Here is a 54,569-nt window from a genome sequence, read left to right on the forward strand (position 1 = left end):
AACTCGAACACGCCGTTCGGTTCGGCAAGGTTGCGGTGAAAGGCATCGGGCCGCGACGTCGGCGGATGATCGCCGCAGCCATTGCGGAACGCCTCGGACGGCCGGTCTTCGTTCCCGGGACCACGGCTGTTCGCCCGCCTGTCGACATGCTTCTGCAGGTGGACCGGATGTACCGTGAGCGCGCCGCCGCGGGAGAACTGCGCAAGATTGCGCCGAAACGCCTCAATCCCACGGGGGAAGCCTGGCTGCCCATCCTGCACGCCCGCCATGGCGAATGGCATTTTACCGCTTTGTTTTCAAACACCCAACTCGCGCACCAACTCGACAAGACATCCGACTGGGTCGTCATCATCTATCACAAGGACGGCCAGCCCGATGGACGGTCTACCGTGGTCACAGCGACACGCGGGCCCGCGCTCGGGCAGCGCGTCGTCCGAGGACGGGAAGGCATCGAGGGCGAAAAGGAAGTGCCGGACTAGCTCGCCGATCTCGAAACTTTCGGTAGTGATGACGGGCTGTTCGATGCGGTGGTTTGATCCAACTCAAGGCGCTTCCGGGTGTCTGGCTGTTGGGTGGCGATGAGAATGCTTGCTGAAACAGCCAAAGCCGCGGGAGTGAGTGATGAGCTACAAGGATATTCTGGTCTTTCTCGATGGTTCCACCGACAACAACGCGCGAATGGGCTTTGCCCTGTCGCTGGCTCAGGATTACGGCGCAAGGCTGACGGGTGTCGACGTCGATGCGGCCGCGGCCTTCGACGGCGAGTGGGCGGAGCGTGCGAAATCGCTCGTAGAGACGTTTCATGCCAGCGCCGATGGCGCAGGCGTGCAGGTGCGCTTCAAGATCGCGGATCGGGCTACGACGGGATGGAAGGATTTCTATGCGCGCTATGCGGATTTGGTGATCGCGACGCAGCCCAACCCGGAAGCCTCGGGTAGAGTCCTCGCCGGGGTGCCGGAGCAGGTCCTGATGTCCGCGGGGGTACCGATGATCATGTTGCCTCAGGGCTGGAAGCCCCGGCCTGTCGGCAAGGAGGTCGTGATGGCGTGGTCGCCCAGCGCACAGGCCACGCGCGTGGTGCACGATGCCCTGCCGATCCTTGCCCGCGCGCGGAAAGTGACGGTGTTCGCGTTCGATCCACCGGCCGACAGGGAAGACGCGGACGTCGAGATGCTTGGCGAGCATCTGCTCGCCCATGGCATCAAGGTCGACATCGACAAGTGGTCTAATGCCGGCGACCTGACGCCAATCGAGGCGCTGTTTGCCTCTCCTGCGCTCGAAGAAGCGGATTTGATCGTGGCCGGGGCATACAGTCATTCGCGATTCCGCGAGGCAGTATTCGGCGGCATGACAAAATCCCTGCTCCAGCAGTTCTCGTTGCCGGTGTTCGTGTCACACTGAACCTGTTCGGGCTGGTCTCACCTGGAGCAATTCCAAGGATCGAGTTCCCGAAGCTTTGCGCGCTGATGATCGAGGTCGCGCCGCGATCATCGGATGAATACTGCGGGCACTTGCTGTCCAGCACGATCAGATGCAGCGGATGACGACAGCCCCCAGTCCCGGAAAAACGCAAGGCGTGGCAGGCGTCTCGGCAATCGCGGAAAGCCTGCGTGGCCTCGGCGAGACGGAAGCGCGTGCCAGGCTTATCGCCAAGGGTCCGAACGAGTTGCCCAGAACCGGACGGCGCACGCCGCTCAGGATCGCAATCGAGGTCCTTCTGGGGGCCGATGCTTGCCCTTCAGCTTCGCGGAGGCGTGGTCTATCTGCTTCTGGGCAATCGGGAGGAGGCGCTGATCCTGCTTGCCTTTGCGACAATGTCGATCGGCATCACGATAATACAAGAGACACGCGCGGAGCGTGTCCTCGAAGCGCTGCACTCACAAGTCCCCGAGCGCTCGTCATCCGCAACGGCGAGCGCAGGCGCACCCCCGGGCGCGAGGTCGTGCGGGGGATGTTGTCGTGTTCGCGGAGGGTGACCGGGTGCCGGCCGATGCCACTCTTCTCCATAGCCAGGACCTTCAGATCCACGAATCTCTGCTTACTGGCGAATCCGTGCCGGTACGAAAGATTGCCGCCGACAGCGCCCTCCGAAGTCCTGGCGGATCGCACATCTCCATCTTCGACTAACGTAGACGCGCCCGAAGCCGACGCACCGCCGCCCACTCGCTACCGTGTTGGTTGAAGCCGCGTTCGCATGCGGCTATCCGCACGCCTTACCTCAGCGCCCCTTCTTCGACGTGCGGATCAGGGCTTCTGGCTCGACCCCGAGCGCGTCCGCAATGCCGCCGAGAACCGTGACACTGGTCGATACACTAGCGCGTTCAATCGCTCCAATGTAGCGCGCGCTCAGCCCTGATCGCTCGGCCAATTCCTCTTGCGTTAGATGTCGGCTGCTTCTTGCCCGCCGTAAATTCCGTTTTCGGCCGTCAAGCTGCTGCTCGGCTTTGAAGGCGCCAACAACTCGACCACGACAACCGACGAGAGCAATTCCGCCAACACGATGACCATGAACGGCGGCGACTCGAATGCAAAAATCAGCACAGCTCAGGCCAAATACGGTTCGTCGTCCTGTCTTTTCGACGGCTCAGGCGATGAGGTCTATTGTCAGCAGACCTCACCGAGGCCCAATGACTTCGATTTCGGCTCTGGCCCATTCTGCTTCGAGGCCGGGTGCGGTTTGCCACATCGGGCGCGACCGTGGGTTCTATCGGAGGCCAATGGGGTGCCGCCTCGCCGTCCTGGTTCTTCTATTTGACCGGCGGCAATCTTCGTTTCCGCTATGCCACCAGCGCCGGCAACACCGACGTACAGTCAGCATGGGCGCCGGCGCCAAATCGTTGGTATCATGTCTGCGCGGACAAGGACTCCAGTAACAAGGTTCGAACTTATATCAATGGGGTGATGCAGGCTTCGGCAACGATCGCAACGGCCATGCAAAATCATTCTGGGAGCGGTTCCCGCAGGGGTCTCGGTCTGATCCCCGACTTTCCAGGCTTCGCCGGTTTGAACGGCTATCTGGACGAGGTGCGGGTGATCAAGGGCTACACCCCCTGCGGCAGCGATGCCGGCTTCACTCCGCCGATCGCGGCCTTCTCAAGGTCATCCGTTTAGCTGGAAAGCGCTTGGCTCGTTGTTTGGGGCTGGCGTCGGACTTCGAAGACCAGCGTCACTGCGATCGAGACCGTGGCTACCAGGGCGGCACCAGCAGCAGGATGGAAGCCGGCCCAAAAGGAGACGAGTATGACCGGAAAGTGCGTGGCATAGAGCGGATAGGATAGTGCGCCCGCCCAAGTGGCCCATTGTGTGCGCGGCAAGCAGAGGGACGCCCGAACGATGAAGGGGCAGGCGACCAATGCTACGATCTCCCATGCGGTATTGGTCGAGGCAAAGCTGAGCAGGATCGCTAGGGCGCCCACCGCTACAACGGGATGTTGTCCGAGCGGCGCATCGCCGTGCCGGCGGAATATCCAGATGCCGACGAGGTAGCAGGTCAGCTCGCGCGGGATCAGCCAAAGGTTCGCCACGATATCGGCCCCCCAATACATCTGCCGTTCAGCGCTGACGGCGGCAAGAAGGCCGCACAGCCCCATGAGCGTGAGAAGCCGAGCATTGGCCAATCTCGCGAAGATCCAGCCATGAAGAGCATTGGCGATGATTTCCACAAACAACGACCACGCCGGGACGTTCAAGGCGAACGCATATGGACCGCCGGACGGCAGAAATAACAGGATCAGCAGGTAGGCCGTCGTCATTGGAATAGACAGGCCACGGACGGCAGCCGTCAAGACGAAACCAATCGTCGAGCCGACGGCAAGCGGAAGGAACAGCCGGCGATATCGTAGCCCGATGAAGCCCAGGGTCGTAAGCCCGTCCCGCAAGCGATCCTCATAGGTCCTAGTCATGACGAAGCCGGACACGATGAAGAATAGGTCGACGGCCACCGAATAACCAATGGGAACGGGCGGGAGGTTGTAGGTCGATACCAAATGGAAGGTGGCCACGGCTAAAGCCGCGACTCCGCGTAGAGCATCTAATCCGTAGAGCCTTCCCCCGCCCATGTGCAGCGGCCTCTTCGGTCTAAGACTGGATCCGGCAGATCGTCTCGCAAGCGATCCCGTTGCCATCGCCGTCCAAGGTCTTGCCCCATGCGCAATTGTGGAGATGCCAGACCGCGTCCTCGCATGAAAGCATTTGTTGGCACTTCAAAACCGCTTCACAAGAGCGTTGTATCGCTCCCGACGGCACCGGCGGAAGGTGCGGCGTCGACAACCTTTGCCAGGCGAAGGCACCGGCGAGAACCGCAAACAGTGCAGCCAACCTTAGCTTCGTTCGTGGTGACATATGCCCGACCCTCGTCCCCAGTTGAAAGGTTAGAGGTCTAGAGGCCGCTAAGGCAAGTGTCCCCAAGGGTTAGTTCCAAGAGACTTTTACAAGGCCTGGAAAGTTCTCTGCCTGTTCGAGGTTCGTAATCAGAGCAATCCGGTATGCGCTCTTGTTAGCCAAGGCGTCCCAGACGAAGATCGCGGCGATAGTGGCGACGATCACAAGGATCGGTCGCATGGAACTCTCCCTCAAAAGCTCCTCGTAGCGCAGGCATTATGCTCCTGTCGGAGGCTTTACACAAGAAATCGCTAATATTCAGTCGGCGACGGCGTGGACGATCGCGAAGCCGATGCCCATTGCGAGACCGGCGGCGAGGCTTTCAGCCAGGCGCAGGGCCAAAGGCGCCATAGCGAGCCCGGAAACGCTCTGGCGGGGCGCTCAGGGTGCAGCGATGTCATCGAATGCCCGTTCCATTCCGAGCAACACAGATCCAAATCGGGAATCTGTGAATCCCCTCAAGCCTTCGTCCGTTTCGGCGCGACATGGCTGGTCACGAGCCGCACTGCGCTGCGCTTGACCGTGATGCCGAGATCCCGACCGCCGACTGTCACCGTATCCTCATCCACGCGGATGACTTCCCCGGTCAGCTCGATTTTCTGGCCGCTACTGATGCCTGGCGTTTTGTCGACGATCGAATGTGGTTGGCTATAGGTAGGGATCAGCACGCTCACCCTGTCCTCTGTGACGCGCTTGCGCACGGTTGCCGTGATCGCCACGGTGTCGCCAACTTTGATGCCGCCACTCGCCATTCCATGATTCTGGCGCGATCAGCGGCTTCGGCAAGCTTGCGCTAATATTTGCTTGAAAAGCCTCGATAACACGTGAGGCGCATGCTGCATACATGTGGGAGATGATCCTCAGCGCGCCATTTCTCTGACTTCTGGAGCTAATAGCGGTTCTGGACGACGACGGCCTGCATCCGCTCATTTTTCCGTGTGAAAGGACGATGAACGGTTGGAAGCACGCCGTCACGGGCATGTGGCTAGATGTTCACCCCACCCACCGGCGCCACTGGATTGAAGATTCGCTTGGGTAGGACTAAATTCCTGCGTGGTGCGGCGACCTCGATTGCATGAGGATCGCCAATGTCGAACAAATACCCCTTCTCCGAATGCACGCTTGGCGGCAAGCTGGCGGCCGGCACCGGCCTATCGGTCGACTGCCTGACGTGCAGGCGGAGGGCGGCGCTCGACGTCGCTGAACTGGTCAAGCGGTTCGGGCCGGATCAGCGCTGCCTGCACTGGTATCTGCTTAGGATCATCTATTGCCACGAGTGCCGCGGCGCCGGCCGGGACGATCGGAACCTGCAGTTCACCAACCATGCAGTGACACCCGAGCAGCGCAACGGCTGGACACCCTGTCCTTGAAGAGAGCTGTCTGGCTTCAGGGGAAGTGTGGAAAGTCGCCGGGCAAAGGTCGGGGGTAGATGGGTAGTCCCGGACCGCGTTAACCATGAACCTCGGCGCGGCCGATGGCAATTGCATAGACGGCTATGTACGCCCGTGGAACGTCATGTAAATCTCCCGACATGAGTATCCGCTAATGCGATTCACCCTGATGCGCTATTGCTATCCGCTGACGATCACCGACTTTGCCAGCCGCTATCTCATCGCCTGCGAGGCGCTGTCGACCACAAGTTGTCGGTCTGGTGGCTGCGCTTGGGCATCGACATCGAGCGCATCAAGCCGGGCTGCCCGCAGCTGAACGGGCGCCATGAGCGTATGCACCTCACCCTGAAGAAGGAGACCACCAAACCGGCTGGCGCCAATTTCCTTCAGCAGCAGGTCAGGTTCGACGACTTCATCGACGAGTTCAATTCAGAACGCCCGCATCAGGCGCTCGGCATGGACTGTCCCGCCGAGCGCTATCGACCTTCGACGCGTTCCTATGCCGGCTTGCCCGATCTCGACTATCCGTTTCACGACAAGGCCGTCACCGTCACCACATGCGGCCGCATCTGCTACAATTACAGGAAGATCAACCTCAGCATTGTCTTTGCCGGCCAGACCGTTGGCATCAAACAGGTCCAGGACCACATCTGGCTGACCAGCTTCATGGACTATGATTTGGGATATTCGACGATGACACATGCAGGCTCGAACCACTCCAAAACCCCTTCAGGCCAAAAAGTGTTACCCATGTCTCCGGCATAAACCGTAACCTATGTGTCCGGAACGGACCAAAAGGCAATGGTGCCCAGAGGCGGATTCGAACCACCGACACGCGGATTTTCAGTCCGCTGCTCTACCAACTGAGCTATCTGGGCCTCTGTGCCGGCTAACGGGACCGTTCGCCGGGCTTCAAGAGCGTCAGTCGGCGCCCCTTGAAAGCGCGTGGGTTATAGCACGGGAATCCGGCCTGTCCAGAGCAATTCCAGGAAAAGTGCGTGGCGGTTTTCCGCTGCGGAATTGCGTGAAAACAAGCGCTTGAGGGGTGATTTCGCCGAGGCGGAACAATCGTGATGAAACGGCGGCGTGCCGCCCTCGCTCAACCCTCGTCCCTGGGCGCCGGGCCCGGCTTCGGGTTGTCCTCGTCTTCCTTGTCGTCGCGATCCGGAATGACATAAGCGCCCTTCAGCCAGCGATTGAGGTCGATGTCCTTGCAGCGCGCGGAGCAGAACGGATAGTGCTCGCGTGAGGAAGGCTTCCCGCATTCGGGGCAGGGTCGCTTCGGCCTCAACGGCGTCACCTTGTCGTCCAGGCTCATGAGCGCGCGGTGTGCCAGTTCTGATGCGTCTTGAAACCCTCGCCTGAAAGCAGCGCGACACTTTCATAAAGCGGCAGGCCGACCACGTTGGTGTAGGAGCCGACCAGCTTGACGACGAAGGAGCCGGCCAGGCCCTGCACTGCGTAGCCGCCGGCCTTGCCACGCCATTCGCCGGAGGCGACATAGGCGTCGATCTCCTCGCGCGGCAGCCGCTTGAAGCGCACCCTGGTCTCCACCAGCCGCTGGCGCAGCTTGCCGCCCGGCGTGATCAGACAGATGCCGGAATAGACCCGGTGCGAGCGGCCGGAAAGCAGGCCGAGGCAATTGATGGCGTCGTCGATCGTCTCGGCCTTGGGCAGGATACGCCGCCCGACCGCCACCACCGTGTCGGCGGCGAGGATGAAGGCGGGCGCATAGTCCTCCTCGCTCTTCAGCGAGGCCAGCGCCTTCTCGGCCTTGTCCTTGCAGAGGCGCTTGGCCAGCGAGCGCGGATGCTCTGCGCGCAGCGGCGTCTCGTCGACGTCGGCGGGCAGCACCCGGTCCGGCTCGATGCCGGCCTGCTGCAAGAGTTCGATGCGGCGCGGCGAACCCGAGGCAAGCACCAGCTTCTGCGGAATGCTCATCGCGCTTCGCGCCGGGCTGTTACTTGAAACGATAGGTGATGCGGCCCTTGGTCAGGTCGTAAGGGGTCATCTCGACCAGGACCTTGTCGCCGGTCAGCACGCGGATACGGTTCTTGCGCATGCGGCCGGCCGTATGGGCGATGATTTCGTGTTCGTTTTCGAGTTTCACGCGGAACATCGCATTGGGCAGCAGTTCGGTGACCACACCTGGAAACTCGAGGACTTCTTCCTTCGGCATTCGATACCTTTGCTTGGATGGGCGTTCCGGCGCCTAGAGCATGATGCCGAAAAGTGTGAAGCGGCTTTCGGACGACATCATGCACTACTCTTGATCTGGGGCCGGATTCAAACTTCAGATCGAATAGACCCGAAGTCATCCGACTCCAACCGGAATTTGCGCGGAACCTATATGATAATCGGCCGCTTGTGAACATCCCTAATCCGAGGTGCTTTCAGCCTCCGGCGCCGCAAAACGCCTGTCGATGCGCCGTTTCAGCCGCTCGCGCACGTCGCGATACGCGGCCATGATGTGCTCGCGCGTGCCGCCGGTGTCGGTCGGGTCGGGCATAGGCCAGTATTCGACCTCGACGGCCAGCGATCGGGTGAGCTCGAGGGCCGCATGATGCGCTTCCGGCGCCAGCGTGACGATCAGGTCGAAATAATCGTCTTCCAGTTCCTCCAGCGTCCTGGGCTGACGCGCGCCGAGCGACAGGCCCTCCTCGGCAAGCACTGCGTCGACGAACGGATCGCGCTCGCCGGCGCGCACGCCGGCCGAAGCGACGAAGGTGGTGGCGGGGAGTATGCGGCGCGCCAACTGTTCCGCGATAGGCGAGCGCACGGCGTTCATGCCGCACAGGAACAGGATCGAATGGGGCAGGGCGGCCGGCACTAGAGGATGATCCCGAACCGGAGGTCAGCGCACGCAAGAAGCGGTAGCCGGTTTCCGGATAACATCGTGCCCCAACAAAGAGTCGCATCAGGGTGGCGATTCAACGAAACGTCATCCCGATCTAACCTCGCCAGTGCAGCACGCAGACCAGTGTGAACAGCCGGCGCGCCGTGTCGAAGTCGATCTCGATCTTGCCGGCGAGCCTGTCCATCAGCGTCTGCGAGCCCTCATTGTGCAGGCCGCGCCGGCCCATGTCGATCGCCTCGATATGGCTGGGCGTCGAGGAGCGGATGGCCTCGTAGTAGCTCTCGCAGATCAGGTAGTAATCCTTGACGATGCGCCTCAGTGGCGTCAGCGACAATATGTGGGTAACCACTGCGGCGCCATTCTCGCGGCTGACGGCAAAGACCAGGCGCTGCTCGGCCAGCGAGAGCTTCAATCTGTAAGGGCCGCCGCCCTCGTCGCCGACCGGCCGGAAACGGTTCTCCTCAATGAGATCGAAGATCGCCACGGCCCGCTCGTGTTCGACGTCGGGCGTCGAACGTCCGATCGTTTCGTCGAGCTCGACGTCGATCAGCCTGTCGCGGGTTTGGTCGCGGCCGGGCATCGCTACATGTTCAGCCTGATCGAGACGGAGCGGGCATGCGCATCGAGCCCTTCCGCCTTGGCGAGCGCGATCGCGGCGGGTGCCAGCGCCTTGAGCTGCTCCGGCCCGAGCTTGAGGATCGAGGTGCGCTTGACGAAGTCAAGCACCGACAGGCCCGACGAGAAACGCGCCGAGCGTGCCGTCGGCAAGACGTGGTTGGAGCCGCCGACATAGTCGCCGATGACTTCCGGCGTATGCCGGCCGATAAAGACGGCACCGGCGTTGCGCATCCTTGAAAGGAACGCCTCGGCGTCATTGAAAGCGAGTTCGACATGCTCCGCCGCGATCCTGTCGACCAGCGGCAGCGAAGCGTCGAGCGTCGGCACCAGGATGACCGCGCCGAAATCGCGCCAGCTTGCGGCCGCCGTCTCGCCGCGCGGCAGGACCTTGAGCTGGCGTGCCACCGCCTGCTCGACCGCCCGGCCAAACTCTGCGTTGTCGGTGATCAGGATCGATTGCGCCGACGTGTCGTGCTCGGCCTGTGCCAAAAGGTCTGCCGCGATCCAGTCCGGGTCGTTGTCGGCGTCGGCCACGACCAGCACTTCCGACGGTCCGGCGATCATGTCGATGCCGACAGTACCGAACACCTGGCGCTTGGCCGCCGCGACATAGGCGTTGCCGGGACCGACGATCTTGGCGACGGGTCTGATCGTCTCGGTGCCGTAGGCGAGCGCCGCAACGGCCTGCGCGCCGCCGACGCGGTAGATCTCCGAAACACCGGCTAGGTCGGCAGCGACCAGCACCAGAGGGTTGATGACGCCGCCGGTGGCCGGCACGACGATGACGATGCGCTCGACGCCGGCGACCTTGGCCGGCACGGCATTCATCAGCACCGAGCTCGGGTAGCTCGCCGTGCCGCCCGGCACATAAAGGCCGACGGCTTCGATCGCCGTCCAGCGCGAGCCGAGCTCGACGCCGGCGGCGTCCTTATAGCGGTCGTCCTTCGGCTTCTGCCGCTCGTGATGCGAACGGATACGCTCGCGCGCGAATTCGAGCGCCTCGACGGTTGCCGGATCGGCCGCTTCATAGGCCTTGGCGATGTCGCTCTTCGAGACGGCGATGCCAAGCGCGCCGAGATCGGCCTTGTCGAATTTCAGCGTGTAGTCGATCAGCGCCATGTCGCCATCTGCGCGCACGCGCGCAATGATGTCGCGTACCACGGCCTCGACATCGGCGGAGACCTCGCGCTTGGTGGTGAGGAAGGCCGAAAAGCGCCGTTCGAAATCGGCGTCCTGCTGTTGAAGCGTTATGGCCATCGCGCTTAGCCTCTGTGCACAGGTCGCGAGGTGGCTTCCCAGGAGCCGCCGACATCGGCAAGCCTGGCCTCGATGCATTCGACATCGAGCATGATGGTGCCGCCGCCCGAAAACACCAGCTCGACGATACCGGCGGGCTTGCTGATGGGGATGAAGCTGATCGCCAGCAGCGACAGCACTTCGGCCGGCTTGTCGCGCGCGATGCCGCTGGTCTTGACGCCGAGCACGCGGTCGAAATGCAGAACGCTCTGCCGCCGTTCGTTGTGCTGGCGGAACAGACCGGACTTCGCTTCCCACGCGAACCGGTTCATGGTCAGCACGAAGCGCTTGGCCGCCGGCAGGTACTCCAGGTCGGAGACCTTCATGACGGCGTCCTGGACATGCGCCGAAACGATGCTCAGATCCTGATCGTCGAGCGCGATGAGCTTGAGAGCTGCCATGCCAAATACGCACCTGAACGTTGATAATTCAACGTCCTGTTAGGCGGTCTTTCCGCTCGGCGCAACCGCTGGGAAGAATGCTGCGACGCGTCAGCCCGAAATCCGCTCGATCACCGCGCCGCAGCCGGAGAGTTTCTCCTCCAGCCGCTCGAAGCCACGGTCGAGGTGGTAGACGCGGTTGACGGTCGTCTCGCCATCGGCGGCAAGGCCGGCGATCACCAGCGACACCGAGGCGCGCAGGTCGGTCGCCATGACCGGCGCGCCCTTCAGCCGGGTGACGCCCTCGACGATCGCCGTCTGGCCGGAAAGGGTTATGTGGGCGCCGAGCCGGGCGAGCTCCTGCACATGCATGAAGCGGTTCTCGAAGATTGTCTCCGTGATGCGCGACTTGCCCTTGGCCATCGTCATCAGCCCCATGAACTGCGCCTGCAGGTCGGTGGGAAAGGCCGGGAAGGGGGCTGTGGTCACATCGACCGGCGCAATGCCGGCGCCGTTGCGCTTGACGCGGATGCCCTCATTGGTCGGCGTGATCTCGGCGCCGGTCTCGACCAGCACGTCGAGCGCCGTCTGCAGCAGGTCGGGCCGGGCGCCTTCGAGCATCACGTCGCCGCCGGTCATGGCGACAGCCATCGCATAGGTACCGGTCTCTATGCGGTCGGGGATGACGCGAACCCGGGCGCCCGAGAGCGCCTCGACGCCGTGGATGGTGATGGTCGGGGTGCCGGCGCCATGGATCTTGGCGCCCATGGCTATCAGGCATTCGGCGAGATTGACGATTTCGGGCTCGCGCGCGGCGTTTTCCAGCACTGTCTCGCCCTTGGCGAGCGAGGCCGCCATCATCAGCACATGGGTGGCGCCGACCGACACTTTCGGGAACACGTAGCGATTGCCGACCAGGCGGCCGTTCTTCGTCTTGGCGATGACATAGCCGTTGTCGACATCGAGTTCGGCGCCCAGAACCTGCAGGCCCTCGAGGAAAAGGTCGACCGGGCGCGTGCCGATGGCGCAGCCGCCGGGCAGCGACACCTTGGCCTCGCCCATGCGGGCAAGCAGCGGCCCGATCACCCAGAAGGAGGCCCGCATCTTCGACACCAGCTCGTAAGGCGCGGTGGTGTCGACAATGTTGCGGGCGGAGAAATTGATGGTGCGCGAATAGCCTTTCTGCTGGCTCTCCCGGCGCCCGTTGACCGAATAGTCGACGCCGTGATTGCCGAGGATCCGGATCAGTTGCTCGACATCGGCCAGATGCGGGACGTTTTCGAGCGTCAGCGTGTCGTCGGTGAGCAGCGAGGCGATCATCAGCGGCAGCGCCGCGTTCTTGGCGCCCGAGATCGGAATGGTACCGGCAAGCTCATTGCCGCCGATAATTCTGATGCGATCCATAAGAAAACGTCCCCTCGGCCAGAACAGGCCGCTACAATCGGTTGATGCGCCGGCTTAGACCATTGGCCGGCTTGGTTCAAGAAATACGATTTCCTTGAAACCGGGCCGACTGTGGCCAGGCAGTATGGCTGATTTGGTCAGTCCTTGTGCATTTTTCCAGCAGCCGGCAGCCCTTCCGGCCGATCGTCAGGATCGCGGGCGGGTTGCTTGCCAACCTCCCCGGCGCGCCGCGAACGCGCCTGCGCCTTGCGCTTCTGCAGGTTGGCGCGCAGCGCTTCCGCCAGCCGGTGCTTGCGCTCGCCGTCGCCTTTTTTCGGTGGATTTGCCTTTTCGTTCATCTTCCATCCCTGACCGACGGATCAGCCGGCTGCGATTCCGCATGGCTACCATTTTAGCGTGGCCATGTCATGAAAGGGCTGAGAGCCGGTCCCCTGCTGTGGATCGGCAACGCCGGCCGCCTCAAACAAACAGCATGAGACGTGGCAAGAATCGCATGCGACGCTTTGGGTTTTTCTTGGCCTTGCGCTTGCCGGTTCGATATGGCAGAAGCGCCGCCATCGCAGGCTGCGGTAGCTCAGTGGTAGAGCACTCCCTTGGTAAGGGAGAGGTCGAGAGTTCAATCCTCTCTCGCAGCACCAGCCTATCCCTTTGATCGGGAACAACTATCTGACTTTCTTAGTCTTTTTGCCGCCTGTCTGGTACACAGAGGTGGTACACATGAGCTTGAGAATGCCCGGACCTTGGCGACATCCGAAGACTGGCGTCTACTACCTTCGACAACGCGCGCCTTCCGATTTCAAAAATATTGCATTGGACGGAAAGGTGGCAATTCCCGTTGGCGGCCTCGTCAGAACAATTAAAGCGGGAAAAACTGTCAAGGTAAGTCTCGATACGAAAGACCCCGCAGAGGCCAAGAAGCGCCACCGGGAGGCCGATGGGGCGCTGCACGAATATTGGCAACGGTTCAGGGAAGGACCGCAGCCGCTATCCACCAAACAGGTCCAGGCCCTTGCCGGTATCCTCTACACTCGCCTAGTCGACATGATGGACAGCGAGCCCGGGGAGGAAGGCATCTGGAAAGAGGTCCTGCGGCTGAACAAGGGCAAGGAGGAGGGCGGCGAGCTTGACCGCTGGTTCGGACCGACAGTGGATGAACTGTTCGTCGAGCAGGGAGTCAACACCGATCCCTTTAGCCGGACTCGCGTCGTTCATGCTGCCTATAAGGCAATCCAGCTAGGGGCTGAGACCAATCTCAGAAAGGCCGAAGGCGACTATTCACCCGACGATGAGGCTCGGAAGCGCTTTCCCAAATGGGAGGCCGAGGGAGGCAAGGCGAAGTTGGCGCCACGGGCGGCAGGGGAGTTCGACCTGTTCGCCCTGCTTGACCACAAGTTCGCGACGCAGAGCCTCAAGGAGAAGACCAAGAGCGACTATGCACGAGACCTCGCAAAATTCGTCAAGAGCAGCGGGCATCGGAACGCTCGGGATGTGACGAATGAGGACGTTCGCAAGTGGCGGGATGAGTTGATCGCCGCAGGGCTGTCGCCGTCGAAGGTCAACGGCAAGGCCCTTGCCGCTTTGAGCGCCGTCCTCACCCATGCTGTAAGGGAGTTCGGACTGTCGACCAACGTTGCCAGCGACATTCGAGACCGCAGGGATGGCCCGGCACCCGGCAAGAAGGGCTACGACATGGAGGAGGCCAAGGCCATCCTCGGAGCCACGTTCCAAGGCACCGCAAAGAGTATCTCGGCACCCCACAAGCGCGCCCTCTTTTGGGTGCCGTGGATTTGCGCCTATTCCGGGTTGCGGGTGACGGAAATCACCCAGCTTCGCGGCGTGGATGTCAGGGTGGACGGTGACACACCCTATTTTCTCATCACGCCGGAGGCGGGTTCCACGAAGAGCGGCATGGCCTGGATGACTGCCGTTCATCCGCACCTTGTGGAGTTAGGCTTGTTGGAGATGTTCAAGGAAGTGGGCGATGGTCCTGCGTTCTATGTTCCCTATCCCGATGAAACCGATCTCACCAAGCTGACAGGCAAGCCCCGATCGCAGGAAGCAGGGGTTCGGGTCGGGAATTGGATCACTGAGGAACTTGGCATCCCTGCGCCGGGCGGCAAGCCGAACCATGCGTGGCGGCACCTGTTCACAACGCTTTCGCGCAAACATGACATGGATAAGCAGCATCGTGACTTCATGCTTGGCAGTAGCGCCGAGGATGCGCGCGAAGGGTACGGCAATTGGCCACCCAGTGCCCTTGCGAGGGAGATCGGGAAACTGCCGCGCTTCGATGTGAAGGAGACGACCTGGAGGCCATCGAATGAAGCCGTCCCGGCCCAAGCTCCGCGCACGGTCCAGAAGGTGACGAAGAGAGGTAAACAACAACGTGCCTAACGCACCAAAGCCTCGTTTATGCAGTGTAGAACCTCTTTTCCTGCTATATACGCCCGCTTTATCTCATCGTAGTTAGTGGTGTTTGGGGCTACTCCCTGATGCACAAATGCATGCCGCCACGTAATAATATTACCGTAGGAGGATTTAATGCTAGTCCCGCCGGTTGAGAGTGATATATTTTCTTTAATGGTCAGCTTCTTACTGAATTTTTCAACATACTTATCACCAAACATCTTGATATGCTCGTTCTTCAACGAATCGATTTTAATTCTGCCGTTGAGTTGATCGAACTTTGCCCTAGCAAATTTGCCTAAAACTACGTGCTTTTTATCGGAAAACTCATAAATTATATCCTTTATAGCCAGCTCATAGACTGTTACAGCAGATATTAAGACAAAACCAAGGTATCTACTCTGGATAAACGGATCAGCAATCCCGGCCATCATTGGATCGAGATGATTCAGGTAGTCTTCTACAAGAGCAAAACGCGCAGTGTATGGCATCAGTCGACAAGATATTGTTTCGCTAGTTTAAGACGTTCTTTAACTGTGACGGCATCGCTGGTGTTGAAGTAGATTGCTGTCTGGTAATCTTTATCCGCCAGGAGTTGTTGGTATCTTGCCGCAAGATCATTTTTTATCTTAGAGCGATGCCTAATAAGAACGCTCAAAATGGAATCCATGGCCGCAAGATTTATTGGCCCCCGAATATGGAATGGCTTCTTTGGAAGAGTTTCTGCGACCTTTTTTGCCACAGCCGCAAAGCCTTCCACAAAGGACATCGTGGCAGCGTCGTCGCCCTTTCGATGAGAGCGCATTTGGACGTTCAGAAACTCCTTCATCGGCTTTTCATATGAGCTCCCCCTTTCCTCCATAGCGAATATTCTCAGGATCATTTCGACGTCGCGCTGGTGGCGCTCCAGGGCCTTCTTATCGATGAGCGTCCGCCAATGAGGGTTCTTGTTGAGCGCCTGCAGAACATCGACAATGCCGCCTGCGAACACGCAGTTTCTGATCTCCTGGGGTCGGAGCGGAGTTCCCCCGGTATTTAACCTCTCGAAGATATGATACATGCTTGTCGTTTGCCCGACCGGTGTGAGTTGCTTGATGTTCACCGCTCGGAGTATCGAGCCTCGCAGGCGTCGCTGATCTACGTTTGACAAATCTTCGTATCGTTTGTTGTAGTAAGGGCTATCTGTTGCCAAACCAGAAAGCCTGAAAACTTGTCGCCTTCCTTGCAGGTTTTCAAATCCAAAGTACCCTTCGAAAAAGAAAACGATACTGAGTATCCTTTGCTGGCCATCAATGACTAGGTTTTTGTTTTCACTATCAATGTAAAAAAACACCTGAGGGACCGGAAGACCAAGCAGAAATGACTCAATAAGTAGGGACGACTGCTTTATGTTCCAAACAAAGTTTCTCTGAAATGTGGGTATAGTTATCTCTTTGTTTGTCCACATCTCATGGATTACGCTCAGTGTGAGGTCCGATGGATAAGTGGCGATGTCATATGCCACATGGGAGGGCTCTTCTTCGTCCTCCTCTGTCTCGACTTCGAGGTCGTCATCTATATCGGGTTGGTTGGCCATTGGTGCCCGTTTGGTTGGAGCTGTTCAGCTCTTCTTAAAGAACGGCGAGCAGATAGTCGACCTGCTATCCTAGAGTCTTCACAGCTAGTCTAGCCGCCTCGCCAGGAACAACGAATGTTGGAGTCCGACAAGCAAGCTGACTACCACCGTGGCTCCGGTTGATAGGCCATTTTTGAGATCACTTTCGTCGCGTCGCCGCGCCGTCCGTACTTTCCTATCAGGCCTTTCTCGTCCTCATCAGAGACCGAACTAACGCGGTAGAGGTTCCACATCTTGTCTTTCGTTGGGGAGAGACGGTAGGTTCTGCCGTTGGTGCGGCAATACCAATGAGGAGATTTCTGGAGCTGCGTCCATTTGCAATCTGCACCTGACAGCAGCCGTTGCTCGCGAGCCATTCGGTCCTCTTCAAGCAATCTCTGACGTCGTTCCTCGTGCTCGACCCTAAGTCGCTCCTCTTCTTGCTCTACGTGGTCTCTGAGTAGGCCGATGATGGCCGGCAGCTCTGTGCCCTCTGTCCTTTCCTTCTCGTAGAGCGCGAGACAGCCTGGGCGAAGCTCCTCTTTCGGGTACGAGAAATACTCCTCGTCCTCGAACGCCCTCAGGCGCTGGCTGACATCTGTCGTCGTAACCTGCGGCCCCGGCATCTCGTTGATAAAATCGCGCAGAGCCTCGACTGGTATCCAACAACCCAAGGCAGATTTGAGCAGGACCTCGCGTTGCCCGTCCCACTTCCTCCAGATCGAATTGCCTCGGTCGACGCGCCTCACGATCTCTTGAGCCAATCTGATCAGCGAATAGGGATCCCGGATGTGGCGCAGGGACGGGCTCTTCACGTAGGCGAAGAGCAGCTCCTTAACGTCCGAAATGCGTTCGTCTTCTCTCATCGGATCATCCTCCTCAGGCGCAATCCTCCGATTATGGCCCTGCCGTGGCATTGATTTGAACAGCCCGCTCACCAAGGCTCTTCTCGTGTACCGCAGGAGCATCGGCAGCAAGCCGGGCGACATCCTGCTCACAGGACAGGTCAGCCGCCTGAGCCGTTTGTCGGACAAGGACTGGGACCAGCTCAAGCGCGAGATCGAGGACGGGAATCGTGGCGCTGGACCTTTCGCTCTCCCACATGATGCTGAAGACCTAAGACGCCTTGACCGGGCGCGTGTTCGACGCCATCAAGGGATGCTGCTCGACATGCTCGCCGCAATCGCCGGCAAGCATTATGACGACCGTCGCCGCAGACAGGCTCAAGGGGTCGCCAAAGCGAAGGCCGAGGGGCGCATGAAGGGACGTCCGGAGGACACACGGCGCAATGAGGCTATCAGGCTATCATGGACATGCTGAAGCGGGCGGCAGAGTTGGAATACCACCGTGAAGGCAACAAACTGCTCCCGTTCGACGCTCGCTAAGCTGGCGCAGCCTGTAGCGCCAAAGCCAGATATTGCGGAGAGAGTCGATGCCTGACCGCTTGACCTCCGCGCAGCGGAGCGCCCACATGGCGCGCATCAAGCGTGCCGATACCAAGCCGGAGATGATTGTGCGCCGGCTTTTGCATAGCCTCGGCTACCGCTATCGGCTGCAATGGAAAGCTGCTCCCGGCCGACCCGACGTTGCTTTCCCTGCCCGACGCTCGATCATCTTCGTGCACGGTTGCTTCTGGCACCAGCACGATGGTTGCAAGCTTGCCCACGTGCCGGCAACGAGGCGCCCGTTCTGGGAGGCGAAGTTCGACCGCAATCGGACCCGCGACGCTCGAAACCTAGAACTAGCCAGTGCCCAGGGCTGGCAAAGTCTCGTGGTTTGGGAGTGTGAAACACTGGACCAGGCAGAGCTGGCCGAGCGCCTCAAGGCCTTTGTGGGGCCGGTGAGACATGAGCGGGAACTGGCATCGAGATTGGATCTTGGCCCTTCAGCCCGAAGCAGCTAATCTGGTAGCCTCGGCCGCCCCTCCGGCGCGATTCGATACACGGGAGCTTATGTTGCGCGCGATCGACCTCTATGCAGGGATTGGTGGCTGGAGCTTGGGCCTCCGGTTGGCGGGCGTTGATGTTGTCGCGTCGTATGAGTGGTGGCCGACGGCCGTAGAAACTCACAACGGCAATCTCGGCAGCACCCTGGAACCTGTAGATGTGAGGGCGTTGCGTCTCCAAGACCTCCCGAAAGACATAGACCTCGTGGTGGGCAGCCCTCCCTGCACTGAGTTCTCATACTCGAACCGAGGTGGAGGTGGGAACCTGGATGAGGGGCTGAAGGATGTGGTCAAGTTCCTCGAAATCGTCGAGCACCTGAAGCCGCGTTACTGGGCTCTGGAGAACGTCCCACGCGTGGCGCAGGTGTTGTTGCATGGGTTCTCGGAGCCCGCGCACCCTCTCTACCGCTTTCGTCGACTCAAGCCACAGATCAAGGTTGTCGATTTCTCTGACTATGGCGCGCCCCAGTCGCGGCGGCGATGCATTGCGGGCACCTTTCCATTTGAGTTGGTAGAGGCTTACCGGACGAGGCTTGCACAACGCACGCTTGGGGATGTGGTCCGGTCGCTGAGTGCCAAATCCAAGATCATGGACCCCGTGTGGGGCTGTACACTTCGTTCGGCCCAGGTGACTGAACGGGAGACGGAAGCGCCACTGAATGCTGAGGAACTCCGCATGAACCGGGAGGCCAAAATCTACCATCCGGTGTACAACAACATGGCATTCCCGGATGAGCTTGACGCCCCGGCCCGTACGGTTACGGCCACCTGCACACGAGTCTCACGCGAAAGTATTGTGATAGAACCCACGCCGGGAGCCTTCCGCCGCCTGAGCATCCGCGAGCGCGCTTGCCTACAGGGCTTCCCGATCACGTATCAGTTCTACGCCCGATCCTTCTCGGACAAGGCGAAGATGGTCGGCAATGCGATTCCGCCAACCTTCACGTACCTGTTGGCGCAGGCGGCGCTCGGTGTGCTGCCCGAGGATTTCCAGTCATTTGAGCTAGCTGGCGCCTCATTGTCCTTGCCGGCGAGGGCCGCGCCAGTGACCCCACCCACCACAGAGGGGCGCACTTATCCGATCGGCCGCAGTTTCCGCGCCGCGATCCCGGGCCTGAGGTTCAAGAGCGGGATGCGGTTCGAGCTCGCTAACGCAAGAGGAGGCCAAACCGCGTGGCGAGTGCGGTTCTTCTTCGGGCCATCGGTCAACGTTCGTGAGATTGAGCTGGACGATGAGCTTCTCCGGGAACTCCAAGGGTCACCGTTCATCCAGCGAGTGCAGATGACGACAGGCGCGCTGTTCGCCGAGACCGAGCAACGCCTGCTCACGACTGCCCCGGAAGCACTTCAGCTAGCATGGAGCCACAGGGCGGGGGGCCTTCGCCCCTTCGACGTGGCCGATCTGTTGGGCGAACTAGCGTCGACCGTGCAAGCCTATCTCGCGGGTGCTTCTAAGGACTTACAGCACGCCGCTATCGGCTATGTGTTAGAGGCCGCCGCCGAGGGCGAGATCGGCGACAGCATCCCCGGCTCGCGCAAGCTGGCTGACAATGCATTGCCGATCCTCAGCGGAATGCTGGTCGGGGCTTGGTTCAATTCCCTGGCGTGGCATGGCCAGCGCAGAGCCGTTGCTTAGCTACAGGGAGACCGAGTTGAACAGGGAGGTGAAGGTGCCGAAGGGCACCCGAACCTCGCGCCACTCGCCGGTCCCAACGTCTATCGGTATGTGACGTGCCATCTCTGCCACATCTACTACGGCCAGCAGCGGACTTGTGGATTTGAGGTCCCAAAGATGGAACGTGTGGTTCGGACTGTCGATCGCCTGCTCCCACTCTTTGCTTGTGATGTACAAGGAACCGGCGGTTCCTACGGTGCTCGTCTTCACCTCAATGGACAACGGCGCGGGGTCATCGGCGGCTTTCACTGACAGCACGTCATACCCATCCTGGTTGCTATCGAGGGCGACCCACCTTGGTGGAGCTCCGGTCCGCGCTTCTTCATGAGCAAGTGTGAGCCGTTCGCCGCGCCGACCAATCGCGAGCAAGCGGTCATCGCGGTAGCCCCGCGCCATGGACGCAAGTAGGTCCCAAAATTCAACGACATCATCCGCTACGCCTGTTGCAACCTCAGCCTCCACGAGAACCTGGGCGATTCCGGGACCGGCGAAGGCAAGTACGCGCGACCGTCCGTAGGTGGCGTTCTGGAGCCAGTCCGGCGCCACAATGTCTGCGTAGTCTAGGACGACTTGGCGGAGTGCCAAGCGGTAGTCCCCCTGGTTGCAAGCTCGTTGGCCAGCCGGCGTGGGACGAAGTATTCCATCGCCGTCTACCTCAAGCCAGTTTAGCGTCTGCGACAGGGACAATGCCTCGGCCGATGGCATACCACCAACTCTCTTTAGGCCAGACAATAGCCCGGAGGCGGTCAACGCGTTCCGATGAAGTAGCCGCAAGAGGTCAAGCGCAGATAACGCAAGACCAGGCGTCAGCGAAGTCATCTGCGGTCCTCGCCCAGATCGCGAGCTAATGACCTGACGTCCTCAAGCTGGAGCCCGGTCACGTATTCCTCGGGGTCCTCCGCGTCGGCGTCCGTCGGGTCAATGGGAATTGGATCCGGAGCGAGCGAAGAGTCTTCAAGCGCCGCAGCCATTTGGCCGATCTTAAAGCCCAATCGCGCTCTCACGGTTTCATCAACGGTGTCCTGGCACTCCACGATCTCGATGATCGTCTTCTGATCAGGAGGCAGCCCAAAGCGGTGGATACGGTCTTCGGACTGAAGGTAGTGAGCGGCGTTGAACGTTCGATCGAGATAGATGGCATGATGACAGACTCGATGCAGGCTCACGCCTTCGCTCGCTGCGGCCGGATTGGCCACCATCACTCGCACGTTGTCGTCATCGTGGAACGCCTTGATCTTACCTTCGCGCGTGTCGTTGTCCTCTTCGCTCCCAGCATCGACTCCTCCGTGGATGAAGACCGCGCCAAGATCGGCGAGCCGGGAACTCATGTACTCAACGTTGCGAACGAAGGAGGACCAGATGAGGACTTTGTGGCCCTCGCGTGAGAGCCTGCGGGCGCGCCGAAGCACATACTCGAGCTTGGGCCCTTCGCCCTCGGCCAACACCGCCGCGAGGAGATGGCTGTGAGCGAAACCGATCTGGGACGCGAGCAGAGAAGGATTGGAGACGAACTGCAGGAGGCGAGCGACGGACCGTCCTAGCGATCGAAATGCCTGACGTCCTTGGCTATCGAGGAGTGCCGAAGCCTCCCTGGCGACCTCCAGGCGCATGAGTTTGTAGAGCTCACCCTGAACGGGCGCGAGCGGAAGCTGAACCAACGTCCGCGTCACCGGCGGCAGATCGAGCTCGGCCTTGTTGGTGCGGACGTAGATAGGCCGCATCAGATCGACAACGGTATCGTCACGTGCAGCTACCTCCGGGTAGAGGAACCTGAACTGCGGGAGCAGGTCACCAACCGCTTGAGGCATTGGGGTACCACTCAAAATCAGTTTGCCGACCGGCAAGTGGGACAGCCCTAGCGTTGCCCTGGCACTGGCCGCGCCGACCCCTGCCTTGATGCGGTGGCTCTCGTCGAGGAAGACAAACGTCCGGTGTTGGGCGATGTGTTGTGCAACGATGTCTGGAAGTCGTGTTAGCTGCTGATACGTCAGGAGTGTGAAGCGGGGGTCCTCTAGCAGCGCGGCGCGTATGCGATCACGACCTCCTCTCAGGCGGACGAAAGATGCGTTGAGTCCGGGCAGGCATTCGTTGATCTGCTCGTCCCAGGCGGCGAACGCATTCTTGGGTGCGACCACCATGAGCCGATCCCCCGGTTCGGCGCGATGCACGAAATAGGCTAACGCTTCGGTGGTCTTGCCCGCGCCGGGAACGGAGAAGGTAGCAGCGGCGGGGAGGGCGGCAATGCGCCCCACATTGCGAAGCTGGTATCGTGATAGGACGCGAACGAAGCCGGCCGCATCTAAGGATTTTGTGAGCGTGGCAGCTTCGACGGGCTCAGCCTCGGGCGCATTCCGGTACAACTCCACGGCCCGGCGAGATGCCTGCAGCAACTGTGCGGCAGCCTCGCTTACCCAGAGGCCCTCGTTCGGTCGCAGCCCATGGGCCCGCAAGACTTGAAGGAACTGATCCCGAGCCCCGGCGAATGACCACCACGGTAGCGAAAGACTCGAAGCGTCCTCCTGCACAGCGTCCTGACTGGCGTCGAACACTACGCGCTTGAGCAAGGCCACCCACGGAGCCCTTGCCTCCGCGGCTGTCCAGGAGAGATGAGCGCGCCCGTCTCGGCGGCGATAGTCAAGCCTTAACATGCTCTGCCAGGAATGCTCTGATCTGGGCGATGCGCTTGTCGATCTGATCTAACTGGTTGCTCACGCCGCCGAGCTTAGACTCAGGCCGCAGGCCATCTTTGACAGCCGCCGTGAGGGCAGTGTTTGCCTTCGCGCAGCAGTCGAGCAGGTAACCAGCTTTCCTAACGTCTTTCTTGAGCTGGCGCTCCGATTCCAGCACGTCGGCGATGATCTCTCTAGCGCGAGGGGCCTGCTTCGCGTCCTGGAGGACGGAAGCCAGGGCCGCATCTCGGGCTGCTGGCGCGCTGGGCCGGCCATCCCCGAACAACTCGTCGAGCCCATCCTTTGGCGTATCCAGGTCGACTGCGAACTCCGCCGAGAGCCGGTCGCCCACCTTGTCTAGGTTCGCCGCGAGCTCCGGAATGGCTAGATAGAGTCGTCCGACGGACGAGGGATCGTCTATGAGGGCGAAGACGGCTTCCTTGAACATTTCCTGCCGCGCAACCCCCGACAGCTTGACGCGATTCTGAACCAGGCGACGGAAAGTGTGTTCTTGACCGGACGACACCTCTGACCACATGTCCGCCTTTCCACGCGAGCGCAGGTATTCTTCGGCGTAGTCGCGCATGTCGAAGAGCTCCTGGAGCTCCGTGTCCTTCATCTTGTAGAGGAGGCAGAGATCGGCGGGCGTGGCGCCATGCTCCATCTTGGCGCGCATCATGTTGGCTTGTGCATCCCACGGGTAGTCTGCCCTGATGTCCTTCTCGATCTGAAGGAGCGCCTCCAGGCGGTCGATGTCCTTCTCTGTGGCGTGCGGCAGCACCGCGACGTCGATGTATTCGTAGTGCGAGTATTTCGAGGCTTCTTCGCCAGCGAGTAGCTGGCGCCAAACAGATAGGCGCCGATTGCCGTTGACGACGAAGCCGTCCTGATCGAGCAGAAGGGCACCCGCCTGTCTGTTCGAGGCGTCTGCGAAGTACTTGTCCAAGTCCGACTGCCTGCCGAGTTGTAGCAGAAGTTCATGCTGGGCCTCTTGGGCGTCCCACATCTCCGGGTCGCCGGTGAAAAGGTCTCGCCGAAGGTCTGGATGCCTTGCGAGATGCTCGACCTGAAGCGAAGCAGTCCGGCCGTTGCCCAATCGGTACTTAGGCAACTCGATGGGCACCCTTATCCGAGGGATGTCCTGCAGACCGCCTTGAAACGCAACTTGGACCGTCGGCAGACCCGATGCTTTGAGCCTGGCGTGGAACTCCTCGATCCTGGCTGGCTTAGGCCATCCGAACCGCGAGCTCTTGGCGGTGTCAGGAAGGGTGATTTCGGACATGGCTACTCCAGTGATATGAGCAAGGTCGGCACGTAATACGCCTTGCGGAAGATTTCGAGCTCACGCTCAAGCCGGGCAGCTTGTGCGATGTTGTCACCGATTTGCAGTGCCAGCGGCTGAGACGGCAGGACAATAACAGCAGCATTGATCGAGTTGTCGAGATAGAGCGTCTGCAGCTTGATCAGATCGGCGTACATGCGCGCCATGTTACCCGTTTGCAGACAAAGACCGATGCCCTCTTTCATGGAAGTGATGGTCATGTCTGAGTCCCGAGATACCGGAATCTCAGCGGACCAACCCTGGCCCTTCAGACCGGTTATGAATTGGTCGCGGATGCGGGGTGCGGCGCCGCGACAGGGTACTACGTCAATTTCGGCGATGACTCGTTGGATTTCAACTTGGACGGCCTTAGGGACCCGCTCTGCGCCAGCACAGTGGCTACTTATCGAGGCGTGCATAGATCGACCTTTGACAGGGGGCGATCGCGGTTAAGCCACGAGGCCCCCGGTTGTGGATGTGGCGCCGCCGATGGTTGCACGACCTCGCCCGATTGCGGCAAGAAGGTCACAAGACACTACAATACTTTTGTGGGAAATGCCTGCGTTCTGCGAGACAAGCAGAAGACGCCCCATTTCAAGTTGCCACCCATGCCGACTTGAAACCTAAGCAGAACCGTTACATCGTGCAATAGGTCGAGTTCCGCAGGTAAGCAGAAACTCCTGAGTAGTGGCTGTCGGTCGCGCTGCTGCGCTGGATCAGCTAGGCGACAGATTCTGCGCGACCCTGTCCTGGTCTTCCATCAACTTGCGAGCGTCGAGCTTCGAGGGCCGACCCCGGCACAGCTGAAGTTTGCTTTGCGCTCACGCCCTGCGAAATCCCGTCGGCATGTTCAGCCAGCGCCACTTCCTTGGTCTGTTCCAGCACGCACTCATGTCGGCGCCGCACGGTGAAGGGCGGGAATGACCTTGCCTAATCCCGCTGCTTGTAATCGCGGCGAAACAGTTCCGCGACCGACCAGGCGGAACGACGCAAATATTCGGCGGAAAAATTTGCCTGGGCGGATCGGATAAGCATTAACCGCGAAGTCCCCCCGTACCCCTTCGACGCTAGGCCACGCCGGAACTCAAGTTGACGACCGTAATGGGATAGTCGGCTTTGCGGACCTTCGTCGTTGCTCTCGTAGCCATGGTCGCAGACGCCACGAAATAGAATCGATCGCCGGCCATCCTTGCCAACTTGTCTAGTGTTTGTCTCATTCTCTTGTCGATGACCCCGTCGGGTCTGGCAGAGGTAGTTATCTCCGCCGAAATGAGCGCGACCCCTCCTGCGCATCCGAGCAGGTCAGGCTCTGTCGACGTTCCCGTGGATGCGGGATGCCAAGTCCATTGGTTTACACGGTCATAGACGGGTTGCGCTTTCAACCAATCGAGGGCGCGGATGATGAGGAACTCGTGCTGTAACTGATTGAGCAGTTCGTAGCTTTGAGAACGAAACTGCTGCAGAAGCCTCATCTGTTGTTCAAGGTCTGCTATCTCGCTTGAAAGCAGTTCTCGCGCACGTGCGACAAACGTGGATGCTCGCCACTCCAAATCCGCTCGAAGCTGCCCAATATCGTTGATGACCGCCATCGACCTAGCCTCCGGACGCTTAGGTAGGCGTCTTTGGAGCGACCTGTCCAGATGGGCAGGGTCCAGCGGACGTTCGTCCAGGCACCTCGATACATGTCCAAAGAAATGGGTGTTGACTTTTGGACGAGATTGACTCACAAGCCTAAACTCTATTGGACATCGGAGGCTTGGTATGCAGATCGGGTACGCGAGAACGTCGACGGAAGAACAGGTGGCAGGGTTGGAGGCGCAGGTACGCGACCTCCGGGCGGCCGGTTGCGAGGAGGTCTACTCGGAGCAGGTGTCGGCGCTTGGCGACCGGACGGAGCTGCAGTGCGCCCTCGGCTTCCTGCGCAAGGGCGACACGCTGGTGATCACCAAGATCGACCGGTTGGCGCGCAACACGCGGACGCTCGGCGAGATCGTCGATGACCTGCATCGGCGCGGCATCGGGTTGAAGGTACTGCAGTTCGGCAAGGAGACGCTCGACACGACCGGAGCCTATGGACGGCTGATGCTGAACATGTTCGCGGCCTTCGCGGAGTTCGAGCGTGACCTGATGAAGGAGCGCCAGAAGGAAGGTATCGCCAAGGCCAAGGCGGAGCAGAAATACAAGGGTCGCAAGCCCACCGCGCGAGCGAAGGCGAGTGAGGCCGTGACAATGTTTCGCGAGAAAAAGACGGTCTCCGAGATCGCCAAATCTCTTGGCATCGGCAGGGGTTCGGTCTATCGGGCGCTGGAGGCCGCCGGCCTCAAGGAAGTTGCCGGCGAGCTTGACCCACAGGCGGCCGTACCGGCCCCGTAGAGATTCGTTTGACGTTATCGCGAGCCCAGGGCTCCTGTGCGGCCTCGTGCCTGCCGTTGGGCGTCTATGGGTCTGCCAGAGCGGGGTGGCCATATTGACGATCGGAAGTATTTGAATGGACCAGATCACGCCGGCTGCGGTCGGCCAAGACGACGAAGAACAAGAACGGGACCGGCCCTTCAACGCCTATCGCTTCGCCGCATCGGAGGACGCCAAGACCATCGTGCGGGAAGCCATAGGTCTGCTGCTGACCTGTGAAGCTCATTTCGGGCTCAAGAAGAACAAGCGGCGCGCCAAGGATCAGGAAACCTTCGATCTCACCGTCGACGCTGTGCTGTCCGACTTGATGCACCATCATCTCACCGAATATCCGCTGGGCGTCTATGTCACCCGCTCCAATCGTGTGCTGGGCACAAAGAGCCGGTATCGCCCACGGGCCTACAGCAAGATGTTTCGCCACATCCTCGACCTGATGGTGAAGCCAGAGATGGCCTACATCGAACAGGACATCGCCGCGCCGGTCCAGGGTGTCTCGCGGTCGACCGTGATCCGGGCCGGTTCCCGGCTCCTCGATCGGATCGAAGAGCATGGCGTTCAGATTGGCGATCTCGGTGAGCATCCGCATGGCGAGACGGTCATCCTGAAGCGCACTAAGGACCTTAACGACTACTGGGATGAAGGTGGCCTGGCGGAGTACGACGACGATGCCGTTACCGAACGTTACCGTTCAGTGATCGCGGACATCAACGATTGGCTTGCCGCTGCCGACCTTAGGGTCGATCTAACCGGCATTCCGTGGCCGCATACATCATTCGACATCGCCGCACGACGCTTGCGCCGCATCTTCACGCAGGGACGCTTCACCAGCGGGGGCCGGCTGTTTGGAGGCTTCTGGCAAGAGCTTCGCAAGCACGAGCGACGTCAAGGGCTCTACATCGGCGGAGAGAAGGCCGTGGAGCTCGACTATGGCCAGGTTGGTCCGCGCATCCTTTACGGCATGGCCGGCCAGCAGCCACCCTCCAGCGACCTCTACGCCATGCCCGGCTATTACCAGCAGCGCGCCGGCGTCAAGCGCGTGATGAGCGCTATGATCTTCGCCTCGGACACGCTGGATAGGTTCCCGAAGGAAACCAAGAAGCTATTTCGACGGAACGACAAGATCGGTGAGGTGGTCAGCGAGATCGAAAGGCGACATCCGCTGATCAGGGATCACTTCTACCGTGGTCTCGGGCACGATGCCCAGTTCACCGAAAGCCAGATCATGATCGAGGTACTGCTGACGCTCAAGAACCGAGACATCGTCGCGCTGCCAATCCATGACGCGGTGATGGTCCCTGCCTCTGCTGTCTCCGTTGCCAGGGAAATCATGCTCAATACCTTCCATCGACATGTTCATGTGGAAGGCACTGTAACGATGGAAGGCTGATGGGATGACTCTAAGGAGGGATGATCTCTTGGTCTCTTCTCTCCCTGATCTGCTCAGGTAAAGCCTTGCCTATCCCCCAAGGGGAAACCCACTGCTCACCATAGAGGGACTCGAGATTGACCACGAACTGGACGCGGAAGCGTGAACGAAAGGCAGACGTGAAGTCTCGAGCCGCCGAGCCGAGCCAGATGTTCTCGCGCTGCCGGGTGATCGGTTGCGACAGACCCGCTCGTGCGGGCACGGACGATGGCCTGGACACGCGATTTTGTAGGCAGCACGCTGATCACTACTCGCGCCACGGCAGCCCGTACAAACGCTCCTACACGGCTATGGAACTCGCGCCACACCGAAAGGCAGCTTTCGCTTGGTTGGAGGCGAAAGCCGATGACCAATGGGTGCGCAACGCAATCGACAGAGTCGAGACCCTTTACCGAACCGCGGGGCCTCATGTGGAGGCATTCCGGCTGCGCGGCCTATCACCCGAGGCGCGAGCTAGGGCCGCTTGGGCGCGGCTCCGCAAGGCGAAGATCGACCCCCGGCGCGTGGTAGCTGCATGGCTCGCCGTCGAGATGGCCATCGAGGCTGACCCGCAAGCCGAAACCAAGGCTGAGTTCAAGCGGGTCCAGGCTGCGAAGCTCGTCCACAAAATGGCTTCAGGGACGCACAAGAAATGGATGAGCGGCGCGGCCGGCACGAACGAACTGCACGTCTACCCTCGGCCCCGTGGCCGCATCCTACGGCATCTTGGGAGTGACATTGAGCAGGCGGTCGAACTGATCTCGGTCAAGCAGACTTAGCTTGCCCGTGTTCGCCCGACCTGGGATTTAGGTAGTAGTACAACGCCTGCAGTGTGATCGGCTCCTCGCGCCTCTTCCTTTTAAACCACTGGACGATGGGTGCGTAAGATGCGCCCCATAGGTCGTAAGCGTATCGCCTGGAGCAGGATGGGGGAGCTTGTGATGGATCGAAACATAGATGCAGATATCGGAACAATTCTGTTCCCGTCAGACACCAACTCGCCACATCGTCTTCTGCGAGAGGCGGGGCACAAAGAAGGGCTCTGACCCGCACATGCCCCTCGGTGACGCCATTCCTGGCCAAATTTTTATCAGCTCCCTCCTTCATCAGCGGGATAAGTCGCTGAGCTACAGAGGAAATCCTATCGTCTGCAAATACTCCCGCCCATCGGAGTGCGTCACACAGGTTCTCTTGATTCTGGATTGACTTGTTGAACTGCGCAGTTTTGCTCTTCACCTCGCAAAGGATCAAGTCAATTTGGTCGGTGCCGATACCAAGAAACTCCGGACTGGCCACTCCTCGTGCCGCCTGGTCGTGAAGGTGGTGGCGCACCGCGAAGCAATCAATTTCACCCTTGTTTTGCCCGCCTTTCTTCTCAGCATGCAGAATGAGGCCTGTAGTGAAATATCCACTCAGGCGCAGGTACAAGGTAGCAAGCGCCACGTTCAGTTCGTCTGCCCTGATCACTCTAGCCTCCACCTGAATGGCTCGCAGACTTGATCCAAGTTCGTATAACAAGGCCACGGCAGCGCGGGCCACAAGAGGTTTCGATCAGCAGTATAGATGGCCTTGACCGGCTAAAGCCATCAGCGAGGCCGCGATAGGCTGAATAGCAACCAAGGCCGAGTCCCGCCAAGTTCGTAAGCTACTGAGCGGTCTACAGCTGTACGAAAATTGGCAGGAAAGCAACCTCATTTCCACCGTCAACCATTCGACTTCTGTGCGAACAGTTTGCCGCCTAGAGCGAAAGGAAATGGCAATCCAAAAGGCCTCCAAAAGAATCTTGTCCGGCGTCATCAGGTATTACAGAAATACCGAATAGCCACGGATACATCAGTTCAACAATCAAAAAATGTTCGCCCTTGCTAATTTAGCACGTTTGGCACATGATCTCATGCGCCTCAAACCCAAGGAGGGATCTATGGCCGGCGAAACCATTAAGGTCAAACCTGATGAAGTGAAGGTGGAATCGAGTGGCAAGGTGGTAATAAGTAACAAGACTCTTGCCGAGAAAATTAAAACCATGGGCGCCAAACGTGGGGAAGCCCATCCCGAGTGGGTGAACATCAACTTCGGCTGCGGCGCAGTTTGACTTAGATTAACGTAGGCGGCGGGACGGGCAACGGAGCAGGCAGATGTCAAGCCAGGAAGGTTTTGAGCTGTCGATCGAAAAAGCTACCCGCTATCTGTCCCCCCGCTATCTCCGCCTCGTTATTTTGCCCACTGAGAAGTGCAATTTCCGTTGCGTGTATTGCTACGAAGACTTCTCGGTCGGCCGAATGTCGTCGGAAGTTTCGATGGGGATCGCGGCTCTAGTCGAGAGCCGGGCCGGCCAATTGGACCGCTTAGATGTTGACTGGTTCGGCGGAGAGCCGCTTGTGGCTAGAGACATTGTCTTCGATCTCGGAACCAAGTTGAAAAGAATCTGTTTAACCAACTCAATTGAAATTCGCGGAACCATCACAACCAATGGCTACCTTCTGACCGTGCCGGTAGCTACATCACTTACCGGTATAGGAATCGATAGCTTTCAGGTTTCTTTGGACGGTACTAGTCAACTACACGACAGGCGGCGAGTTAGGGCGGACGGAGTCCCGACATTTGAGACTATAGAAAAAAACATTTCCAAACTATTAGAGTCAGAGTTAAAGTTCAAGCTGTTGCTACGCATCCATTTCGATAGGACGACTATCGACGATGTTGCAATGTTGCTGTCGACAAAGGTAAAAGAATGGACGTTGGACGATAGAATCGGGGTTTTGTTCAAGCATATTGAGAATTTGTCTCCTGATAAGAATGCTCATGTTGAGCAGATGAGCTTTGCACAACGCAGAGAGACGATTTCGTTTTTGTCTTCACTCATAAATAAGCCGCCAGCGGCGAAGCAAGATACTTATGTTTGCTACGCAGCTCAACCCAACGCTTTCGTGATCCGAGCTGACGGCCGGGTCGGCAAGTGCACCGTTGCAATGTCTGACGACAGAAACACCATCGGATGTATCTCGCCGGACGGAAAGCTCAACCTTGATGTTCAGAAGGTGCAGCCATGGCTGGCTGGATGGCAGGCAGCCGACCCCGCGAAGCTCGCATGTCCATATTCAAGCTTTCCAAAGCAGCCGGGGAGCAAGTTTCAATAGGTGTCTTTTGGAATGAAATCGAACTCATCTGGCTCCCAGGTCTTACCTAAGCGCATAACGTCTTTTAGGCCGGCTTCATAGACCTGGTCACTTGTATTGGAAAGCATAGCCGACGAAATGATGTGGATGTGTCGTTGCACCCATGCGGCATCGACCCCAAGGGGCAGCGATTGCCTCAGCCCGTTCTTCGTGCTTGATCGGATAATGTGTATCAATAACTCGGCGACAGTAGTTGTCTTAATACCAAACGAGATATGAACTGAAGGGGTTTCAATCGCTTCTACATGATGTAACGTTCCCCTCGGAATATAGAGGATATCCCCCCTCGAGAGACAGTATTCGGCCGTAGGCGCGAACGAGGCAATGGGGTACAAGTCCGAGTCATCGACCGGCAATGGCGTAATTCGTTCGCCTAGTTTCCATCGCTTCGATCCATGGATTTGTAAGGCGACCACATCAACCGAATCAAAATGCGGTGGGAACGAAGATCCTTTTGTATGCGTCATCAACAACGTCCCGGACCCACGATGACCCAACGAACGTTCGAGGTATCGGACGATCTCAGCCGTGCCATCATGGTCTTGGTCAAAATTCTTAGTCAGAACCGCAAACCCCGCCTCTAGTGCCGCGGCGACCGCATAGGGATTTGAATCGATGTTGCCGTCCAGGGTGCTCCAAGGCATCCGCCTGCCCTGGCCGATTAACTCAGTACGGTTGAGCAGTGATACGCTTCTAGCAAATGGCGCGACCATGGAACTATGACTGAATGCGTCGTCGAGGCAATTGGCAAAGAAGCCTGCCTTAAACATCGGGGCTGCATCCCAACTTGCGTCGAGCAGTAAGCGCAGCGCACCTTCATTGGGCACCCAACTAGCTACCATAAGCTTGTCCCCTTATGAATTGACCACAAGACCAAGTTCTATCAGTCCGCTAAGCGCGGACTCTATTCCGACAAGTTCCGTCTTGCCGTGCTCGTTGGCGGCGCCACTGTCCGGCTTTTTCGACGAGATTAGATTAGTCGTTGGCAGCGGCTTCCCTAGCTCAACCAACAACATTCCAAAATAACGCTCGGAAACGGCGTCCCCAATTCGATTGCTGACGAGAAACGCGTCCGTCAGCAGGTCATAAAGGAAATAATGATTCGCAGGGCAGCTCCTGCGCATTATAAACTCCGTAGCCTGAACGGCGTGTACCGGTCTGCTTTCAAATTGACGCCTTAAAAGTGATACGAGAGAATATCCATCTGCCAATCCCAAATATTCGTAAAAGCATTTATAGCCGAGAAGCATGAGGCGTACCTCATCAGAGCAAGATACGAGGGAATCATTTATTATATCAAGAGCGGAAGATGCGTCTGAACGATAAGTTAAACACTGTATGTATGCCTCTAGGACACAATTTTGCATCATTGAGAGTACGTACCGAGGCAATAGGTCGATGAAACGGGAAATTGCTGTAACGCTGCACTTTGGTACGATGGCGGACAGGCGTTCTGTGGCCCACATGGCGTGGGCCTGGGTTATTTCTTCTGGGGTGAGCCTCGGAAACAGTTGCTCCATCTGACGCCGAAGCTTGAGCAAACGGCGGTTGAAGGAATGCCGCTTCGATTCCGCCAAATCCAAACGGGCCAAATTTATCCACTGCTGCAGAATAAATGTATCAGGAAATGGAACATGGCGTCGATTGCTGAGGCGAATTGCGGTGGAGCACCAATGGCGTGCGAGGTCAGGCCGACCTAGCCTGTAGAGCAATAGAGTGCCTTCATTGAAAAGTGTCAAAGCCGGCGTCAGGGAACGGGCGCTAGCAATACCGTTTAGTCGGACGTTGGTCGCGCTAGCTATCCACTCTGGAGCCCATGTGGTAACTAGCTTTCGCGGCATATCCTCACGTACTGTTAGGAACCTCATGGATGTTCGACAGCCTCGCTCTTTAGAGAGAATATGCGGCAACTGGCTGCTTCGCAATCTGGAACAGTTCAGAGTGGACTGGAGCGGGTCAACGTCGCAAGTTCTCAACGGCCTTAAGTTCTATGGTGAGTTGGCTTTGCTCGTTGGGGCGAACTCTGGTTCGTTCTCGACCGGCTACTTGAGGCAACTCAGGTCAAAAGTTGTCGATTGGTTTCGAGCAAACCCTCCAGATACCGGTAAGTTATTTACCACAGCGAAGGAATTTCCCCAGTTATTCCCATTTCTGGGCGGCCTGTGGCAAATGTTACGCCAGTGTGGTATAAATGACGAAAGGTTGCAAAGAGTAGTCGTTGAGTGTTTTGGTATATCAAGCCTCCGGTATTTCGAGAGGCATGCGGCACTCGATATCGCCGTGAACAATATTGCATTGCACCTTGATCTTGAAGGGTTATATAATCAAAGCGATATTATAGGAAGGACATTGGTTTTCAGAAATGAGGACAAAGAAATAAGCGATACAGGAAAGTATTACATTTGCCACGACATATTCTATTTGACCGATTGGGGTAGTAGGGCGATTAGTGAGGCGATAGATGTTAAGCGCGTTGTGGATGAATTGGAAGAGTGGTATGGGATAGCTTTGGATCGGGGAAATATTGACTTGGCGGCCGAACTTTTCTTGTCGTTGTCCATGCTCGGCCAGCGGCCCAGTGCGCGGAGGTTTATTCGGTCATCCAAGATGCATATCGACGAAAGCGGCTTACCAAGCCCCCCTGCGGGGCAAGGCGGGGGATTCATTAGAGGTGGCGAAAGCGACGAACGGATCATCTTCTTTCGCTACTATCACACCGTGCTCGTATGTTTGATGGCTCTCTCCGCTGCTTATCCGCGTCCTCCGCGTGGAAGACGGTAGAGCGCAGATGCAGTTGGAAGTGCTTGAGCCAGCTCTCCGATCGACGAATTGGTTCCGGAGTAGTTAATCGTGGCCTACAGAGACGATTATGTGTTCGGTGCAGAGTTCCCACAGCGCAGGCTCTACGCACGAGTGGCGCGGGCCGAGCAGATAGGCCACGGACCGTACGCTCGCCATTCGTATGAATTTGATGCTGTAGACGTAGAGGTCTCGTCTGGCGGCCGCTTTGAATCGTTGCTTGATTCTGATGACCTACGTCATTTTGCACTTGTTCGGGTAGTGACGACCGAGGGACTATTCAATCGGACTTTCGGCACAGTACCGCAACCCGGATATTGGTTTGCCCTTGATATCGGACCCAAGGATGGGGGTCCGATGGCCTTTCACGCTCAACTTACCGGGACCGGTTATAGCGTGATGTCGCGGGGCACCTTGCAATCGGCAACCTTCCTTTTTGCCGACGAGGACCTTGGCGGCGGGCCGGATGGTGGTCCAGATGGTGATGGTGGCGGTAGGGGCGGTGGCCTGCTTTCGGACGCACTGCGGGTAACCGAAGGTCAGGCACCGGTTGCAGTGAAGATCGAGGGCTTTGAGGCTATTCAATCAGACGCGGCCAAGAAAAGGGAAAAGAGAACAATCAAAGTCGGTCCGAGGTCATTGGGTGCTGCTGCAAGTGTCGATATTGACGCGGCGAAAGCCTTGGCCAACGAATGCGAGTTTCCCCAAGGGGCGCTGACGCAAGCCGGCGACATCCAGACCGTTCTTGCGTCAAAGGCTACTCCCCACGCGATCAGCATCAACGACGTCGGTCAAGCAAGTTTTGCAACTCTGCTAGACCACAAACAGAGACTTTTGGTGCATTTCGATGCTGGATGGCCCGTCGTTTTTAACGGGAAGACCGCTCCGAAGAGCCCACCGACCCTCAGCCCAGGCACCCCAGTTATCGTTTCTCACTGGGATTTCGATCATATTTCTGGCTTCTTCCGTTTCCCCCAACTGGGACAGGCGCCATGGATTGCTCCGGTGCAGCGCCTCGGACCTGGGGCCAGGAAGATTGCGGCTGCCCTCGCGGGCCGAAAATTGCTTATGGGCTGGTCTGGGTCGAGCGTCGCCTTGCCGTGGGGCAAACTCCTCAAATGCACTGGCCTGCCCAAAATGGTCAACCATAGTGGACTTGCGCTGATAGTGGTGCTGGGCTCGGGAAAGATGGCGTTGTTGGCAGGCGACGCGAACTACGATTCAATCAATCTGCCAGATGCCAGCTTTAGCTATCTGGCGGTGACCCATCATGGAGCGCTCTTTGAGGGCAGCGTTCCAACGCCTACCGCGAGCGGCGCCCTTGGTATAATCTCGGTTGGTCGCGGTAACGTCTATGGGCATCCAAAGGCGGCGTCGATTGCCAAGCATACTCGAGCCCAGTGGCTAATAGATCGTACCGCCGGGACACGAAAGAAGCGTCGTGGGAATAGAACGCTCGGGCCGTGACCGGTCAATTGGCGCCGAGGGCGCTCTAAGCCTTGATCTGAGGACACAAGGGTGGTACACGCGACTTCTATATGGCGGAAATTGATAAAACAAAATCAGATAGTTAACGGCAAGCCTGGCGAGTTCAATCCTCTCTCGCAGCACCAGCCTATCCCATTGAAATCGCTGAAGTGCTTGACATACAAGGCCTCCTGTCCATTCTGATGTTACAAATCTTGTAACAAAGGTGGGTTCAGGGGCGTGGCGGGACGAGTTCGAAATCTCCTCAATCGAGACGGTCGTTATTTCGCTCGGCTTGTGATCCCAAAAGACCTCCGGCCGTTCATGGACGGCAAGACCGAACGCAGGAAGGCGCTAGGGCCAGACTATAGGGCGGCTCTGAAAGCTCTTCCAGGCGCCATTGCACTTCTGCAGCATGAGATCGCACTTGCGGAGCGTCGCGCAGCGGAATCGGGAGCTCGGCCAGTGACGGTTGGGCGCTATCCGCTTGCCCCCGACCAGATTGCCTTACGCAACTATCAAGCCCAGCTGGCCTTTGACGAGGAATTGCGAAACACCGACCATCGATACGCGTCTTTCGGTTATGTTGACTATGGCCGGGCCGCGAGCCTCCGCGAGGGCATTGCCGGACGTTTAGCCGACTCGGAACTCGCGGGACGCCGGCAAGAAGCGTTTGCCGTCATAGTCGATCTTCAGAAGCGTCGGCGCCGACACCGGATCGCCTGATATCGGCACAGCGAATGCGGCCTGCGTCTGCACGTTGACCCCCGCAAGGGCGCCCGGTCCGAATTCGGCGCGGAGCACTGTGGTGGTGCCGTGCGGCAGAAACGTCATGCCCCGAACGAAGCCGCGCAGAACGTCAACAAAGCGAACGTCTTGCCCGGGTAGTCGCCCGTCATGTCCGAAGTGCAGCTTCCAGTGAAAATCCTAGACGGGCAGCGTCTCGGGATCATGGTGCGGCAGGCGCCGCAGCTTCGGCGATATCGAGAAGGTGACCTCGATGAAATCGTCGAGGTCGGTGTCGCCCGACACGTCGCTCAGGCCACAGACGTAGTGGGTCTTCAGCGTGCGCAGGCGCCGAACTGTCGAGCACCATCTCGGACTGAGGACAGAGCACATCCCAGCTCATGTCGAATAGCCACAGCGGGCGGCGTGAAGGAAGAGGTCGATTGCTTCAGGCTCGGCGATTGCGCGGTCGCGCGCAAAGGCCAGCGGATTGACACGATAGAGCGAGTGGTCGTCGGCGCTCCTGATCAGCGTCTTGAATTTCGAGATGACACGCGGGCTCCAGGCGCGCGCCTGCTCCACCTTGGTCATCTTGCTTTCGAGAAGACGATCGTCGACTTCCGTCACGCCGAATCCTCACCCTTGCCTCGCGACAGCCTACTAAAAAACCAGCGCGATGCGAATGGATGCCCTCGAAATCGCCTGCCGAGACAGCGGGGATGCTTGTCCTTCCGCTCGTTTACCGTGCGATGGACGGCCGCGTTCGCCATCCAATTGCTGGTCGCGGGTTGCCAGGGAAGGCCGCTAGCCGCCCATCCAAGGCACATCGATCGCCCTGAGCGCTACAACGATGCCCAGAGCCACTAGCGCAACGCCCATACCACCTTCGACGCGGCGGCCGCGAGGCAGCAGCTTCTCGACGAAGACGGCCAGCGTCAGCAGCAGCATCCAGGCGATGCTCATGATGCCGGTCGCAACCAGCACGGCAAACAGCGCCCAGCAGCAGCCAAAGCAATAGAGGCCGTGGCGCAGCCCCATCATGAGCGCGCCAACACGCCCGTCGCGCCAATGCTGCGCAACGAACGCGAGCGGCGAGCGGCAACGGCTGAGGCAGATGTGCTTGAGGGCCGTGAATTGGTAGAGCCCGGCGATGCCAAGCGTGGCGCCGAGCGCGAGCGGTGCCCATTTCGAACGCTGGGGTGGATCGAGGCTCGTTGCAAGGTCGCTACCGAGCTGGACCAGGACATATACGGCAACGCCCGCCGCCGCCCAGATGAGCAGATAGCCCGCGACGAAGGTCCACGTTGGGATGGCCACGTGCTGTTCGCGCCTCGCCTGCGCCGCCGCGAACATAAAGATCATCGGCGCCGCAGCTGGCAACATCATCGCCGCCATCATCACCGTCCACACGGCGAGAAAAGCGGCAGCGCCCTCCACTGACCAGCCGTCGGCTGCAATTCCGGCCATCGCCATGCCGGCCATGCCTTCCATACCCTCCACACCGCCGCGCACGGCAATGCCCATGGGCATATCCATGCTGAACGTCTGGTAAAGGGTAAGCGCCCACGCCGCTGCTGTCAGCCCTACGAGCGATGCGAGTAGACCGAGCGGGATGCCCCGCAGATTCCGGGTGAACCGCCGCGATTTCCTGAGGAACGCGTCAGCCATCGTCATGCCCTAGTCCGGGCCGCTCCAGTCGAACGGAATGTGCTTGCTCGAGCGGGCGGTGCCTGTCCAGTCGAGGCCAAAGCCTTTGGTGCTCACCTCGACGGAACGCCCCCAGGTGGCAACCTGGCCCGGGCCAACCTCGGAACCCGGCGGGTTGATCGTCTGCACCCGCTTGCCGGGTGGCGTGGTGGGTCCGGAAAGCGCTTCCGCGTGTCCGACGACGAGGCCAGGAATATCGACCCGCCAAGTGGCCAGATCACCCGCCACCTCAAAAGTGATCGGCACGAACTCCATGCCACGCATCTCGCCGACATTGGCGGCAAAGCCTGCCGGCCAGCCGCCGGCCAGGCCACCGAAGATCGTCTGCAGGGCTTCGCGCTGTCGTTCGTTCGCCTTCTCGTCGAGATACATGCCCATCACGGCCTTTGCCTCGCCAGCCCAAAGATTGCCTTCAAATTCGCCGAGCGCCACCAGTGTCAGGCCGTCGAGCTTGACGTCGCCATACTGACCCTCGCGCACATGCCAGGCGAGCACACCTTGGCAATGATTGCCCGTCGGCCGCTGTGCGAACTCGCAGGGGCAGGGGATGTCGCAGCTGCAGATGTCGAACCAGTCGCCTGCGAGCCGCCATTGAGGCACTGCATTCATGGCTCGTCCTCCCGAAAAAATCGAGGATCAGATCATACGTCGATGGCAGGCCGCACTCCAGCAGTTTGTGCGTCGATCTCTGATTTTGATGGACTGGCTCTTCACGTTAGTGGTCGAGCGGTCCACACCTGCAGCTGCGCCACTTCAGGTCCCGATGTTGGCCACAACCGTTCCCGAGATAGGATCGGTCACGCCGAGGTCGCCGCCGAGATCCTCAAGCATGTCGCGCATCGTATCCAGAAGGCCAATCATCTGCGGCCGGGCCGCCGCAAGGCTATCCATGTCGTTCCATTCGCCGACGATGCAGAAGGTTCGGTCGCCAGTCCTGATGAGCGCACCCTTCCGGAACCCCCCGACGTCGAGCTTTGCCTTGTTGTGCGCGTCGATGAACGCCTGTTCCTTGCCGGGCTTGGTGCAGAATCGAACGACGTTGTAAGCAGTCATGTCTTCCTCCAATCAAATACTATTGCCTGAAGAACCTTACGGACGTGCCTCGAGAACCATGTTGAACGGCGTCTCCGTGGCGCGACGGAAGCGCTTGAAGCCGCCGCCGGTCACCACCTTGCGCAGCCTCGCCTCGCCGGCCTGGGCGCCGAGCCCGAGTCCGACTTCCTGGGAGAGCGATGCGGGCGTGCAGATGAAGGTGGAGGCGGCGTAGTAGATGCGGCCAACCGGGTTGAGGTTCGCCGAAAGCTGGTCGTGCGCGAAAGGCTCGACAATCATCCAGGTGCCATCCGGCTTCAGCGCCGTGTGCACATGTTTGGCCGCGCCTTTCGGATCGCCCATATCGTGCAGGCAGTCGAAGAAGGCCACGAGATCGTAGGTGCCGGGAAAATCCTTGGCCGACGCCACATCGAAGCGCGTGTTGCCAGCGACGCCTGCCTCCTTGGCAGCGGCGCGCGCCCGTTCGATGGACGGTGCGTGATAGTCAAAGCCAACGAAGCGGGAGTTTGGAAACGCTTTGGCCATCAGCACGGTCGAGGTGCCGTGGCCACATCCGACATCAGCGACATCTATGCCCCGCTCCAGCTTCTCGACTATACCGTCGAGCGCCGGCAACCAGGAACCGATCAGGTTGGCGTTGTAGCCCGGCCGGAAGAAGCGTTCGGTGCCGCGGAACAGGCAGGCGCTATGATCGTGCCAGCCCAGCCCCTTGCCGGAGCGGAAGGCCAGCCGCACCTTCTCCTCGTCGAGCCACAGCGCCTGCACGACCTCGAAGGCTCCGGCCATGAAGGCGGGGCTGTCCTCATTGACGAAGACCTGTTCCTGCTCAGGGCTGAGGTAGAATTTGTCGGCGGCCTCGTCATATTCGACATAGCCGGCGGGTGCCTGGGCCGATAGCCATTCGCGCACAAGTCGTTCCTGCGTGCCGGTCTTTTTGGCAAGCTGTCCGGCGGTCATTTTGCCGCCCTCGCTCATGGCCGCGAACAAGCCGAGCCTATCGCCCAGCAGAACCGCGGCTCCTGTGGTGATGGCGCCGAGATCGCCGACCATCTTTCCAAGCAGCGCCTCAAGCTTTTCTTGATCGGGTTGCGTCCCCTTATTGCGTTCCAGCATCGGCTTTCTCCTCCAGCTCGACCCCAAACACTTGCCATGGGCGACAAGCCAATTCCTTTCCGGAGAAGGCCTCGCCATGACATTCTGTTGTTCGATCCGCAGTAACTGACCGTTACAGGTTCACAGCAACGTGACCGCCTATGGGAATTCGCAGTGAGAGCAGGACTTCAAACCGCCGAGATACGAGCACGAGCGCCCTAGCTCAGGAACCTCCAGCTGGCGTGGCCTTTTCTGCCAGTGAACTGGACAACGCAGATTTCAAAACATGGCGGTTGTCGAAGTCCGCCAGCTTCGGATATGCGATCGTAGGAGCGTATGCGAGGCCGAGGACGCGGTCGCGATAACGATCGAGCCACATCTGGCGCTCGGCATCGCTGATGCGCGCCGGCGCGTGGACAAGGAAAGGCTCGATCACCGCGAAGCCGACGAAGTAGAGAATCCCGTGGTTGATCGGGAAAAGGATTGAATCGATCGGGCCGTTCAGTCCTCGGTTCGAATAGATCGGCGGCGGGCCGCCGATTGTGACGGAGCACATCGCGCGCTTTCCGGCGAATACGCCGCGATCATACCATTTGCCGCCGCCGTAGATGCGCCCGCCCGATGCGAAGACCCGATCAACCCAGCCCTTGAGAATCGCCGGCAGCCCGAACCACCAGAGCGGAAACTGGAGGATCAGGGCATCGCACCAGAAGAGTTTGTCCATCTCCGCTTGGATGTCCGAAGCAAATCCGTCGTGAACGGCAGCATTCGCTTCTTCGGCCTGCTGGCGATAGTAGCTTGCGTCGCGCACGGTCGTGAAGTTGCGCCGATCTGATACCGGATTAAAACCCATCGCATAAAGGTCCGAGACGACGACCTGGTGTCCCGTCGCAGAGAGCGCTAGCTCAGCCGAGCGGGTTAGAGCGCCGTTGAAGCTGCTGGGCTCAGGGTGAGCGTGAACTATGAAGATGCGCATCGTGCTCCCCCACCCCTCGGGATGCTCATCTACCAGACGCCGAAAGGGTTCGCTCGGCAATCTGGTCGAGCGAGAAGACGCCGGCGCCGCGTGTCAGCACCAGGAGCAGCAACGAGGCCCAGAGCAGATGCTCGGCCCAGTTCTCCGGATAGACGAAGATCTGGATGACGGAGACGACGCCAAGCAGCATCAGGGCCGCAAGGCGCGAGAACAGTCCGAAGAAGATCAGCACCGAGCCTGTGATTTCGGCGGTCGTCGCCAGCGGCGCAGCGATCGACGGGTCGATGAACGGCAGGTTGTATTCGTTGGCGAACAGCTGCAGCGTCACGGGCCAGGATGCAAGCTTGCTCTGGGCCGATTGCCAGAAGACATGTGCCACCGCCACGCGGGCGGCAAGTTGGACCAGCGACAATGGAATGTGCTCGGGCAGCTTGATGATGCGCCTGTAGAGGCCGACAAGGCCGGCCGGACTTGTCGAGGAATGATCTGATACTGCGGTCATGACTGTCTCCATGAGTTTGAGTGGGCGGTCGCGGCGGCTCGCACATTGGTGACGAGCCCGTCGCCGAAAAGGAGCACGAGCGCGGATACGAGATCGAAGCCAGGATCCAGCGCCAGGGCACGGCCAGCGGCTTGTTCAAGGCCGAGGCCATGCTTCAGGGAGTGCAGGAAGGCGAAGTTCGCACGATCGAGCTGGATAAGCCGGATGTTATCTCCCGCTCGCCACAGCGCCACGCGTTCTGCTCGTCTTGCCCAGGAGCTATGCCTGTCGGCGGCATCATGCTGATGTGCCGTCCATACGGAAAGAATCGACCAATGCGATACGATCAGCCTGAGCGACGGCTGCACCGAAATGTCGGGAGAAGTGCCCAGATCGATATTGTCATAGTCTCCAAGGCTGCGGGGTGGCAACGAAGCCGCATCGAGCGCCTCGGCTATGGCCCATTCGAGCCGCGCCGTTTCTGCAACGATCGGCATGTCGGACAGCGTGTCGATCGACTTGAGGAAGCGCGGGAAGCCGGCGCCATAGCGCGCCAGTCGCGATTCCCCCGGGGGATGGCGTCGAATGAACTCGCTCGCTGCGTAGCGGAAGAAACGTTCGTCGACCAGACGAACCGTGACCGGAAACACCGCCATCAGCACGGCGGTAAGGGAACTGCGGGTATTGTTCTGGTAGATGCGGAGGCGGGCCAATGGATCGGCCTTGCCGGCGGTCAGCGCTTTCGCGGCGATCGTTGGTTCCATGGCCAACACGGCGCGCGCCATTGTGGTCTGCAGGTGCTCAAGCGGCAGCATGGTATATCTCCTCAAGTGAGGGCGCCTGCGAGGAAACGGACGGTCTCTCGGATCTGGCAGCTGCAAACGCTGCAAGAACCGGCATGCTGGTTTTCGTTTCGTATTCGACAGGAAGGCAGATTGGCTTCGCCCGGGCTTTGGTAGTCTGCTCGCGTCGGGCGGCTTGCCTGCGGTTGAACATGATCGAAGCGGTCAGCATGTCGGCCCACATCGCTTCACCAAGCAGCACATCGAGAACCGGAACGTCGGTGTCCCACTCAATCAATGTCGGGCGCGGCCCGAGCCGGTCTATGGCATGTTGGTAGAGCGCCCAGACCACTGGCGGCACGCGCGAGCCGTGATCGTCGATCAGCACGGTGTCGGTCCCGACCTGGTTGGTCGCATGGCCGGCGAGGTGGATTTCACCGATAGCCTCCGCAGGCAGCGCGTCGATGAAAGCCTTGGCGTCATATTGCAGATTGTGCGCGGAAACATGGACGTTGTTGACGTCGAGCAGCAGGCCGCAGCCGGTCCGCGCCACCAGCGCCGCAAGGAACTCGGCCTCGTTCATCGAGGAGCCCGCGAATGCCAGGTAGGCAGACAGGTTCTCGATCAGCACGCGCCGCTTCAGCGTGTCCTGCAGCGTCTCGACATTGCGGGCAACGATCGCCAGCGCCTCATCGTCGTAGCGCAGCGGTAAGAGGTCGTTGAGATAGGCGCCGTCGGCGATGCTCCAGGCGAGATGCTCAGAAACGAGATCGGGCTGGAAGCGCTCACAGACCTTGCGCAGTCGCTCAAGGTGGTCGCGATCCAGGCCTTGAGCGCTGCCGAGCGACAGGCCGACGCCATGCACGGATAGTGGGTAGGTCTGGCGCAGCCTTTCCAAGGCTTCGACACCGGCCCCGTCACCCATATAGTTCTCGGCGTGGACCTCGAGCCAGCCCGCGGAGGGACGCCGTGTCAGCATCTCCGCGATGTGAGGCGAGCGAAGACCGATGCCCGCCGATGCGGGGATTGCGAGAGTTGAAAACATGCCGGACATCGGTCTCCTCCATTTTGGTCTGTTGGCTCGAGATGGAAGGTTGGTCAGGCCTTCGGCTTGTCGCTGCCGCCGGTGATCTTGGCGCAGCTGCCTGCGGGCACGTAGAGCCAGGAATCCGGCTGGTTGTCGGCGGTGGACGTGCCTGCGCAGGAATGCGTCGCGGTCTGGCAGTCGTTCTGGCCGGCCTTGACGACGCCGTAGCACTTCTCGAAGGCGAAGCCGGGCTTGGCGGCCGGGCCGCTATGTGCCGCTGTCGCGGCTAGCGTGGTGGCAGCCGCGAGGGCCGATCCGATGAGGGTCTTGGTGTTGATCACAGGCTTGTCTCCTGGTTGGCGTTTCGAGAGAAAGACCGGCCTCGAGGCCCGTCTGCAGATCAGTCTCTCCGATCGTGATGCCGAGCTGAAATGCTGTCTCGGCATGGAATTGATACGCGGTCACTATGTTCTGGACAGCGGTGCGAAAAAGGCCCTCCGGCCGGGGAACCGGAGGGCCTGGCGCCTGCATTTGGGAGTATGCGAAGCAGGCGCGGCTAGGCGGGAGGGAAGCGCCTAGATGTATTGGGTTCGGCAGTCAGACCGGGCGCTCGTCGGCGCACGAAAGATCGGCCACCAGCCAGTTTTCGACGCATTGCCGTCCCCTGTCGCGAATGTCAGTCAGCTCGCCCCAGTCGATCCAGGGTCTCAAAAGCAGCGGAGCTGCAGCTCGATATTGCTTGTCGAAGATCGTGTGAACCGCGGCGCATCCGATAGCACAATGGGTAGAGGCGACCCTGCGATCCGGACACCGTGCCACAAATATCGACGGCTTGCCGGTGACCACCACACGATGGCTGGCTCGGGCTGATGCCCGGGGCGGCACTTGTGAGATGTCGCCGTCGCCCCAATAGAGATCGCCGTCGATTTCGACGGCCGGACATAGGAACGGAACGGTGGCTGCCGCCACGATCGCGGCGACCGACAACTGCTCGCCCGAGAATATCTTCAAAGTGTCGCTGCGGGCGTTGACGGCCAGGACGCCCAGTTTCACCGGGCAGTCTTCGCCACGGATCTGCTCGAGGTCGATCGACTGTTCCAGCATCGATCGCAGCAGGCTCGTTCTGTCGATGGCAAACACCGAGGCATGGCTGACGCGCCGCCAGAAATTGGCGAGCGCCGTCCGCGCGCCGCGCCTGCCACCGACGCTCAGTCCATAGGCAAAGACCGCCGCTTGCATCGCCGCGAAGCCCGACGCGGTAACGCCGCTCACGTTGCAGTTCGGCTGGTCCAGCAGCCGGTCGAGCACACCCCAGACGAAAGCAGCATGCGCGTCGTTTGCCAGCACGATGTCGATCGTCTGGTCTTCGACATCGAGATGCGCCGCTGGCGCGGCTGCTGCGACTGTTCTCACTGCGGACTGAGCAAGCATGATCTGGTCTCCATCCCCAAGGTCGCCGGCGAGGGCGATTGGAGAGAGACTGCCGCATCTTCTTGTTCAGCCGAAATGCCAAGGTGGCATGAAGTCCATAGGCAGATTGCATTGGCTGCCCGTCATCACGCACCGCACTCTTCTTCCGGTTCAAGTCGGCGCCGCGCCGGAGCCACACCTGGAAAGGAGATTGAAACATGAGGAGACAACTTACCTGTGTGACCGCGCTTACCGCTGTTCTTGGCGCGAGCCCAGTTTCAGCCAACCCGTTCACCGACCTCGCTGCATTGCCGACGTTCTACACGGACGCCACGATGAAGACGATGAAACCGATGGCTGGGTTCAAGAAAGCCTGGTTCGCCCTGTCGAAGCATGACCGGGTTAAGATGACGAAGGCATGCAACGACCCGGCGATGCGCAAGCCCCATGCAGAATTCTGCGCCAATGTCCTCGCTATGGGCGCAGCCAACTAGTGACTGTGCCGGATAGCATCTGTGGATGCAGAACCTGCATAGTCTTCATACGCAGATGGCATTGGCGAGTTGGCGGGTGATCGCGGCAAGGTTCATACCAGCAAGGAGGAAGCCAGTAGTTCTGAATTGCTGTCAAACCAATCAAACGGTTGTCGATAGGACGACTACCTAACCAGAGAAGGACTTGAACATGAATCTCAAAGCTATCTGCCTCGGCGCTTTTGCCCTTTCCGTTGTTGGTGGCGTGGCCTTCGCCGGCGCCCTCGACGAACCCTCCAACATGCAGCCCTTCTTCACGGATTCCGGCATGCAGACGATGAAGTCGAGCGCCGACTTCGAAACCGCCTGGAAAGCGACGCCGAAGAACACGCAGGACGCGATGATGAAGGAATGCAACGACGCCGCCATGAGCAAGCCGCACGCACAGTTCTGCGCCCAGCTTTTTGCCCTGGGTCATCACAGCTGATAATCCCAGGGGCGTTACCCATAAGCTGGCAGTTGGATGGCGGGCCTAGGCCCGCCATCGTCGCATGACGAAACGGTATCGACTTTATAGCCCCCGCGCATTGGCATGACGCGGCACATTGCGGCAGTCTTCGAGCATGCAAATGCATCTATGCAGCTAAGGGACGATACGCATGGACATCCATCACATCCGCTACTTCCTGGCCGTTTGCGAGACCCGGAATTTCACGCGCGCTGGGGAAAGATGCAACGTTACCCAGCCGGCGCTGTCGCGTGCCATCCAGCAGCTCGAGGACGAGGTCGGCGGCCTGCTGTTTCGCCGTGAGCGGAACCTGACCCACCTCACGGACCTGGGCGCTTTGCTCCGCCCCAGATTTCAGCAAATCCTCGACGAGGTGACCGGCGTTCGCCAGGAGGCATCGAGGTTTTTGTGCCTCGAGAACGCAAATCTCAAGGTTGGGGTGATGTGCACCATCGGTCCGCGGCGATTTACCGGTCTGTTGACGGATTTCAACAGGCGCCAGCAAGGCATCCAGCTGCAGCTTGTCGAGGGCGTGCCGGCATCCCTGTCGCAGTTGCTGGAGGCGGGAGAAATCGATGTCGCCATCATGGCGTCCAGCAACAGTTTCCCGGAACGATTCGATGCCACGCCCCTCTATCGCGAGCGGTTCGTCCTCGCATTTCCCAATGGCCATCGGCTGGCCCGCAACGACAATGTCGCCATCTCGGAGCTCGACGGCGAAAACTACCTCCGGCGCCTGAATTGCGAGTATCGCGATTATCTGGCCGGCCTCTGCAACGAGCGCGGCGTGAAGCTCAGGATCTCCTACGCCAGCGAGCGCGAAGACTGGATTCAGAACATGGTCTCTGGCGGGCTGGGCATCTGCTTCATCCCTGAATTCAGCGCCGTTATCCCGGGCTTGCAGATCAGGCCCGTTATCGATCCGGAGGTTTGGCGGGAGGTATCGCTTGTCGTTGTGGCCGGCCGCCGGTTCTCGCCGGCAACATCAACCTTCGTCAACAGCGTCAAGGCGCATAGCTGGCCGGAAAGCGGCATCGATCTTTCGGTAAGGAAAACGGCCGCGTAGCAAGTCGAAGAAAAGAATCGGCGCCATGATTTATGTCGTGGCGCGAACTCCCGCGCCTGTATGATGATCCACGATAGTTTTCAGGTATCGATTTAAGAGCCAGTCAGCATTTCTCTTTCGACGAGGGTCCGGTCACTCTCATGGTCATGCCCCGCCTCACGCGATTGGGCACCGACAAAGGAGAAATACGAGATGGCTACCAAGAAACTCAACCTCGCGTTCGTGCTGGGCATGCTGTCAGCGACCGCAGCGTTTTCCGCGGCCCCGGCTTTCGCAGGCGACTGCCCCGCCGGCCAGACCGCCACCACCGATATCCAGGAACATCCCAGCAAGCCGGTCGGCGTCACCGACACCGTGCTTTCGGCAATCGATTTGAGCAGCAAGGGCGAAGCTTGGAAAGGCAACATGCTGCGCCTTCGCAAGCTCGTCGTTCAGCCCGGCGGCGTCGTGCCGTGGCATGAGCACAATGTCCGCCCGGCCAACATTCTGGTCGTCGAGGGCTCGATCACCGAATATCGCAGCACCTGCAAGGTCGGCATCGAACATCCGGCCGGCGACGTGACGGCCGAGTTCGGCCAGCTCGCCCACTGGTGGAAGAACAACGGCAAGGTTCCGGCCGTGCTCTATTCGGCCGACGTGCTGCCCCCGGCGATGCACGAAGACCACATGATGTGAGCCGCCCCGAGCGGTGAAGCGATCCCGACATCGGAAGCCAAAGGCCCTCCTCGGGCGATTGCCCGAGGACGTGGCGACGGAGCCTGTCATGACGACGAGTGAACGGACGGAACCAACAGAGGTTCGCATTTTTGCAGCCGACAGCTGGCGCTTCGGCCTGATCGCGCTGATTGCGTTCCTGACGCTAGTCGACCTGTTTGCCACTCAGGCGATCCTTCCGACGCTGGTGGTGAAATTTGGCGTCAGCCGCGCCACCATGGGCTTCGCCGTCAACGCCAGCACCTTCGGCATGGCGGTGGCTGGTATCGCCGTCGCGCTTTTTGGGCGCCGCATTGATCGCCGCAACGGCATCTGGATCAGTCTGGCAATCCTGGCGATCCCGACGACGCTGCTGTCGCAGACGGATAACATCGTTGTTTTTGCCTTGCTGCGCGTGGCGCAGGGCCTCTGCATGTCGACAGCCTTCACGCTGACGATGGCCTATCTGGCCGAGCATTTTTCCGCAAGGCAGACGACGAGCGCGCTTGCGGCCTATGTGACGGGAAATGTTGCCAGCAACTTTTTCGGCCGGTTGATGTCGGCGGCGGTCGCAGACACGTTCGGCATCTCCACCAACTTCCTGACCTTTGCCGCGCTTAATCTGCTCGGCGCCGCTCTTGTCTGGTTCACGCTGCAAAAGACCTCGGCAATGATGCGCGCCGACCTGGACGGCCAACCTGCCCGTGCCGCCTGGAAGGCCCCCTTGCGGAACGTCGAGCTGCGCGCCTGTTTCGCGATCGGCTTCCTGATCCTCTTCGTCTTCATCGGAACGTTCACCTACGTGAATTTTCAGCTCGTCGCGGCGCCGCTTTCGCTCACGCCGATGGCAATTGGCGCGGTCTATTTCGTCTTCCTGCCATCGATGCTGACCACCCCGCTCGCCGGCCGAGTCGCAGCGAGCCTTGGCCCCAAGGGAGGGATCGGGGCGACGCTTGCGCTGGCGATCGTCGGCTTGCTTCTGCTGCTTGTGCCAAATCTTCCGATCGTTCTCGCCGGGATGGCGCTCGTTGCCATCGGCACCTTCCTGGCTCAGGCGATCGCCACGGGACATGTCAGCCGGACTGCGTCGCGCGATCGCGCCGCTGCGAGCGGCGTCTATCTCGCGTCCTACTACGCGGGCGGGCTCGCCGGCGGCTTCCTCATCGGACAGATCTACGACGGTGTCGGCTGGACCGCATGCGTGGCCGTCCTTGCCGCGGTTCTCGCCGGTGCGATCGCGATCGCGCGCGTGCTGCGAACGCCAAAGGGCTGAGACTGAAATCGAAAACTAGCTATCCAACCAAGGAGACCGACATGACCAACCAACTCAAAATTCTGCTTGCAACCGCCGCCATGCTCGTGGCGATTGCCCTCCCGGCCGCCGCTTCTGACGGCGTCGTCACGGTCAAGAGCGACTATTCCGTCGCCGAAACCGTCGCCCGCATCAAGAAGGATGTGCTCAAGAAAGGCATCAAGTTCTTCGGCGTCATCGACCAGGCTCAGCTTGGCAAGAACGCCGGCAACGACGTCAGGCCGTCGCGGCTCGTCATGTTCGGCAATCCGGCGCTCGGCACGACGTTCATCACGTCGAATCCCGAGGCAGGGCTCGACTGGCCTGTGCGCGTGCTGGTCTACCAGACCGCCGACGGTTCGGTTTACGCCGCCTACAGCGATTTCGACTGGATCGCCAAGCGGCATGGCATCACGGATCGCCCCGCACAGTTCAAGATGGCGACCGAGGTCATTCAGTCGGTGACTTCAACCGTCAAGAAGAACTGACGGATGGGCACGTGGGTCGCTATCAAGTAGGCATACGACGATGCTGCCCGGCAAACCTACTCGGCGGCGGACAGCGCCTTCACCCGTTCGCCGAACCATTTCTTCTGCGTGGCTTCGCGCACCAATGCGCCGACCGCGGGCGAATGCCTGCGGCCGCGCACAGTGACGAGATTGACCTCACGCCAGAATTCCGGCTCCGTGATCGGCAGGGAGACCACGCCAGGGTGCTTGACGGTGTGCTCGGGCATGAAGCCGAAGCCAAGCCCCGCGGCGATCATCGCCAATGTCCAGTCGTCGCGATCGCTCCAGTAAACCGGGCTGACCGTAACGCCCTGCTCGGCAAGGATGGCATCCGCGTAGCCCGCAAACTCGCAGTTGTTGCGGTGGATGTAGCTTTCGTTGCTCATGTCCTTCACCCGCACAACGCGCTGGTTGGCAAGGCGATGTGCCAGGTGGACAGCCATCACCATCTGTTCCTGGAACAGCGGCAGGGAGTGCACTTCTTCATCGGGGACGCATGAGGGCAACGCGTAGATGGCGGCCTCGAGTTGCCCCTCGAGCAGCCTTTTCCTGAGGCTAACCGCGTCCGCATCGCAAAGATGCAACTCGACGCCGGGATGGTGCTCGCGCACAGCCGCGATGAGCTCGATGATCTCGTCCGGAGCGATGGTGCTCATGATGCCGACCTTGAGCGGCATCTTCTTCAGGCTCACATATTGCTCGGCAATCTGCTTTGCTTGGCGAGAGTTCTCGAAGACGCCTTCGAGATACGTCTCGACCATGCGGCCGAGTTCGGTGAGGTGAGTGAAACGCCGCTCACGATGGAAAAGCGGCCCGCCGAATTCATCTTCCAAGAGCTTGATGGCGCGCGACAGCGCCGGCTGCGTGACATTGCACTGCTCGGCTGCCCTGGTGAAATTTAACTCCTTGGCGACGGCCAAGAAGTATCGGACTTGGCTGATCTCCACTGCACGCTCCCCTCACTGGACGCGCATACGGCACGGCCCGCGTTGCCGCTCAATCTTACTAGCTGCCGTTACGTCAAACAACCCGACCGGTCGATCGACGTCCTGGGCCTGGAGCCAACGATCTGACCGTCAGCTATCGAATCCATGTCTCAACGGCATTTCCGCAGCTTGCGGCGGTTCACCATACTAATCCTCAGATCCAGAGCCGGCCCGCGCCGTGGCTCGCAGCCGCGCAATCAGAAGGACAAGACGATGCTCAAAGGCAAGACAGCGCTCATCACCGGTTCGACCAGCGGCATCGGGCAAGGCATTGCCGAAGCCCTCGCGGCCAAGGGCTGCAACATCGTTCTGAACGGCTTTGGCGACGCAGCCGAGATCGAACGGCTGCGGGCAAAGCTCGCGGCCGATCACCAAGTCACCGTTCGATACGACAGTGCCGACATGAGCAAGGGCGACGCAATCACCTCGATGATGGACAAGGCCATCGCCGAATTCGGCGCCGTCGACATACTGGTCAACAATGCCGGCATTCAGCATGTCGCGCCGATCGATGACTTCCCGGTCGAGAAATGGGAAGCGGTCGTGGCGATCGATCTCATCTCTTCGTTCTATACTATCCGGCGCGCGTTGCAGGCGATGAAGGCGCGCAAATGGGGTCGCATCATCAATGTGGCCTCCGCGCACGCGCTTGTGGCTTCTCCCTACAAGTCCGCCTATGTCGCGGCCAAGCACGGCGTCGCCGGCCTGACCAAGACCGTCGCGCTGGAGGTCGCCGAACAAGGCATCACGGTCAACGCCGTTTGCCCGGGCTACGTGCTCACGCCGCTTGTCGAGAAGCAGATACCCGATACGGCTAGGGCCCGCGGGATCACAGAGCAGCAGGTGATCAAGGATGTCCTGCTGGCCGCGCAGCCCACCAAACAGTTCGTCACCGTCGAGCAAGTAGCTGCGCTGTGTCTCTTCCTGGCGTCGGACGAGGCGGCCTCGATCACCGGCGCCGTGATGCCGATCGAAGGCGGTTGGACCGCTCACTAGACCTGCTCGAGGAGCGAAGGCCATGAACAAGATCACGCAAAACCTATCCGCCCCGCAAGCAGAACCGGCGACGGGACACCAGAGCGACGTCAAACGTCAGACGGTCCTTGTCCTTCAAGGCGGCGGCGCGCTCGGCGCCTATCAGGCCGGGGTCTATCAGGCGCTGGTCGAGGGCGGCATCGAACCGGATTGGGTCATAGGCACGTCCATCGGTGCCATCAACGCAGCGCTGATTGCTGGAAACCAGCCCGGCGATCGTCTGTCCAGGCTTCAGGAGTTCTGGGATGGCGTCAGCCGGAGCAGTCCATTCGACGAGTTTTTCCGGATGATGGTTCCGAGCAACGTCTTCGCCAATATGGGCACGGTGATGCGTGGCATCCCGGGATTCTTCGAACCGAACCCAAGCGCCATGTTTGGAGTGAACCGCGAGGTCGGTGTCGAGAATGCTTCCTACTACACCACGGATCCGCTCAAACGGACGCTGAACAATCTGGTCGACTTTGACTACCTCAACGGTCGCCATACTCGGCTGACGGTCGGTGCGGTTAACGTCAACACCAGCGAGCTCAAATACTTCGATACGCGCGAGATGATCCTGTCGGCGGCGCATATCATGGCGTCAGGCGCCTTGCCGCCGGCGTTTCCGGCGGTCTGCATCGACGGCGAGCCCTATTGGGACGGCGGCATCTATTCAAACACGCCGATTGAGGTGGTGCTCGATGCGCGACCCAGGCGAGACGCGCTGATCTTTGCCGTCAACATGTGGCAGCCCCGCGCCACCGAGCCGAAATCGATCTGGCAGGTCATGGGGCGGCAGAAGGACCTCCAATACGCCAGCCGCGGCCGGAGCCACGTTGCACGGCAGGAGCAACTGCATCGGTTGCGGCATGTCGTGCGCGAAATGGGAAGGCTCGTGCCCGAGGAGCTTCGCGAGGATCCGATGTTCAAGGAACTCGCCTCCTATGGCTGCCAGTCGGTCATGCACCTCGTCCGGCTGCTCTCTCCACGACTGGACGGCGAGGACCATACCAAGGACATCGACTTCACCCGCTCGGGCATCCGCACCCGCTGGCAGGCAGGATACGAGCATGGGCAGCGCGTTCTCACCGACAAGCCCTGGCAATGCGAGGTCGACATGCTGCAGGGCATCGTGATCCACGAATCCCAAGAGTGATGAGCCTCGCCGAGATACGGAGACCACCGATGCAGATCATCACCCCCGGCATGCGGTTGATTCCGGAAGCCGTGCTCGCCAACGACGCAGCACTCTTCCGCACGATCCAGGAGACCCCTTCGCACGCGGGCAAGTCACTCCATCGCGTGGTCATTGTGGGCGGCGGCGCGGGCGGCCTGGAACTGGCGACACGCCTCGGCCGCAAGTTCGGCAAGCGGCGGCTTTCCGTCACGCTTGTCGACCGAAGCCGCACCCATATCTGGAAGCCGCTTCTGCATGAGGTGGCATCCGGCGCCTTGAGCGCGTCGCACGATGCTGTTGAATACATCGCCCATGCCAGCCGCCACGGCTACCGCTATCGCATTGGCGAGGTCGTCGGCATCGATCGTGCCAAGCGCCAGGTCTTCGTGGCACCCAGCTTCGACGATGACGGTCGCCAGGTCATCCCGCCGCGTGTCCTGGGCTACGACACGCTGGTCATGGCCGTCGGCAGCGTCAGCAATGATTTCGGCACACCTGGAGCGGCTCGTCATGCGATCGCACTCGACACCGCGGAGCAGGCGGCCCGGTTCAACAAGCGCATGATCGACGCATGCCTGCGCGCCAATGCGCAGTACGAGCAGCTTTCACCCGGTCAGCTTCATTGCGTCATCGTCGGTGCCGGCGCCACCGGCGTCGAACTGGCGGCCGAGCTGCACAAATCGATGCGGGAAATCGCCTCGCACAATCTCGACAACATCGATTTCGAACGGCTGATCCGCATCACGATCGTCGAAGCAGGGCCGCGGATCCTGCCTGCGCTGCCTGAGCAGATGGCGAGCGCCACGGCACGGTTGCTGATCAAGCTGGGTGTCCAGATACGATGCGGGATCAGGGTCACCGAAGTGACCGACGACGGTATCCGGCTGGGAGACAAGCTCTTCGTGCCCGCTGAATTGGTCGTCTGGGCGGCCGGAATCAAGGCGCCGGAATTTCTGAAGAGCCTTGATGGTCTTGAAACCGACCGCATCAATCGCCTGATCGTCGACGAAACCTTGCGGACCGTCGGAGATGACAACGTGTTCGCCATTGGCGACTGCGCTCACTGCATACTGCCGGGCGAGGAAACCGCCTTGCCGCCGCGGGCCCAGACGGCCCATCAGCAGGCAGATCACATGGCCAAGGTGATTGCAGCACGTCTCGCAGGGCATGCCGCGCCGGTGTATCGCTACCGCGATTATGGATCACTGGTCTCGCTGGCGGACTACGGTGCGTTTGGCAGTCTGATCGGAGGACTGAGGATCGAAGGTCTCGTTGCGAGGCTCGTCTATCGCTCGCTGCACAAGATGCATCTCAAGGCGGTGCACGGACTGGCGAAGACAACGCTTACTTCGATCGGCGAGATGATCGTCAGGCGCGCCAGACCGCGGATCAAGCTTCACTGAGGTCGGCGGAGGCGGTGCGATGGAAAGGTATGATGTCGTGATCCTGGGCGGCGGCAATGCCGGCATGGGCGTCACGGTCGCGACGCGCGCCGCCGGACTCTCCGTCGCCATGATCGAGGCTCGCGATCTCGGCGGCACATGCCCCAATCGCGGATGCACGCCGAAGAAGGTGCTGGTTGCGGCGGCTCACGCGCTTGAAGAGATCGGAAGGGCCGGCAGTCATGCAATCAAGATCGACCCGCCGGCGCTCGATTGGCGAGCCTTGATCGAGCGGGAAAAAGACATCATCAGGGACATTCCATCCCGGCTGTCCGGATTGATGGCCAAGCGGGGCGTCGATGTCATCCAAGGCGAGGCCGCATTCGTCGCCAGCAATGCTGTCCGCGTCGGCACCCGAGAGATCGAGGCCAGAAACATCGTCATCGCCACCGGCTCGAAGCCGCGCCCACTGCCGATCCCGGGGGCGGAATTCCTGACCACATCCGACGATGTTCTAAGCGATCCCGTGCTGCCTCGTGCCGTCGTGTTCATTGGCGGCGGCGTTATCGCCTTCGAACTTGGTCACGTCTATGCGCGCGCGGGCGTCAAGGTCACCATCCTCGAGGCACTGCCGCAGCTTCTCGGTGGCTTCGACGAGGATGCCGCTACTCAAATCCATGCCGAGAGCGAGCGGCTGGGGATCGGCATCCATACCAAGGCCTGGGTCAAGAAGATCGAAGCGGCCGACGGGCGACTGCGGGTGAGCTTCGCGAAGGATGGCGTGGAATTCAGTGTTGCCGCTGATCGGGCCGTCAATTGCGCGGGACGCGTCGCCAATGTCGAGGGCCTCGATCTTGGGGCGGGTGTCATCGTGCATCGCGAAGGCCGCATCGAGATCGACGAGCATCTGCGCTCGCGTTCCAATCCAGACGTCTATGTCTGCGGCGATGCGGTATGGAGCTCTCCGCAGCTTTCGCCGGTTGCGACTTATGAAGGCGGGATCGTCGGCCGCAACATCGTC

Annotated in this window: 61 protein-coding genes, 2 tRNA genes and 4 pseudogenes (2 of these 67 cut by a window edge); 28 read left to right on the forward strand and 39 right to left on the reverse strand. The window is 59.9% G+C overall.

Annotated elements, in window-relative coordinates:
- From ACR64R_RS27445 to ACR64R_RS27455, 3 genes and pseudogenes are all read left to right on the forward strand, one after another.
- Positions 1-479, forward strand: partial view of a DNA-binding protein gene (locus tag ACR64R_RS27445; RefSeq protein ID WP_487359357.1) — the 3' portion only. It extends 421 nt beyond the left edge of the window; only the last 479 of its 900 coding nucleotides appear in the window; the start codon falls outside the window, past its left edge; the stop codon is at positions 477-479.
- A gap of 142 nt (positions 480-621) precedes the next feature.
- On the forward strand, positions 622-1,401 hold the full coding sequence (locus ACR64R_RS27450) for a universal stress protein (protein WP_487359358.1): 780 nt from the start codon (positions 622-624) through the stop codon (positions 1,399-1,401).
- Between the two features lie 205 nt (positions 1,402-1,606).
- A pseudogene (locus ACR64R_RS27455) lies at positions 1,607-2,103 on the forward strand (P-type ATPase actuator domain-containing protein); the annotation flags it as partial.
- A gap of 115 nt (positions 2,104-2,218) precedes the next feature.
- Here the strand turns inward: ACR64R_RS27455 and ACR64R_RS27460 are convergent.
- Positions 2,219-2,413 (reverse strand): annotated as a pseudogene (locus ACR64R_RS27460) (helix-turn-helix domain-containing protein); the annotation flags it as partial.
- A 257-nt stretch (positions 2,414-2,670) separates the two neighbouring features.
- On the opposite strand from ACR64R_RS27460, the gene ACR64R_RS27465 reads away from it, so the two are divergent.
- The gene (locus ACR64R_RS27465; protein ID WP_487359359.1) at positions 2,671-3,111 is read left to right on the forward strand and encodes a LamG-like jellyroll fold domain-containing protein; all 441 of its coding nucleotides are present in this window, start codon (positions 2,671-2,673) and stop codon (positions 3,109-3,111) included.
- Here ACR64R_RS27465 and ACR64R_RS27470 read toward each other — a convergent pair.
- The 4 genes from ACR64R_RS27470 to ACR64R_RS27485 all read right to left on the reverse strand — a co-directional run bounded on the left by ACR64R_RS27470 (position 3,108) and on the right by ACR64R_RS27485 (position 5,132).
- A complete protein-coding gene (locus ACR64R_RS27470; protein WP_487359360.1) occupies positions 3,108-4,124 on the reverse strand; it encodes an acyltransferase family protein in 1,017 nt (338 codons plus the stop codon). The two genes, ACR64R_RS27465 and ACR64R_RS27470, sit on opposite strands and share 4 nt — an antisense overlap.
- On the reverse strand, positions 4,078-4,341 hold the full coding sequence (locus tag ACR64R_RS27475; RefSeq protein WP_487359361.1) for an excalibur calcium-binding domain-containing protein: 264 nt from the start codon (positions 4,339-4,341) through the stop codon (positions 4,078-4,080). The genes ACR64R_RS27470 and ACR64R_RS27475 overlap by 47 nt, the downstream gene beginning before the upstream one ends.
- Positions 4,342-4,410: 69 nt before the next feature.
- A complete protein-coding gene (locus ACR64R_RS27480; RefSeq protein ID WP_487359362.1) occupies positions 4,411-4,560 on the reverse strand; it encodes a hypothetical protein in 150 nt (49 codons plus the stop codon).
- A 278-nt stretch (positions 4,561-4,838) separates the two neighbouring features.
- Positions 4,839-5,132 carry a hypothetical protein gene (locus ACR64R_RS27485; RefSeq protein ID WP_487359363.1) on the reverse strand — a complete coding sequence of 98 codons (294 nt, stop codon included), beginning with the start codon at positions 5,130-5,132 and terminating at the stop codon, positions 4,839-4,841.
- Positions 5,133-5,468: 336 nt separating this feature from the next.
- Between ACR64R_RS27485 and ACR64R_RS27490 the strand changes: the two genes are divergently transcribed.
- Positions 5,469-5,750, forward strand: a complete 282-nt coding sequence (locus tag ACR64R_RS27490; RefSeq protein ID WP_487359364.1) for a hypothetical protein — start codon at positions 5,469-5,471, stop codon at positions 5,748-5,750.
- Positions 5,751-5,943: 193 nt separating this feature from the next.
- Positions 5,944-6,536 (forward strand): annotated as a pseudogene (locus ACR64R_RS27495) (integrase core domain-containing protein); the annotation flags it as partial.
- A gap of 37 nt (positions 6,537-6,573) precedes the next feature.
- Here ACR64R_RS27495 and ACR64R_RS27500 read toward each other — a convergent pair.
- The 10 genes from ACR64R_RS27500 to ACR64R_RS27545 all read right to left on the reverse strand — a co-directional run bounded on the left by ACR64R_RS27500 (position 6,574) and on the right by ACR64R_RS27545 (position 12,664).
- A tRNA-Phe gene (locus ACR64R_RS27500) sits at positions 6,574-6,649 on the reverse strand.
- A gap of 221 nt (positions 6,650-6,870) precedes the next feature.
- Positions 6,871-7,089 carry a DNA gyrase inhibitor YacG gene (yacG, locus tag ACR64R_RS27505; protein WP_487359365.1) on the reverse strand — a complete coding sequence of 73 codons (219 nt, stop codon included), beginning with the start codon at positions 7,087-7,089 and terminating at the stop codon, positions 6,871-6,873.
- Entirely contained in the window at positions 7,086-7,712 is a 627-nt protein-coding gene (locus ACR64R_RS27510; RefSeq protein ID WP_487359366.1) for a Maf-like protein, read from the reverse strand. The genes yacG and ACR64R_RS27510 overlap by 4 nt, the downstream gene beginning before the upstream one ends.
- 19 nt (positions 7,713-7,731) lie before the next feature.
- Positions 7,732-7,950, reverse strand: coding sequence for a translation initiation factor IF-1 (gene infA / locus ACR64R_RS27515; RefSeq protein ID WP_006200926.1), 219 nt, complete (start codon positions 7,948-7,950; stop codon positions 7,732-7,734).
- 198 nt (positions 7,951-8,148) lie between these two features.
- Positions 8,149-8,601: an arsenate-mycothiol transferase ArsC gene (locus ACR64R_RS27520; RefSeq protein WP_487359367.1), complete on the reverse strand. Its 453-nt coding sequence runs from the start codon at positions 8,599-8,601 to the stop codon at positions 8,149-8,151.
- A gap of 121 nt (positions 8,602-8,722) precedes the next feature.
- Complete coding sequence (locus tag ACR64R_RS27525; RefSeq protein ID WP_487359368.1) at positions 8,723-9,208, reverse strand: UPF0262 family protein; 486 nt, start codon at positions 9,206-9,208, stop codon at positions 8,723-8,725.
- Between the two features lie 2 nt (positions 9,209-9,210).
- On the reverse strand, positions 9,211-10,503 hold the full coding sequence (hisD, locus tag ACR64R_RS27530; protein ID WP_487359369.1) for a histidinol dehydrogenase: 1,293 nt from the start codon (positions 10,501-10,503) through the stop codon (positions 9,211-9,213).
- A gap of 5 nt (positions 10,504-10,508) precedes the next feature.
- A complete protein-coding gene (locus ACR64R_RS27535; RefSeq protein WP_487359370.1) occupies positions 10,509-10,943 on the reverse strand; it encodes a DUF2948 family protein in 435 nt (144 codons plus the stop codon).
- Positions 10,944-11,033: 90 nt separating this feature from the next.
- Positions 11,034-12,326 carry a UDP-N-acetylglucosamine 1-carboxyvinyltransferase gene (murA, locus tag ACR64R_RS27540; protein ID WP_487359371.1) on the reverse strand — a complete coding sequence of 431 codons (1,293 nt, stop codon included), beginning with the start codon at positions 12,324-12,326 and terminating at the stop codon, positions 11,034-11,036.
- A gap of 137 nt (positions 12,327-12,463) precedes the next feature.
- On the reverse strand, positions 12,464-12,664 hold the full coding sequence (locus ACR64R_RS27545) for a hypothetical protein (RefSeq protein WP_487359372.1): 201 nt from the start codon (positions 12,662-12,664) through the stop codon (positions 12,464-12,466).
- Between the two features lie 225 nt (positions 12,665-12,889).
- On the opposite strand from ACR64R_RS27545, the gene ACR64R_RS27550 reads away from it, so the two are divergent.
- Positions 12,890-12,964 (forward strand) — tRNA-Thr (locus ACR64R_RS27550).
- A gap of 79 nt (positions 12,965-13,043) precedes the next feature.
- Positions 13,044-14,720 (forward strand): DUF6538 domain-containing protein, encoded by a 1,677-nt coding sequence (locus tag ACR64R_RS27555; RefSeq protein WP_487359373.1) that lies wholly within the window; start codon positions 13,044-13,046, stop codon positions 14,718-14,720.
- Here ACR64R_RS27555 and ACR64R_RS27560 read toward each other — a convergent pair.
- The 3 genes from ACR64R_RS27560 to ACR64R_RS27570 form a co-directional block, all read right to left on the reverse strand.
- A complete protein-coding gene (locus ACR64R_RS27560; RefSeq protein ID WP_487359374.1) occupies positions 14,717-15,223 on the reverse strand; it encodes a HEPN domain-containing protein in 507 nt (168 codons plus the stop codon). The two genes, ACR64R_RS27555 and ACR64R_RS27560, sit on opposite strands and share 4 nt — an antisense overlap.
- Positions 15,223-16,308 (reverse strand): GmrSD restriction endonuclease domain-containing protein, encoded by a 1,086-nt coding sequence (locus tag ACR64R_RS27565; protein WP_487359375.1) that lies wholly within the window; start codon positions 16,306-16,308, stop codon positions 15,223-15,225. The genes ACR64R_RS27560 and ACR64R_RS27565 overlap by 1 nt, the downstream gene beginning before the upstream one ends.
- Positions 16,309-16,448: 140 nt before the next feature.
- Complete coding sequence (locus ACR64R_RS27570; protein ID WP_487359376.1) at positions 16,449-17,192, reverse strand: hypothetical protein; 744 nt, start codon at positions 17,190-17,192, stop codon at positions 16,449-16,451.
- Between the two features lie 55 nt (positions 17,193-17,247).
- On the opposite strand from ACR64R_RS27570, the gene ACR64R_RS27575 reads away from it, so the two are divergent.
- The 3 genes from ACR64R_RS27575 to ACR64R_RS27585 all read left to right on the forward strand — a co-directional run bounded on the left by ACR64R_RS27575 (position 17,248) and on the right by ACR64R_RS27585 (position 19,907).
- Positions 17,248-17,646: a recombinase family protein gene (locus tag ACR64R_RS27575; RefSeq protein ID WP_487359377.1), complete on the forward strand. Its 399-nt coding sequence runs from the start codon at positions 17,248-17,250 to the stop codon at positions 17,644-17,646.
- 112 nt (positions 17,647-17,758) lie between these two features.
- Positions 17,759-18,229, forward strand: coding sequence for a very short patch repair endonuclease (locus ACR64R_RS27580; protein WP_487359378.1), 471 nt, complete (start codon positions 17,759-17,761; stop codon positions 18,227-18,229).
- A gap of 52 nt (positions 18,230-18,281) precedes the next feature.
- Entirely contained in the window at positions 18,282-19,907 is a 1,626-nt protein-coding gene (locus ACR64R_RS27585; RefSeq protein WP_487359379.1) for a DNA cytosine methyltransferase, read from the forward strand.
- Here ACR64R_RS27585 and ACR64R_RS27590 read toward each other — a convergent pair whose 3' ends face one another.
- From ACR64R_RS27590 to ACR64R_RS27610, 5 genes are all read right to left on the reverse strand, one after another.
- Entirely contained in the window at positions 19,908-20,531 is a 624-nt protein-coding gene (locus tag ACR64R_RS27590; RefSeq protein ID WP_487359380.1) for a protein NO VEIN domain-containing protein, read from the reverse strand.
- 230 nt (positions 20,532-20,761) lie between these two features.
- Positions 20,762-22,516: a DEAD/DEAH box helicase gene (locus tag ACR64R_RS27595; protein WP_487359381.1), complete on the reverse strand. Its 1,755-nt coding sequence runs from the start codon at positions 22,514-22,516 to the stop codon at positions 20,762-20,764.
- Positions 22,517-22,580: 64 nt separating this feature from the next.
- Positions 22,581-23,897 carry a hypothetical protein gene (locus ACR64R_RS27600; protein ID WP_487359382.1) on the reverse strand — a complete coding sequence of 439 codons (1,317 nt, stop codon included), beginning with the start codon at positions 23,895-23,897 and terminating at the stop codon, positions 22,581-22,583.
- A gap of 2 nt (positions 23,898-23,899) precedes the next feature.
- A complete protein-coding gene (locus ACR64R_RS27605) occupies positions 23,900-24,355 on the reverse strand; it encodes a BglII/BstYI family type II restriction endonuclease (RefSeq protein WP_487359383.1) in 456 nt (151 codons plus the stop codon).
- Between the two features lie 648 nt (positions 24,356-25,003).
- Positions 25,004-25,525 (reverse strand): hypothetical protein, encoded by a 522-nt coding sequence (locus ACR64R_RS27610; protein WP_487359384.1) that lies wholly within the window; start codon positions 25,523-25,525, stop codon positions 25,004-25,006.
- Positions 25,526-25,697: 172 nt separating this feature from the next.
- Between ACR64R_RS27610 and ACR64R_RS27615 the strand changes: the two genes are divergently transcribed.
- The 3 genes from ACR64R_RS27615 (at position 25,698) to ACR64R_RS27625 (ending at position 28,532) form a co-directional block, all read left to right on the forward strand.
- Positions 25,698-26,309, forward strand: coding sequence for a recombinase family protein (locus ACR64R_RS27615; RefSeq protein ID WP_487359385.1), 612 nt, complete (start codon positions 25,698-25,700; stop codon positions 26,307-26,309).
- 115 nt (positions 26,310-26,424) lie between these two features.
- Positions 26,425-27,735 carry a hypothetical protein gene (locus ACR64R_RS27620; protein WP_487359386.1) on the forward strand — a complete coding sequence of 437 codons (1,311 nt, stop codon included), beginning with the start codon at positions 26,425-26,427 and terminating at the stop codon, positions 27,733-27,735.
- A gap of 116 nt (positions 27,736-27,851) precedes the next feature.
- Positions 27,852-28,532: a hypothetical protein gene (locus ACR64R_RS27625; protein WP_487359387.1), complete on the forward strand. Its 681-nt coding sequence runs from the start codon at positions 27,852-27,854 to the stop codon at positions 28,530-28,532.
- Here ACR64R_RS27625 and ACR64R_RS27630 read toward each other — a convergent pair.
- Positions 28,519-29,220: a hypothetical protein gene (locus tag ACR64R_RS27630; protein ID WP_487359388.1), complete on the reverse strand. Its 702-nt coding sequence runs from the start codon at positions 29,218-29,220 to the stop codon at positions 28,519-28,521. The genes ACR64R_RS27625 and ACR64R_RS27630 overlap by 14 nt on opposite strands.
- Positions 29,221-29,674: 454 nt before the next feature.
- Here ACR64R_RS27630 and ACR64R_RS27635 point away from each other — a divergent pair, with 454 nt between their 5' ends.
- Together ACR64R_RS27635 and ACR64R_RS27640 are read left to right on the forward strand one after the other, a co-directional pair.
- On the forward strand, positions 29,675-29,845 hold the full coding sequence (locus tag ACR64R_RS27635) for a hypothetical protein (protein ID WP_487359389.1): 171 nt from the start codon (positions 29,675-29,677) through the stop codon (positions 29,843-29,845).
- A gap of 43 nt (positions 29,846-29,888) precedes the next feature.
- Positions 29,889-30,890 (forward strand): radical SAM protein, encoded by a 1,002-nt coding sequence (locus tag ACR64R_RS27640; protein ID WP_487359390.1) that lies wholly within the window; start codon positions 29,889-29,891, stop codon positions 30,888-30,890.
- On the opposite strand, the gene ACR64R_RS27645 is transcribed toward ACR64R_RS27640, so the two are convergent.
- Positions 30,884-31,771, reverse strand: coding sequence for a JmjC domain-containing protein (locus tag ACR64R_RS27645; protein ID WP_487359391.1), 888 nt, complete (start codon positions 31,769-31,771; stop codon positions 30,884-30,886). The genes ACR64R_RS27640 and ACR64R_RS27645 overlap by 7 nt on opposite strands.
- A 12-nt stretch (positions 31,772-31,783) precedes the next feature.
- Positions 31,784-32,179 carry a hypothetical protein gene (locus ACR64R_RS27650; protein WP_487359392.1) on the reverse strand — a complete coding sequence of 132 codons (396 nt, stop codon included), beginning with the start codon at positions 32,177-32,179 and terminating at the stop codon, positions 31,784-31,786.
- Positions 32,180-32,795: 616 nt separating this feature from the next.
- Between ACR64R_RS27650 and ACR64R_RS27655 the strand changes: the two genes are divergently transcribed.
- Positions 32,796-33,710 carry a DUF6895 family protein gene (locus ACR64R_RS27655; protein ID WP_487359393.1) on the forward strand — a complete coding sequence of 305 codons (915 nt, stop codon included), beginning with the start codon at positions 32,796-32,798 and terminating at the stop codon, positions 33,708-33,710.
- A 69-nt stretch (positions 33,711-33,779) separates the two neighbouring features.
- Positions 33,780-35,195, forward strand: coding sequence for a ComEC/Rec2 family competence protein (locus ACR64R_RS27660; RefSeq protein WP_487359394.1), 1,416 nt, complete (start codon positions 33,780-33,782; stop codon positions 35,193-35,195).
- Positions 35,196-35,828: 633 nt separating this feature from the next.
- Here ACR64R_RS27660 and ACR64R_RS27665 read toward each other — a convergent pair.
- The 12 genes and pseudogenes from ACR64R_RS27665 to ACR64R_RS27720 form a co-directional block, all read right to left on the reverse strand.
- Positions 35,829-36,029, reverse strand: a complete 201-nt coding sequence (locus ACR64R_RS27665) for a hypothetical protein (RefSeq protein WP_487359395.1) — start codon at positions 36,027-36,029, stop codon at positions 35,829-35,831.
- Positions 36,030-36,122: 93 nt separating this feature from the next.
- Positions 36,123-36,512: pseudogene (locus tag ACR64R_RS27670) on the reverse strand (DUF5939 domain-containing protein).
- 213 nt (positions 36,513-36,725) lie between these two features.
- Complete coding sequence (locus tag ACR64R_RS27675) at positions 36,726-37,595, reverse strand: DUF2182 domain-containing protein (protein ID WP_487359396.1); 870 nt, start codon at positions 37,593-37,595, stop codon at positions 36,726-36,728.
- A gap of 3 nt (positions 37,596-37,598) precedes the next feature.
- Positions 37,599-38,237 carry a DUF1326 domain-containing protein gene (locus ACR64R_RS27680; RefSeq protein WP_487359397.1) on the reverse strand — a complete coding sequence of 213 codons (639 nt, stop codon included), beginning with the start codon at positions 38,235-38,237 and terminating at the stop codon, positions 37,599-37,601.
- A 144-nt stretch (positions 38,238-38,381) separates the two neighbouring features.
- Positions 38,382-38,681: a DUF718 domain-containing protein gene (locus tag ACR64R_RS27685; protein WP_487359398.1), complete on the reverse strand. Its 300-nt coding sequence runs from the start codon at positions 38,679-38,681 to the stop codon at positions 38,382-38,384.
- Between the two features lie 36 nt (positions 38,682-38,717).
- Positions 38,718-39,794, reverse strand: a complete 1,077-nt coding sequence (locus ACR64R_RS27690) for a class I SAM-dependent methyltransferase (protein WP_487359399.1) — start codon at positions 39,792-39,794, stop codon at positions 38,718-38,720.
- 202 nt (positions 39,795-39,996) lie between these two features.
- A complete protein-coding gene (locus ACR64R_RS27695) occupies positions 39,997-40,749 on the reverse strand; it encodes an NAD(P)H-dependent oxidoreductase (protein WP_487359400.1) in 753 nt (250 codons plus the stop codon).
- A gap of 25 nt (positions 40,750-40,774) precedes the next feature.
- The gene (locus ACR64R_RS27700) at positions 40,775-41,251 is read right to left on the reverse strand and encodes a DoxX family protein (protein ID WP_487359401.1); all 477 of its coding nucleotides are present in this window, start codon (positions 41,249-41,251) and stop codon (positions 40,775-40,777) included.
- Entirely contained in the window at positions 41,248-42,045 is a 798-nt protein-coding gene (locus ACR64R_RS27705) for an HvfC/BufC family peptide modification chaperone (RefSeq protein ID WP_487359402.1), read from the reverse strand. Before ACR64R_RS27705 ends, ACR64R_RS27700 begins: the two co-directional genes overlap by 4 nt.
- Positions 42,032-43,057: an MNIO family bufferin maturase gene (bufB, locus tag ACR64R_RS27710; protein WP_487359403.1), complete on the reverse strand. Its 1,026-nt coding sequence runs from the start codon at positions 43,055-43,057 to the stop codon at positions 42,032-42,034. The genes ACR64R_RS27705 and bufB overlap by 14 nt, the downstream gene beginning before the upstream one ends.
- 53 nt (positions 43,058-43,110) lie before the next feature.
- On the reverse strand, positions 43,111-43,380 hold the full coding sequence (locus ACR64R_RS27715; RefSeq protein WP_487359404.1) for a BufA1 family periplasmic bufferin-type metallophore: 270 nt from the start codon (positions 43,378-43,380) through the stop codon (positions 43,111-43,113).
- A 256-nt stretch (positions 43,381-43,636) separates the two neighbouring features.
- On the reverse strand, positions 43,637-44,470 hold the full coding sequence (locus ACR64R_RS27720; protein WP_487359405.1) for a patatin-like phospholipase family protein: 834 nt from the start codon (positions 44,468-44,470) through the stop codon (positions 43,637-43,639).
- A 218-nt stretch (positions 44,471-44,688) separates the two neighbouring features.
- Here ACR64R_RS27720 and ACR64R_RS27725 point away from each other — a divergent pair, with 218 nt between their 5' ends.
- The 6 genes from ACR64R_RS27725 (at position 44,689) to ACR64R_RS27750 (ending at position 48,968) form a co-directional block, all read left to right on the forward strand.
- Positions 44,689-44,943: a hypothetical protein gene (locus ACR64R_RS27725; protein WP_487359406.1), complete on the forward strand. Its 255-nt coding sequence runs from the start codon at positions 44,689-44,691 to the stop codon at positions 44,941-44,943.
- Between the two features lie 190 nt (positions 44,944-45,133).
- Positions 45,134-45,409: a hypothetical protein gene (locus ACR64R_RS27730; RefSeq protein ID WP_487359407.1), complete on the forward strand. Its 276-nt coding sequence runs from the start codon at positions 45,134-45,136 to the stop codon at positions 45,407-45,409.
- 172 nt (positions 45,410-45,581) lie between these two features.
- Positions 45,582-46,496, forward strand: a complete 915-nt coding sequence (locus ACR64R_RS27735; protein ID WP_487359408.1) for a LysR family transcriptional regulator — start codon at positions 45,582-45,584, stop codon at positions 46,494-46,496.
- 192 nt (positions 46,497-46,688) lie between these two features.
- A complete protein-coding gene (locus ACR64R_RS27740) occupies positions 46,689-47,171 on the forward strand; it encodes a cupin domain-containing protein (RefSeq protein WP_487359409.1) in 483 nt (160 codons plus the stop codon).
- An 88-nt stretch (positions 47,172-47,259) separates the two neighbouring features.
- Positions 47,260-48,462 carry an MFS transporter gene (locus ACR64R_RS27745; protein WP_487359410.1) on the forward strand — a complete coding sequence of 401 codons (1,203 nt, stop codon included), beginning with the start codon at positions 47,260-47,262 and terminating at the stop codon, positions 48,460-48,462.
- A 41-nt stretch (positions 48,463-48,503) separates the two neighbouring features.
- The gene (locus ACR64R_RS27750) at positions 48,504-48,968 is read left to right on the forward strand and encodes a DUF302 domain-containing protein (protein ID WP_487359411.1); all 465 of its coding nucleotides are present in this window, start codon (positions 48,504-48,506) and stop codon (positions 48,966-48,968) included.
- A gap of 56 nt (positions 48,969-49,024) precedes the next feature.
- Here ACR64R_RS27750 and ACR64R_RS27755 read toward each other — a convergent pair whose 3' ends face one another.
- Positions 49,025-49,936: a LysR family transcriptional regulator gene (locus ACR64R_RS27755; RefSeq protein ID WP_487359412.1), complete on the reverse strand. Its 912-nt coding sequence runs from the start codon at positions 49,934-49,936 to the stop codon at positions 49,025-49,027.
- Between the two features lie 252 nt (positions 49,937-50,188).
- On the opposite strand from ACR64R_RS27755, the gene ACR64R_RS27760 reads away from it, so the two are divergent.
- The 4 genes in view from ACR64R_RS27760 to ACR64R_RS27775 are tightly spaced (at most 29 nt apart) and all read left to right on the forward strand, a layout consistent with a single transcriptional unit that may run on beyond the window.
- A complete protein-coding gene (locus tag ACR64R_RS27760) occupies positions 50,189-50,971 on the forward strand; it encodes a 3-hydroxybutyrate dehydrogenase (protein WP_487359413.1) in 783 nt (260 codons plus the stop codon).
- A 22-nt stretch (positions 50,972-50,993) separates the two neighbouring features.
- Positions 50,994-52,145 (forward strand): patatin-like phospholipase family protein, encoded by a 1,152-nt coding sequence (locus ACR64R_RS27765; RefSeq protein ID WP_487359414.1) that lies wholly within the window; start codon positions 50,994-50,996, stop codon positions 52,143-52,145.
- A gap of 29 nt (positions 52,146-52,174) precedes the next feature.
- Entirely contained in the window at positions 52,175-53,569 is a 1,395-nt protein-coding gene (locus ACR64R_RS27770) for an NAD(P)/FAD-dependent oxidoreductase (RefSeq protein WP_487359415.1), read from the forward strand.
- 19 nt (positions 53,570-53,588) lie between these two features.
- On the forward strand, positions 53,589-54,569 hold the 5' portion of the coding sequence (locus tag ACR64R_RS27775; RefSeq protein WP_487359416.1) for a dihydrolipoyl dehydrogenase family protein. 366 nt of this gene lie beyond the right edge of the window; only the first 981 of its 1,347 coding nucleotides appear in the window; its start codon is at positions 53,589-53,591; the stop codon falls past the right edge of the window.

This window comes from Mesorhizobium sp. MC2-1-1, assembly GCF_057597255.1.

What these genes read in the sequence shown, in the direction of transcription:
- yacG (WP_487359365.1), bottom strand. Translation starts at nt 7,089, where the DNA reads ATGAGCCTGGACGACAAGGTGACGCCGTTGAGGCCGAAGCGACCCTGC.
- ACR64R_RS27695 (WP_487359400.1), bottom strand. Translation starts at nt 40,749, where the DNA reads ATGCGCATCTTCATAGTTCACGCTCACCCTGAGCCCAGCAGCTTCAAC.
- ACR64R_RS27645 (WP_487359391.1), bottom strand. Translation starts at nt 31,771, where the DNA reads ATGGTAGCTAGTTGGGTGCCCAATGAAGGTGCGCTGCGCTTACTGCTC.
- ACR64R_RS27635 (WP_487359389.1), top strand. Translation starts at nt 29,675, where the DNA reads ATGGCCGGCGAAACCATTAAGGTCAAACCTGATGAAGTGAAGGTGGAA.
- ACR64R_RS27770 (WP_487359415.1), top strand. Translation starts at nt 52,175, where the DNA reads ATGCAGATCATCACCCCCGGCATGCGGTTGATTCCGGAAGCCGTGCTC.
- ACR64R_RS27690 (WP_487359399.1), bottom strand. Translation starts at nt 39,794, where the DNA reads ATGCTGGAACGCAATAAGGGGACGCAACCCGATCAAGAAAAGCTTGAG.
- ACR64R_RS27685 (WP_487359398.1), bottom strand. Translation starts at nt 38,681, where the DNA reads ATGACTGCTTACAACGTCGTTCGATTCTGCACCAAGCCCGGCAAGGAA.
- ACR64R_RS27665 (WP_487359395.1), bottom strand. Translation starts at nt 36,029, where the DNA reads ATGACGTTTCTGCCGCACGGCACCACCACAGTGCTCCGCGCCGAATTC.
- ACR64R_RS27650 (WP_487359392.1), bottom strand. Translation starts at nt 32,179, where the DNA reads ATGCTTCTCGGCTATAAATGCTTTTACGAATATTTGGGATTGGCAGAT.
- ACR64R_RS27750 (WP_487359411.1), top strand. Translation starts at nt 48,504, where the DNA reads ATGACCAACCAACTCAAAATTCTGCTTGCAACCGCCGCCATGCTCGTG.
- ACR64R_RS27615 (WP_487359385.1), top strand. Translation starts at nt 25,698, where the DNA reads ATGCAGATCGGGTACGCGAGAACGTCGACGGAAGAACAGGTGGCAGGG.
- murA (WP_487359371.1), bottom strand. Translation starts at nt 12,326, where the DNA reads ATGGATCGCATCAGAATTATCGGCGGCAATGAGCTTGCCGGTACCATT.
- ACR64R_RS27640 (WP_487359390.1), top strand. Translation starts at nt 29,889, where the DNA reads ATGTCAAGCCAGGAAGGTTTTGAGCTGTCGATCGAAAAAGCTACCCGC.
- ACR64R_RS27475 (WP_487359361.1), bottom strand. Translation starts at nt 4,341, where the DNA reads ATGTCACCACGAACGAAGCTAAGGTTGGCTGCACTGTTTGCGGTTCTC.
- ACR64R_RS27705 (WP_487359402.1), bottom strand. Translation starts at nt 42,045, where the DNA reads ATGCTGCCGCTTGAGCACCTGCAGACCACAATGGCGCGCGCCGTGTTG.
- ACR64R_RS27470 (WP_487359360.1), bottom strand. Translation starts at nt 4,124, where the DNA reads ATGGCAACGGGATCGCTTGCGAGACGATCTGCCGGATCCAGTCTTAGA.
- ACR64R_RS27720 (WP_487359405.1), bottom strand. Translation starts at nt 44,470, where the DNA reads ATGCTTGCTCAGTCCGCAGTGAGAACAGTCGCAGCAGCCGCGCCAGCG.
- ACR64R_RS27675 (WP_487359396.1), bottom strand. Translation starts at nt 37,595, where the DNA reads ATGACGATGGCTGACGCGTTCCTCAGGAAATCGCGGCGGTTCACCCGG.
- ACR64R_RS27760 (WP_487359413.1), top strand. Translation starts at nt 50,189, where the DNA reads ATGCTCAAAGGCAAGACAGCGCTCATCACCGGTTCGACCAGCGGCATC.
- ACR64R_RS27555 (WP_487359373.1), top strand. Translation starts at nt 13,044, where the DNA reads ATGAGCTTGAGAATGCCCGGACCTTGGCGACATCCGAAGACTGGCGTC.
- ACR64R_RS27680 (WP_487359397.1), bottom strand. Translation starts at nt 38,237, where the DNA reads ATGAATGCAGTGCCTCAATGGCGGCTCGCAGGCGACTGGTTCGACATC.
- ACR64R_RS27620 (WP_487359386.1), top strand. Translation starts at nt 26,425, where the DNA reads ATGGACCAGATCACGCCGGCTGCGGTCGGCCAAGACGACGAAGAACAA.
- ACR64R_RS27450 (WP_487359358.1), top strand. Translation starts at nt 622, where the DNA reads ATGAGCTACAAGGATATTCTGGTCTTTCTCGATGGTTCCACCGACAAC.
- ACR64R_RS27485 (WP_487359363.1), bottom strand. Translation starts at nt 5,132, where the DNA reads ATGGCGAGTGGCGGCATCAAAGTTGGCGACACCGTGGCGATCACGGCA.
- ACR64R_RS27745 (WP_487359410.1), top strand. Translation starts at nt 47,260, where the DNA reads ATGACGACGAGTGAACGGACGGAACCAACAGAGGTTCGCATTTTTGCA.
- ACR64R_RS27490 (WP_487359364.1), top strand. Translation starts at nt 5,469, where the DNA reads ATGTCGAACAAATACCCCTTCTCCGAATGCACGCTTGGCGGCAAGCTG.
- ACR64R_RS27525 (WP_487359368.1), bottom strand. Translation starts at nt 9,208, where the DNA reads ATGCCCGGCCGCGACCAAACCCGCGACAGGCTGATCGACGTCGAGCTC.
- bufB (WP_487359403.1), bottom strand. Translation starts at nt 43,057, where the DNA reads ATGTTTTCAACTCTCGCAATCCCCGCATCGGCGGGCATCGGTCTTCGC.
- ACR64R_RS27735 (WP_487359408.1), top strand. Translation starts at nt 45,582, where the DNA reads ATGGACATCCATCACATCCGCTACTTCCTGGCCGTTTGCGAGACCCGG.
- ACR64R_RS27570 (WP_487359376.1), bottom strand. Translation starts at nt 17,192, where the DNA reads ATGAGAGAAGACGAACGCATTTCGGACGTTAAGGAGCTGCTCTTCGCC.
- ACR64R_RS27545 (WP_487359372.1), bottom strand. Translation starts at nt 12,664, where the DNA reads ATGAACGAAAAGGCAAATCCACCGAAAAAAGGCGACGGCGAGCGCAAG.
- ACR64R_RS27740 (WP_487359409.1), top strand. Translation starts at nt 46,689, where the DNA reads ATGGCTACCAAGAAACTCAACCTCGCGTTCGTGCTGGGCATGCTGTCA.
- ACR64R_RS27510 (WP_487359366.1), bottom strand. Translation starts at nt 7,712, where the DNA reads ATGAGCATTCCGCAGAAGCTGGTGCTTGCCTCGGGTTCGCCGCGCCGC.
- ACR64R_RS27600 (WP_487359382.1), bottom strand. Translation starts at nt 23,897, where the DNA reads ATGTCCGAAATCACCCTTCCTGACACCGCCAAGAGCTCGCGGTTCGGA.
- ACR64R_RS27580 (WP_487359378.1), top strand. Translation starts at nt 17,759, where the DNA reads ATGCCTGACCGCTTGACCTCCGCGCAGCGGAGCGCCCACATGGCGCGC.
- ACR64R_RS27535 (WP_487359370.1), bottom strand. Translation starts at nt 10,943, where the DNA reads ATGGCAGCTCTCAAGCTCATCGCGCTCGACGATCAGGATCTGAGCATC.
- hisD (WP_487359369.1), bottom strand. Translation starts at nt 10,503, where the DNA reads ATGGCCATAACGCTTCAACAGCAGGACGCCGATTTCGAACGGCGCTTT.
- ACR64R_RS27610 (WP_487359384.1), bottom strand. Translation starts at nt 25,525, where the DNA reads ATGGCGGTCATCAACGATATTGGGCAGCTTCGAGCGGATTTGGAGTGG.
- ACR64R_RS27605 (WP_487359383.1), bottom strand. Translation starts at nt 24,355, where the DNA reads ATGCACGCCTCGATAAGTAGCCACTGTGCTGGCGCAGAGCGGGTCCCT.
- ACR64R_RS27655 (WP_487359393.1), top strand. Translation starts at nt 32,796, where the DNA reads ATGGATGTTCGACAGCCTCGCTCTTTAGAGAGAATATGCGGCAACTGG.
- ACR64R_RS27700 (WP_487359401.1), bottom strand. Translation starts at nt 41,251, where the DNA reads ATGACCGCAGTATCAGATCATTCCTCGACAAGTCCGGCCGGCCTTGTC.
- ACR64R_RS27565 (WP_487359375.1), bottom strand. Translation starts at nt 16,308, where the DNA reads ATGGCCAACCAACCCGATATAGATGACGACCTCGAAGTCGAGACAGAG.
- ACR64R_RS27560 (WP_487359374.1), bottom strand. Translation starts at nt 15,223, where the DNA reads ATGCCATACACTGCGCGTTTTGCTCTTGTAGAAGACTACCTGAATCAT.
- ACR64R_RS27765 (WP_487359414.1), top strand. Translation starts at nt 50,994, where the DNA reads ATGAACAAGATCACGCAAAACCTATCCGCCCCGCAAGCAGAACCGGCG.
- ACR64R_RS27480 (WP_487359362.1), bottom strand. Translation starts at nt 4,560, where the DNA reads ATGCGACCGATCCTTGTGATCGTCGCCACTATCGCCGCGATCTTCGTC.
- ACR64R_RS27730 (WP_487359407.1), top strand. Translation starts at nt 45,134, where the DNA reads ATGAATCTCAAAGCTATCTGCCTCGGCGCTTTTGCCCTTTCCGTTGTT.
- infA (WP_006200926.1), bottom strand. Translation starts at nt 7,950, where the DNA reads ATGCCGAAGGAAGAAGTCCTCGAGTTTCCAGGTGTGGTCACCGAACTG.